The 57671-nt window shown below is 59.6% G+C and carries 50 protein-coding genes (2 of these 50 cut by a window edge); 16 read left to right on the plus strand and 34 right to left on the minus strand.

Features of this window, described 5'->3' with window-relative positions; all coding sequences use genetic code 11:
• The 17 genes from purF to Q1A44_RS13290 all read right to left on the minus strand — a co-directional run.
• Positions 1-663, minus strand: partial view of an amidophosphoribosyltransferase gene (gene purF, locus Q1A44_RS13210; RefSeq protein ID WP_299625758.1) — the 5' end (the start) only. 825 nt of this gene lie to the left of the window's left edge; the window shows 663 of its 1488 coding nt (coding positions 1-663); it begins with the start codon at positions 661-663; its stop codon lies off the left edge, out of view.
• 203 nt (positions 664-866) lie between these two features.
• Positions 867-1421 carry a CvpA family protein gene (locus tag Q1A44_RS13215; RefSeq protein WP_299625761.1) on the minus strand — a complete coding sequence of 185 codons (555 nt, stop codon included), beginning with the start codon at positions 1419-1421 and terminating at the stop codon, positions 867-869.
• 30 nt (positions 1422-1451) lie between these two features.
• Positions 1452-2816 (minus strand): DNA repair protein RadA, encoded by a 1365-nt coding sequence (gene radA, locus Q1A44_RS13220; protein WP_299625764.1) that lies wholly within the window; start codon positions 2814-2816, stop codon positions 1452-1454.
• Between the two features lie 39 nt (positions 2817-2855).
• On the minus strand, positions 2856-3305 hold the full coding sequence (locus tag Q1A44_RS13225; RefSeq protein WP_299625767.1) for a paraquat-inducible protein A: 450 nt from the start codon (positions 3303-3305) through the stop codon (positions 2856-2858).
• 17 nt (positions 3306-3322) lie between these two features.
• Entirely contained in the window at positions 3323-4069 is a 747-nt protein-coding gene (locus tag Q1A44_RS13230) for an ATP-binding cassette domain-containing protein (RefSeq protein ID WP_299625770.1), read from the minus strand.
• Complete coding sequence (locus Q1A44_RS13235) at positions 4066-4839, minus strand: ABC transporter permease (RefSeq protein ID WP_299625773.1); 774 nt, start codon at positions 4837-4839, stop codon at positions 4066-4068. The genes Q1A44_RS13230 and Q1A44_RS13235 overlap by 4 nt, the downstream gene beginning before the upstream one ends.
• Positions 4836-5873 carry an alanine racemase gene (gene alr, locus Q1A44_RS13240; protein ID WP_299625776.1) on the minus strand — a complete coding sequence of 346 codons (1038 nt, stop codon included), beginning with the start codon at positions 5871-5873 and terminating at the stop codon, positions 4836-4838. The genes Q1A44_RS13235 and alr overlap by 4 nt, the downstream gene beginning before the upstream one ends.
• A 68-nt stretch (positions 5874-5941) precedes the next feature.
• Positions 5942-6730, minus strand: a complete 789-nt coding sequence (locus Q1A44_RS13245) for a DUF1194 domain-containing protein (protein WP_299625779.1) — start codon at positions 6728-6730, stop codon at positions 5942-5944.
• A 75-nt stretch (positions 6731-6805) separates the two neighbouring features.
• Positions 6806-8302 carry a replicative DNA helicase gene (locus Q1A44_RS13250; RefSeq protein WP_299625782.1) on the minus strand — a complete coding sequence of 499 codons (1497 nt, stop codon included), beginning with the start codon at positions 8300-8302 and terminating at the stop codon, positions 6806-6808.
• Between the two features lie 266 nt (positions 8303-8568).
• On the minus strand, positions 8569-9243 hold the full coding sequence (locus Q1A44_RS13255) for an orotate phosphoribosyltransferase (protein WP_299625785.1): 675 nt from the start codon (positions 9241-9243) through the stop codon (positions 8569-8571).
• A gap of 77 nt (positions 9244-9320) precedes the next feature.
• A complete protein-coding gene (gene pyrC / locus Q1A44_RS13260) occupies positions 9321-10352 on the minus strand; it encodes a dihydroorotase (protein WP_299625788.1) in 1032 nt (343 codons plus the stop codon).
• A gap of 33 nt (positions 10353-10385) precedes the next feature.
• Complete coding sequence (locus Q1A44_RS13265) at positions 10386-11327, minus strand: phosphoadenosine phosphosulfate reductase (RefSeq protein WP_299625791.1); 942 nt, start codon at positions 11325-11327, stop codon at positions 10386-10388.
• A gap of 91 nt (positions 11328-11418) precedes the next feature.
• Positions 11419-12462, minus strand: coding sequence for a glycosyltransferase family 2 protein (locus tag Q1A44_RS13270; protein WP_299625794.1), 1044 nt, complete (start codon positions 12460-12462; stop codon positions 11419-11421).
• A complete protein-coding gene (locus Q1A44_RS13275) occupies positions 12459-13148 on the minus strand; it encodes an FkbM family methyltransferase (RefSeq protein WP_299625797.1) in 690 nt (229 codons plus the stop codon). The genes Q1A44_RS13270 and Q1A44_RS13275 overlap by 4 nt, the downstream gene beginning before the upstream one ends.
• Before the next feature lies 1 nt (position 13149).
• Positions 13150-15513, minus strand: a complete 2364-nt coding sequence (locus tag Q1A44_RS13280) for a glycosyltransferase family 2 protein (protein ID WP_299625801.1) — start codon at positions 15511-15513, stop codon at positions 13150-13152.
• Complete coding sequence (locus tag Q1A44_RS13285) at positions 15513-16139, minus strand: hypothetical protein (RefSeq protein WP_299625804.1); 627 nt, start codon at positions 16137-16139, stop codon at positions 15513-15515. Before Q1A44_RS13285 ends, Q1A44_RS13280 begins: the two co-directional genes overlap by 1 nt.
• Entirely contained in the window at positions 16136-17164 is a 1029-nt protein-coding gene (locus tag Q1A44_RS13290) for a glycosyltransferase family 2 protein (protein WP_299625806.1), read from the minus strand. Before Q1A44_RS13290 ends, Q1A44_RS13285 begins: the two co-directional genes overlap by 4 nt.
• Before the next feature lie 194 nt (positions 17165-17358).
• Here Q1A44_RS13290 and Q1A44_RS13295 point away from each other — a divergent pair, with 194 nt between their 5' ends.
• Complete coding sequence (locus tag Q1A44_RS13295) at positions 17359-18267, plus strand: MoxR family ATPase (protein ID WP_299625810.1); 909 nt, start codon at positions 17359-17361, stop codon at positions 18265-18267.
• A 59-nt stretch (positions 18268-18326) separates the two neighbouring features.
• Positions 18327-19577, plus strand: coding sequence for a VWA domain-containing protein (locus tag Q1A44_RS13300; protein WP_299625813.1), 1251 nt, complete (start codon positions 18327-18329; stop codon positions 19575-19577).
• A gap of 4 nt (positions 19578-19581) precedes the next feature.
• Here the strand turns inward: Q1A44_RS13300 and purL are convergent, their stop codons facing one another.
• Positions 19582-21741 (minus strand): phosphoribosylformylglycinamidine synthase subunit PurL, encoded by a 2160-nt coding sequence (purL, locus tag Q1A44_RS13305; protein ID WP_299625816.1) that lies wholly within the window; start codon positions 21739-21741, stop codon positions 19582-19584.
• 149 nt (positions 21742-21890) lie between these two features.
• Positions 21891-22973, minus strand: coding sequence for a sodium-dependent bicarbonate transport family permease (locus Q1A44_RS13310; protein WP_299625819.1), 1083 nt, complete (start codon positions 22971-22973; stop codon positions 21891-21893).
• 103 nt (positions 22974-23076) lie between these two features.
• Here Q1A44_RS13310 and Q1A44_RS13315 point away from each other — a divergent pair, with 103 nt between their 5' ends.
• On the plus strand, positions 23077-23934 hold the full coding sequence (locus tag Q1A44_RS13315) for a LysR family transcriptional regulator (RefSeq protein ID WP_299625822.1): 858 nt from the start codon (positions 23077-23079) through the stop codon (positions 23932-23934).
• Between the two features lie 7 nt (positions 23935-23941).
• Here Q1A44_RS13315 and Q1A44_RS13320 read toward each other — a convergent pair whose 3' ends face one another.
• The gene (locus Q1A44_RS13320; RefSeq protein ID WP_299625825.1) at positions 23942-26248 is read right to left on the minus strand and encodes a mechanosensitive ion channel family protein; all 2307 of its coding nucleotides are present in this window, start codon (positions 26246-26248) and stop codon (positions 23942-23944) included.
• Between the two features lie 281 nt (positions 26249-26529).
• Positions 26530-27435 carry a LysR family transcriptional regulator gene (locus Q1A44_RS13325; RefSeq protein ID WP_299625828.1) on the minus strand — a complete coding sequence of 302 codons (906 nt, stop codon included), beginning with the start codon at positions 27433-27435 and terminating at the stop codon, positions 26530-26532.
• A 183-nt stretch (positions 27436-27618) separates the two neighbouring features.
• On the opposite strand from Q1A44_RS13325, the gene Q1A44_RS13330 reads away from it, so the two are divergent.
• The 11 genes from Q1A44_RS13330 to Q1A44_RS13380 all read left to right on the plus strand — a co-directional run bounded on the left by Q1A44_RS13330 (position 27619) and on the right by Q1A44_RS13380 (position 39215).
• Positions 27619-31020: an indolepyruvate ferredoxin oxidoreductase family protein gene (locus tag Q1A44_RS13330; RefSeq protein ID WP_299625831.1), complete on the plus strand. Its 3402-nt coding sequence runs from the start codon at positions 27619-27621 to the stop codon at positions 31018-31020.
• A gap of 91 nt (positions 31021-31111) precedes the next feature.
• Positions 31112-31993, plus strand: a complete 882-nt coding sequence (locus tag Q1A44_RS13335) for a lysophospholipid acyltransferase family protein (protein WP_299625834.1) — start codon at positions 31112-31114, stop codon at positions 31991-31993.
• Between the two features lie 19 nt (positions 31994-32012).
• Positions 32013-32822 carry an aspartate/glutamate racemase family protein gene (locus Q1A44_RS13340; protein ID WP_299625837.1) on the plus strand — a complete coding sequence of 270 codons (810 nt, stop codon included), beginning with the start codon at positions 32013-32015 and terminating at the stop codon, positions 32820-32822.
• A 27-nt stretch (positions 32823-32849) separates the two neighbouring features.
• Entirely contained in the window at positions 32850-33878 is a 1029-nt protein-coding gene (gene argC, locus Q1A44_RS13345; protein ID WP_299625840.1) for an N-acetyl-gamma-glutamyl-phosphate reductase, read from the plus strand.
• Positions 33879-33927: 49 nt separating this feature from the next.
• A complete protein-coding gene (gene ccmE / locus Q1A44_RS13350) occupies positions 33928-34371 on the plus strand; it encodes a cytochrome c maturation protein CcmE (protein ID WP_299625843.1) in 444 nt (147 codons plus the stop codon).
• 73 nt (positions 34372-34444) lie between these two features.
• Positions 34445-35056 carry a holin-associated N-acetylmuramidase gene (locus tag Q1A44_RS13355; protein WP_299625846.1) on the plus strand — a complete coding sequence of 204 codons (612 nt, stop codon included), beginning with the start codon at positions 34445-34447 and terminating at the stop codon, positions 35054-35056.
• Positions 35047-35619, plus strand: a complete 573-nt coding sequence (locus Q1A44_RS13360; RefSeq protein WP_299625849.1) for a holin family protein — start codon at positions 35047-35049, stop codon at positions 35617-35619. The genes Q1A44_RS13355 and Q1A44_RS13360 overlap by 10 nt, the downstream gene beginning before the upstream one ends.
• A 139-nt stretch (positions 35620-35758) precedes the next feature.
• Positions 35759-37723 (plus strand): heme lyase CcmF/NrfE family subunit, encoded by a 1965-nt coding sequence (locus Q1A44_RS13365; RefSeq protein ID WP_299625852.1) that lies wholly within the window; start codon positions 35759-35761, stop codon positions 37721-37723.
• A complete protein-coding gene (locus Q1A44_RS13370) occupies positions 37720-37905 on the plus strand; it encodes a hypothetical protein (RefSeq protein ID WP_299625855.1) in 186 nt (61 codons plus the stop codon). Before Q1A44_RS13365 ends, Q1A44_RS13370 begins: the two co-directional genes overlap by 4 nt.
• Before the next feature lie 13 nt (positions 37906-37918).
• Entirely contained in the window at positions 37919-38365 is a 447-nt protein-coding gene (locus Q1A44_RS13375) for a cytochrome c-type biogenesis protein (RefSeq protein ID WP_299625858.1), read from the plus strand.
• 73 nt (positions 38366-38438) lie between these two features.
• Positions 38439-39215, plus strand: a complete 777-nt coding sequence (locus Q1A44_RS13380; RefSeq protein ID WP_299625861.1) for an enoyl-CoA hydratase-related protein — start codon at positions 38439-38441, stop codon at positions 39213-39215.
• Between the two features lie 51 nt (positions 39216-39266).
• On the opposite strand, the gene Q1A44_RS13385 is transcribed toward Q1A44_RS13380, so the two are convergent.
• The 4 genes from Q1A44_RS13385 to gltX form a co-directional block, all read right to left on the minus strand.
• The gene (locus Q1A44_RS13385; protein ID WP_299625865.1) at positions 39267-40064 is read right to left on the minus strand and encodes a calcium-binding protein; all 798 of its coding nucleotides are present in this window, start codon (positions 40062-40064) and stop codon (positions 39267-39269) included.
• A gap of 210 nt (positions 40065-40274) precedes the next feature.
• On the minus strand, positions 40275-41999 hold the full coding sequence (locus Q1A44_RS13390) for a calcium-binding protein (RefSeq protein ID WP_299625868.1): 1725 nt from the start codon (positions 41997-41999) through the stop codon (positions 40275-40277).
• A gap of 312 nt (positions 42000-42311) precedes the next feature.
• A complete protein-coding gene (gene gltA, locus Q1A44_RS13395) occupies positions 42312-43607 on the minus strand; it encodes a citrate synthase (protein ID WP_299625871.1) in 1296 nt (431 codons plus the stop codon).
• 104 nt (positions 43608-43711) lie between these two features.
• The gene (gene gltX / locus Q1A44_RS13400) at positions 43712-45112 is read right to left on the minus strand and encodes a glutamate--tRNA ligase (RefSeq protein ID WP_299625874.1); all 1401 of its coding nucleotides are present in this window, start codon (positions 45110-45112) and stop codon (positions 43712-43714) included.
• Between the two features lie 80 nt (positions 45113-45192).
• Between gltX and Q1A44_RS13405 the strand changes: the two genes are divergently transcribed.
• Complete coding sequence (locus tag Q1A44_RS13405; RefSeq protein ID WP_299625877.1) at positions 45193-47283, plus strand: ComEC/Rec2 family competence protein; 2091 nt, start codon at positions 45193-45195, stop codon at positions 47281-47283.
• Between the two features lie 76 nt (positions 47284-47359).
• Here Q1A44_RS13405 and lexA read toward each other — a convergent pair whose 3' ends face one another.
• From lexA to Q1A44_RS13435, 6 genes are all read right to left on the minus strand, one after another.
• Positions 47360-48055, minus strand: a complete 696-nt coding sequence (gene lexA, locus Q1A44_RS13410) for a transcriptional repressor LexA (protein ID WP_299625879.1) — start codon at positions 48053-48055, stop codon at positions 47360-47362.
• 101 nt (positions 48056-48156) lie between these two features.
• Entirely contained in the window at positions 48157-49332 is a 1176-nt protein-coding gene (glp, locus tag Q1A44_RS13415) for a gephyrin-like molybdotransferase Glp (RefSeq protein ID WP_299625882.1), read from the minus strand.
• A complete protein-coding gene (moaC, locus tag Q1A44_RS13420) occupies positions 49329-49802 on the minus strand; it encodes a cyclic pyranopterin monophosphate synthase MoaC (RefSeq protein ID WP_299625885.1) in 474 nt (157 codons plus the stop codon). Before moaC ends, glp begins: the two co-directional genes overlap by 4 nt.
• A 1-nt stretch (position 49803) precedes the next feature.
• Positions 49804-50619: an indole-3-glycerol phosphate synthase TrpC gene (gene trpC / locus Q1A44_RS13425; protein ID WP_299625888.1), complete on the minus strand. Its 816-nt coding sequence runs from the start codon at positions 50617-50619 to the stop codon at positions 49804-49806.
• A 97-nt stretch (positions 50620-50716) separates the two neighbouring features.
• The gene (gene trpD / locus Q1A44_RS13430) at positions 50717-51730 is read right to left on the minus strand and encodes an anthranilate phosphoribosyltransferase (protein WP_299625891.1); all 1014 of its coding nucleotides are present in this window, start codon (positions 51728-51730) and stop codon (positions 50717-50719) included.
• Positions 51727-52308: an aminodeoxychorismate/anthranilate synthase component II gene (locus tag Q1A44_RS13435; protein WP_299625894.1), complete on the minus strand. Its 582-nt coding sequence runs from the start codon at positions 52306-52308 to the stop codon at positions 51727-51729. The genes trpD and Q1A44_RS13435 overlap by 4 nt, the downstream gene beginning before the upstream one ends.
• A gap of 171 nt (positions 52309-52479) precedes the next feature.
• Between Q1A44_RS13435 and Q1A44_RS13440 the strand changes: the two genes are divergently transcribed.
• Entirely contained in the window at positions 52480-53934 is a 1455-nt protein-coding gene (locus tag Q1A44_RS13440) for a polysaccharide deacteylase family 2 protein (RefSeq protein ID WP_299625897.1), read from the plus strand.
• A gap of 51 nt (positions 53935-53985) precedes the next feature.
• On the opposite strand, the gene Q1A44_RS13445 is transcribed toward Q1A44_RS13440, so the two are convergent.
• The 3 genes from Q1A44_RS13445 to Q1A44_RS13455 form a co-directional block, all read right to left on the minus strand.
• Positions 53986-55023: a succinylglutamate desuccinylase/aspartoacylase family protein gene (locus tag Q1A44_RS13445; RefSeq protein WP_299625900.1), complete on the minus strand. Its 1038-nt coding sequence runs from the start codon at positions 55021-55023 to the stop codon at positions 53986-53988.
• 112 nt (positions 55024-55135) lie between these two features.
• Positions 55136-56644: an anthranilate synthase component I gene (gene trpE, locus Q1A44_RS13450; RefSeq protein ID WP_299625903.1), complete on the minus strand. Its 1509-nt coding sequence runs from the start codon at positions 56642-56644 to the stop codon at positions 55136-55138.
• On the minus strand, positions 56644-57671 hold the 3' portion of the coding sequence (locus Q1A44_RS13455) for a peptidylprolyl isomerase (protein ID WP_299625906.1). The gene runs 817 nt beyond the window's last position; 1028 of the gene's 1845 nt are visible here — the last part of the coding sequence; the start codon falls outside the window, past its right edge; it ends in the stop codon at positions 56644-56646. The genes trpE and Q1A44_RS13455 overlap by 1 nt, the downstream gene beginning before the upstream one ends.

The following is a 57671-nucleotide window of genomic DNA, read 5'->3' on the forward strand; positions in this document are numbered from 1 at the left end:
AAGCACGTAGCCGGTGTCGAGCTTGCCCAGCACCAGGGGGCGGACACCCAAGGCATCGCGTACGCCGATCAGCTTGGTGCGCGTCATGGCCACAACCGAAAACGCGCCCTCAACTCGGCGCAGCGCGTCTTCCATCCGTTCGGGGATGTTGCGTTGCAGCGACCTTGCCATAAGGTGGATGATGCATTCGCTGTCGGAAGAGCTTTGGAAAATAGAGCCGCGTTCGATTAGTTCGCGTCGCAGCGCGTCTGCATTGGTTATGTTGCCGTTATGCGCAATCGCGGCGCCACCCATGGCGAACTCGCCAAAGAAGGGTTGCACGTCGCGGATCGCCGTTTGTCCCTTGGAGCCTGCGGTGGAGTAACGCACATGTCCGATGGCCAATGATCCCGGCAGGGTTTCCATAATGGACTGAGACGTGAAGTTGTCGCGCACATAGCCAAAGCGACGGGCCGAGTTGAACCCCTGTTCGGCGTCGTAGGACACGATGCCCCCAGCCTCTTGGCCCCGATGTTGCAGCGCGTGTAGGCCCAGGGCCACGAAATTCGCGGCGTCCAGTGTGCCAAGGACGCCGAAGACCCCACATTCTTCCTTGAGCTTGTCGTCGTCGCCATATGCGGCGAAATCAAAAGGATGCGATGGCCAGGAAAGATCGTCAGTCAAGGGCGGCAGCCTTTCGAATCTGAGAGCGTGTGTGTCTGATACTGCGCCCGCTTGCAGGAGTCACGCGTCTCACCTCAAAAATTGGTGTTTGTGCCGCACGGTGTGTGGATGTTGCCAGAGGCCATGTCGGGCCGCCTTTACGTGCGGCCCGGACATGTGCGGTACATCCAAACCATGATGGCCCAATTCAGGCGCGGACGCCGTTATTGCCCACAATTGCCCACCAGTGCTTCATATTGCCGGGTGATCCAGCCCAAAGCCTGTTCGGGGTTCTGCTCTTCGATCTGGCCGGTGAAGCGGCCAAAGACAGCAGCCGAACGGCTTTCGTCGACCATAGTGAATTCCTGGCCAGTGATGACTGTATCGTAGACAAAGAACGCGATGGCCACGAGCAGGATGCCCCGCAGCACACCAAAGAGAAAGCCCAAGCCCTGATCAACACCGCCCACGGCGGAGCGCTGGACCAATGATGAAAAGAGTGGCGTAAAGAGGGACACGACGATCAAGGCGATGGCAAAGACGATGGCGAAGGCGCCGATGATACTGAGTTCACAACTGTCTGCAATGAAGTCGCCAATGACGGGGATTTCGCGCACCAGCGGCTCGACACGCGGGGCAAAGAGAAATGCCAATACGGCGGCGGCGATCCAACCCGCGATAGCCATGGCTTCGCGGACGAAACCGCGCCCATATGCCAGCAGAGCCGACAGGATGATGACCGCGGCCACAACGCCGTCGATGATTGTGAACCCTTCCATGGTCCTGTCCTTTTTTCTGCCCGTTAGCGCTTAACCTGCGCCAAATACTTCACCCACAAACCCGGTCAAGTCGCTCATTTGTTGCAATGCCATGCCGGATGCACCCAGTGCTTTACCGCCCTTTGGTGCGATGGCGCTGGTGAAACCAAGTTTTTGCGCCTCTTTCAACCTGTTTTCCGTCTGAGGCGCGGGGCGCAGGGCCCCCGACAGGCTGATTTCCCCGAAAACAACAGTGTCGGCAGGCAGGGCACTATCCTCGCGTGCACTCAGAAGAGCGGCTGCAACCGCAAGGTCAGCGGCGGGTTCGTTGATCTTCATCCCGCCTGCCACGTTTAGATAGACATCAAGCCCTGCAAAGGGGATGCCGCATCGTGCCTCCAATACAGCGAGGATCATGGCGAGCCTGCCGCCATCCCAGCCCACAACGGTGCGTCGCGCTTGAGCATGGGGGGAGGGAGCGACAAGCGCCTGCAATTCGCAGAGCACGGGCCGTGTGCCTTCGATCCCGGCAAACACGACCGATCCGGGCGATGGTTCGCCCCGTTCGCTGAGGAACAGCGCAGAGGGGTTGGTGACCTCGGCCAGCCCCGCGCCGGTCATCTCGAACACGCCGATCTCGTCAGCGGGGCCAAAGCGGTTCTTGACCGCGCGCAGAATGCGGAATTGGTGGCCCCGCTCGCCCTCAAAATACAAGACCGTGTCGACCATATGTTCAACGACGCGCGGGCCCGCGATTTGCCCTTCTTTGGTGACATGGCCCACAAGGATAACGCTGACACCTTTGCGCTTGGCGAAGGTGGTCAATTCATGAGCCGCTGCACGCACTTGGGAGACCGAGCCTGGTGCGCTGTCGACCGTATCAAGCCACATGGTCTGGATCGAATCGATAATGGCCAGGCCGGGTGCCTCGGATTCGAGCGTTGTCAGGATGTTGCGCAGGTTCGTCTCTGCGGCCAATTGCACCGGTGCGTCCGTCAGGCCCAAGCGGCTCGCCCGCATGCGGACCTGGGCGCTCGCCTCTTCGCCGCTTACATAGATCGTTTTCAGGCCTTGGCGCGCAAATTGGGCGGCTGCCTGCAAGAGCAGAGTGGATTTACCGATACCGGGATCGCCGCCCACAAGTATGGCCGAGGCTGGCACAAGGCCGCCGCCCAGCACCCGATCAAGTTCGCCCATAGTGGATTGCGTGCGGGGGGGCGGCGTTTCCTCTGCCCTCAGATCGCTGAGCGTAATGGCAGAGCCGCGCTTGGCGCCAAGGGATTTGCCCGATGGTCCGGTGGACAGCCCTTTGTCTTCGGTGATTGTGTTCCATTCGCCGCAACTGTCGCAGCGCCCGGACCATTTGGTAAAAGACGTGCCGCAAGAAGCGCAGGAGAATGAGGGGTTTTTAGCCATGGGCGGGGTGTGCCCGAGCCTGCGACCTGCGTCAAAGGGTTATTGTTTTGCGCCTTGGGTTTTGCGGGCTTGTTCAGTGGCGTGGCTCACCCAGATCGAGGCAAGAATGCATGCGGTAAACAGGTAAAGGCCCCATGCCGTCTCCAACCTCCCGACCCCAATGCCCTTGGCCAAAGTGATATAGAGCGCGATGAGAAAGACGTCAGCCATGGCTAGTTTGCCCAAAATCGCCAGTGCCGGGGTCACGCGCGGGCTGAGCAAGCGCCAATGGATCAGTGCGAGGCCGATGGTCTTGAGGTAGGGTGCAAAGATCGCAAAGATCGTGACGACAAGGGCCAGAAACACGTCTATCCCCCAAAGCGACTGCAACCCGGTGATGACAGAGATTTCACTGAGGCTGAAGAGCGGCAAAAGCCCGGCGCGCATCAGCGGGGCAAACCACGACAACGGAAACAAAACGAGGAGCGTCAGGTTAATCCAACGATACATGTGCACCGCCCGCGCGCTTAGCGGACCGCTTCGATCGGCCCTTCGGCACGACCATGGATGAATTGGTCGACATAAGGGTCACCCGCCGCATCCATGTCCGAGACCGGACCAGTCCAGCGGATCTTGCCCGCATGGAGCATCGCGACATTGTCGGCAATCGTGCGCACCGAGGTCATATCATGGGTGATCGTCATGGTGGTCGCCCCCATTTCGGTCACGATCTCGCGGATCAGATCGTTGATCACGCCCGCCATGATCGGATCGAGCCCCGTGGTCGGTTCGTCGAAAAAGATGATCTCGGGCTCGGCGGCAATGGCACGCGCTAGCCCCACGCGTTTCTGCATCCCGCCGGAAAGCTCCGCAGGCAACCTGTCGGCCACATCGGGTGTCAAACCCACGCGGCGCAATTTCTCGATGGCGATCTCGCGAGCTTCGTCGCGGGGCTTGGCCAAACTGCCGCGCAACAGGCGAAAGGCCACGTTTTGCCAGACAGGTAGTGAATCAAAGAGTGCTCCGCCCTGAAACAGCATCCCAAAGCGCGCCAGAAAGGCGTCGCGGTCCGCCTTGGTCACGTCCGTGCCATCCACGGTGATTGTACCACTGTCAGGGATGACGAGGCCGAGCACTGTCTTGATCGCAACCGATTTGCCCGTGCCGGACCCACCGATGATCACCATGGACGTGCCTTTGGCCACATGCAGATTCACGCCGCGCAGAACATGGTTGCTGCCAAAGCTTTTGTGGACGTTGTCGAGTGTGATCATAGCGAGAAAAATACCCCCGTGAGCACGAAGTTTGCCGCCAGGATCAGGACGGCTGCCGCCTCGACCGAACCTTTGGTGGCGCGACCGACCCCTTGGGCACCGCGCCCTGAATTCATACCGAAATAACAGCCCATGAGCGTGGCAATAAAACCAAAGACAGCGCCTTTGGCGAGGCTCGAACTAATGTCGGTGAACTCAAGGAAATCGACTGTATTCTGGATATAGGCCGCTGCGTTGAAGCCCAGTGTTCCTGTTGCCACGGCGTAGCCGCCGAAAATGCCGATAATGTCGCCCACACCGACCAAAAACGGCACGGTCAGCGTGCCTGCCAGTACCCGAGGCACTGTGAGGTATTTCATCGGATGGGTCGAAAGGGTGACAAGGGCATCAATCTGCTCGGTCACTTTCATAGTCGCAATCTCGGCGGCGATGGACGAGGTCACCCGTGCCGCGATCATCAGGCCCACAAGAACCGGACCAAGCTCGCGAACCATGCCGATGGCAACAATCTGCGGGACCACGGCCTCCGCGTTGAACCGCGCACCGCCTGCATAGATTTGTAGTGCCAGTGCCCCACCTGTAAAAATCGCGGTCAGCCCCACGACGGGCAGAGACAGCCATCCAATGTGCAACAGAGCGATCCCTATTTCACGCGGGTAAAAGGGGGGCCGGATCAGGTGGGTCAGCGCGCCCCACGCAAACAGGCTGACGCGACCAATGGCCGCCAACAACCCAAGGACGGTCCGTCCGATGATGGCAAGTTGCCTCATGTGTCATACACCCGGTCATAGCGTGCCCCCAGCGACGTGAGGATCTCATATCCAATGGTGCCCGCCGCATCGGCGATGGTGTCCACCGACTGGTGCCGTCCCATCAATTGCAGACTGTCAGGCATCTGGCCCAAATCGGTCACATCGGCAGTGATCAAATCCATCGACACGCGGCCGACAACCGGGCAAGGCGTGTCGCCCGCAAAAAGCGTGGCCCCGGCGCCCATCGCCCGGATCAAGCCATCGGCATAGCCACCCGAGACCGTGGCGATGTGGCTGTCGCGCGGCGCGATCCAGCTGTTGCCATAGCCCACAGGCTCGCCCGCAGTGACCTCGCGGACCTGAATGATTGGCAGATCAAGGGTTACCACAGGGCGCGCATCGACAAAGGGCAGCCCGCCATAAAGGCCCACACCCGGCCGGGTCATATCAAAGTGATAGGCTTGGCCCAGCAGAGTGCCGCCCGTGGCGGCGAGCGAACGCGGCACTTCATCCAACCCGTCAGTCATGGAGCGGAAGGCTTCAAGTTGGTGGGCGTTCATCGGGTGGTCGGGTTCATCCGCACAGGCCAAGTGCGACATGATCAACGCGGGGCGCTGGGCAAAGGCGATGTCGCGGACGGCGAACCATTCGCTGGGCTCCATCCCAAGCCGGTTCATCCCTGTATCGAGTTGAATTCCGAACGGGTGCCCTGGCAGCGCCTCCACATGGCGCAACATTTGGTCCACCGAGTTCAGAAGTGGAATCAGATGGCCGTCCCGGATCGCCTCCAGGTCGCCTTCCATATGGCCCGAAAACACATAGATATCAGGGCCCTGACCCAAGGTGTGGCGCAGGCTCTGTCCTTCACCTGCGGTGGCGACGAAAAAGCTACGCGCGCCCGCTGCGGCCAGGGCGCGACCCACGATACCTGCGCCAAGGCCATAGCCGTCGGCCTTGACCACAGCACCCGTTTCGCCGTCGCTGAGCGAGTCGAGCGCGTGCCAGTTCTGCACAACGGCGCGGATGTCGATTGTCAGGGTCGCGGATGTCATGACTGCGGTTTTGACAGGCCCACGCGGATTGGTGAAGAGGTAAAACGCGTGTCGTACCGGTCGCTGCCTCAGGGCAGGGCAAAGATGTCGCGATTACGCTCCCAGATACGCTCACCGATCATGCAATCATAAGGTGCATCAGCCTGTGCGCGGTAGAGGCGGGCAGGGCGCCCGGCAATTTCGAGTACAAGCTTGCGGCGCACGGCATCCTCAAATTCGGCCCAATCCGTGACAGGCAACACAAAGGCGCCCGGGCCCCCAATCACGCAACTGGTGTAATAGGCGTCGAGGTCAGGGATGCTCCAACGGGCAAAGGCATCGGCGCCATGGGTCATAAGAGGCAGCCCGTTGATCGTGATGCCTTGGGCCACTGTGCGGTCACGTGCCTCGGTCACCGGCGTTCCCATGTTGTTTGGCCCATCGCCTGATATGTCAATGACACGGCGCAAGCCATTGAAATCATTTAACTCAATCGAGGTGGTCGCAAAATCGATGGCCGAGGAAATTGACGTCCGCCGCAGACCTTCATCAAAATGAGCGGTGATTTGTGCCGCGATGTTGTCCGCATCGGATTGGTTCTGGATCAAGGTCCAGGGCACAATGACACGCTGGTTGCCTGCTCCGGCCCATTCCACATAGGTGATCGCAATCCGACCCAGCATGCCGCGGGCGAGTGCGTTTTGTACCTCACGGCTTCGCAATGCGTTTGCATATCCACGGCGCTGAATCTCAAGCTCGAAGGGCTGCATGGATCGCGACACATCGACCGCCAAAAAGAGCTCGACATCCACCTCGGTCCTGTCATCGGCGCGGACAGGCGTCGCGAAAATCAGCAAAAGGCAAAGAACGAAGCGCATGACGCGGAGTGAACGGGTCTCAAACGTATCTGTCCAGTCAAGAACAGGTTATGTTCTTCTCTTCTTCAAAAATACTCAAAACCCGACGTCGCCGCCATCACCACCCTGCTGCCATTGCTGTACCAAGTTGCCAAAGCGGGTAAAGCGACCCTCAAAGCTCAGATCAACAGTGCCGATGGGTCCATGACGTTGTTTGCCGATCACAACTTCGGCGCGGCCATGCAGGCGCTCCATCTCTTCTTGCCACTTGGCCATGGCCTCCAGATCGTGATCGCCGGGTTTTTCACGCTCTTTGTAATACTCCTCGCGGAACACGAACATGACGACATCGGCGTCCTGCTCGATTGAGCCTGATTCCCTCAGGTCCGACAGCTGTGGGCGTTTGTCCTCGCGGCTTTCGACCTGACGCGACAACTGAGACAGGGCCATAACCGGTATGTTGAGCTCTTTGGCGATGGCCTTGAGGCCCATGGAAATCTCGGCAATCTCCTGCACCCGGTTGTCGGCAACGCCGCGCACCAGTTGCAGATAATCCACGATCAGAAGGTCCAGCCCATGGGTCCGTTTCAGGCGGCGGGCACGGGCGGCCAGTTGCGCAATGGGAATGGCGGGCGTGTCGTCGATGTAAAGCGGGCAGGCCTCAAGCGCCTTGGCCGCATCTACAAAGCGGCGGAACTCGGCCTCTGTCATGTCGCCACGGCGAATTTGTTCAGAGGGCACCTCGGAAGCCTCCGACAGGATCCGCGCAGCAAGCTGTTCGGCGCTCATTTCGAGGGAGTAAAAGCCTACAACGCCCCCTTCGATCGCCCCTTCGGACCCGTCGGGCTTGATGCCTTTCTTGTAGGCTTTGGCGATGTTGAAGGCGATGTTGGTGGCCAGTGATGTCTTACCCATCGACGGACGACCCGCGAGGATCAACAGGTCAGACGGGTGCAGGCCGCCCAGTTTCTTGTCCATATCGATAAGGCCGGTCGAGATACCTGCCAGCCCGCCTTCACGCTGATACGCGGCATTGGCAACATTAACTGCGTCTGTTACTGCCTTGAGAAAACTTTGAAAACCAGTGTCAGAGGTGCCTTGCTCGGCCAGCTGATACAGAGCCTGTTCCGCCTCGACAATCTGTTCGCGCGGCTCGGAGGCCACATCGACCTTTGCGGCCTTGGCGCTGATGTCGCGGCCCAGTAGGATCAGATCGCGGCGCACGGCTAGGTCATATATCATCTGCGCATAGTCGCGTGCGGCAAAGGCACTGATCGCTGCCCCTGCCAGACGGGCCAGATAGGCGGGACCGCCCAGCTCTTGTAGCCCCTCATCGTCTTCCATGAACGCCTTCAGGGTCACGGGAGAGGCCAGATTGTTCTTGGCGATGCGGGCCGACGAGATTTCAAAGATGCGGGCGTGCACAGGGTCGTAAAAGTGCTTGGGCCCAATGATTGCGGCAACGCGATCATAGACGTCATTATTTGTCAGGATCGCGCCCAACAATTGTTGTTCAGCCTCGATCGAATGCGGCATCGTCTCGGGGTCTTGAACGGCGACGCCGGTTGGATTGAAGGCTGTGATCTCGTTCATGGCGCTGTTTCCCGCTCGTTCTGGCTGTCTGCTGCAAGGTCGGGCAATGCCACAATCGCCGCAGCCGTCGCAACCCAGAGCAAAGCTGTGGCTAAGTCGTGGATAAGTCTTAGTCTGCCATCAAATTGGCCATATGTCGATGTCATTTGCTGGGTGAGCACAACATCTGGGCGATTCTATGTCAGAGAATCGCGGTTCTCCACACAACATCCACAGGTGTCATGGCGTTTCATAGGGCGGGTACAGGCAAAAAACTGCCCAACCAGTCAATTTCGGGCGGCTTGCCAACCCCGTGGGTCGCGCAGGAACTCTTCGACCCCGGACAGTGTCGCCTCGTCAAAGGCCTCTGTGGCGCGTGCTTCGGCCAGAACATCCCACCATGTGCACAGATGGTGCAGTTGCACCCCATGATCGCCAAGTGTTTTTTCCGTCTCTGGAAAGATGTCGTAGTAAAAGATGACAGCTGTATGCCCGCAGGTCGCACCCGTCTCACGGATCGCATCCACAAAGCTGATCTTGGAGCCGCCATCGGTTGTCAGATCCTCGACCAGCAGCACGCGCTGCCCTTCGCTCATTTCGCCCTCAATCCTGGCGTTGCGGCCGTAGCCTTTGGGCTTTTTGCGGACATAACTCATCGGCAATGCCATACGCTCGGCGACCAGAGCACCAAAGGGGATGCCCGCCGTTTCGCCGCCGGCGATGTTGTCAAAGGCCTCAAAGCCCGCGTTGCGCATCACCGTGACTGTGAGGAAATCCATCAGCGTAGTGCGGATCCGGGGATATGAGATCAGCTTGCGGCAATCGATATAGGTTGGGCTGGGCAAGCCCGAGGCGAGCGTAAATGGCTCGGCCGCGTTGAAATGCACCGCTTTGATTTCCAAAAGCATACGGGCGGTGAGCCGCGCCATTTCGTCTTGGGTTGGGAAGCTTGTGGGGATCATCGGCGTGACTTTCGATTGGATTCGCGGGTGGAGGATATGGGAGCCTCCGGCGGGGATTTTTTAGGACAGAAAAGACGTTATTGGACGGACCAAGTGAGATCAAAGCCGGGGTCAAAGACGGTGACGGGGCCATCGTCGCTGTCCACATGTGGCGGGAACGTGGGCGGTATTTTGGTCAAGGTGATCGTGCTGGTATTGACGGGCAGCCCATAGAAGGCTGGACCGTTTTTCGAGGTGAACCCTTCCAGTTTGTCCAATGCGCCGTCTTCTTCGAACACTTGGGCCAGGATCGACATGGTGTTGGGCGCAGTGAAGCAGCCCGCGCAGCCACAGGGCAGCAGCTTGTTCGCATCCGTGTGCGGCGCGCTGTCGGTGCCAAGGAAGAACCGGGCTTCGCCCGACGTCGCGGCGTTCCGCAGGGCGAGGCGGTGTTCCTCGCGTTTGGCCACGGGCAGGCAATAGTAATGCGGTTTGATGCCCCCTGCGAGGATATGATTACGATTGATCACAAGGTGGTGGGTTGTGATCGTTGCCCCTAGCGTGCCGTCTTGGGCACGCGCGTAGTCGACGGCATTGGATGTTGTTATATGTTCCATCACGACCCGCAGACCCGGCGTCGCCCGCCGGATCGGGTCGAGCACGCGGTCGATGAACACGGCCTCACGGTCGAAGATGTCTATGTCATGGTCTGTCACCTCGCCATGTACGCAAAGCGGCAGGCCGATCTCGGCCATCCGTTCAAGCGTCGGGCGCACCGCGTCAAAATTGGCCACGCCCGAGGCGGAGTTCGTGGTGGCCCCGGCAGGGTAAAGCTTGACCGCCTTGACCAGCCCGCTGGCGTGGGCGGCTGCCACGTCATTTGGATCCGTATCTTCGGTCAGATAGAGCGTCATCAGAGGCTCGAAATCCATGCCCTCGGGCAGCGCCGCCATGATCCGATCGCGATAGGCCTTTGCTTGCGCGCTGGTGACCACAGGCGGCACCAGGTTCGGCATGATGATGGCGCGAGCGAAATGCGCGGCACTGTGGGGCAGAACGGCGCGCATCATGGCGCCATCGCGCAAATGCAGGTGCCAATCGTCGGGGCGGGCGAGGGTGATTGTTGTCATGGCCGCCCGTTAGCACGGAGCGCGGGGCGGTGGCTAGTCCTCTGCCGGGGTTGTGCGGGCTGCTTCGATCTCGGCCAGTCGGCGCTGAAAGCGGGGGGCCTTCATCCGGCTGGTGATGTTGCGCGCCATGACCTCGACCATATCGATGCGTTCTTGCCCATCAAGCGCCGCCATCAGGCGACGCAGATAAGGGGGGTGGGACCGCCGTGCACGGTGCATGCGGGCAAAACTTTCGACCGTCAGCGCATCCTCAGCCATTGCGTCGAGCAGCGAATAGAGCTGGCCCATCGCCATCAAATCACGCTGGATCGCGTCGCCCATGAACCGCATCCGCAATTTGGTCACGCCGGGGCGGGTAAAGAGGGCCGCGTGCATTGCATCCAGCGTCTCCGCAGGGTCATAGATCACAAAGGCCGCGTCGCATGCGTCTAGCATATCGGGCGCATAGCCATAGCGATCGGTGAAATTCTTGCGCCGCATTTCGACAAAGCGATCGTCCCATTCGGTTACGCGTGGATCAAGCGTGGCCTGGGGTTGGATCGCCAGCACACGCGCGCCGGGCGCGGCCACAGAAAACGCAGCGGCGGCGTAGCCGCAGGGGCCCGCGCCGTAAAACAGGATTGTCTCGAAATCGTCAAAAAAGCCGTCGTCGATCATGTGATCAAAAAGGCCGATGACCTTGGGATCGCGAAACCAGGTATCGCCATCACTGGCCAGACATAGATGCGACCAATCATTGTCGCGCACCATTTGCCAACCCAGCGGCTCTGCGCTCTCGGTCAGGGCGCGCATGCCCTGAATGCTTTCGAAGGTGACCAAAAGGGTGCTGCCGCGGCGCACGTGGGCCGCGAAATGACGTTTGCCAAGAGGTTGGAAAAACCCATGCGCCTGCGCGACACCCGCAAGCCGGGTTAGCCATTCGCGCTTGGTCAGATCGGCCAGATCAGCCTCGAAATCGTTAAACGTGTCCTGCATCGACATATCCTTACTCTCCCACGCGTCTGAGACATGGGTTTAGGATGGCTCTATCGGCGTATTGCGGCAGAATTAGGGAAAATTTGAGCGACTATTGCGCCTGTTGCCGTGCGAGATTTGCGTATCTGACCATGAACTGCGCAGCTTTTTCAGGGACCGGTCGCGAGGTCGGGGTCATGAGCAAGCGCCCAAAAAGCGCGCGATAGGGTTCTTGCTGCATCAGCGTGTCAAACCGCCTCTTACGCCACTCCACTGCCTGATCGTGCAGGGTCTGGATACGTGGACTTGCCAATCCTTGCAGCGCCATCTTGCTGCGTTCGGACATACGGTGGATTGACGTGTCTTCTTCAGTGTTCCAATTCCGCTCGACCCAATAATCAAGGCCCAACAAGTCCTCCGAATGCACGGCACGGCCCCGATCCGCCTTGAGAACATAGCTCTCCATCGTGCCCAACGGATAGTGATTGAGCTGCGCCAAGGCATAGTTGGAGCGGCCAAAGTTGGAAAAGATGCGCCGGGTTTTGAATTGCTCATCGAGCTCTCGGCCCTCGCCATCGAACCAGCGCGCGTCAGGCAGCCGATCCTCAACCGTGTCGCGGGGGCGGTGAACGCCGGGTTTGCGATACGTGCCGTCGTTGCGATAAAGCGTTTTGAACATCGCGGCCCGCCATGGCCAATGCATGACCTGAGGGGCGGCACGGGTAAAGGTCTGGGTTGGCGGCGCGTCGACAAAACGGACTTGCCCGTCATTGCCAAACAGCCGCCAGGTCAGCGTGATTGCGGTTGCCTGGGGGAGAGCAGCCATAAGATCAGACACGGTGCCATCGCCCGCATGGATATTGACGAATTCATCGACATCAATGGGCAGGATCCAGTCGGCGGATTTCACGACATCCATTTTGGCGGCCATTTTCAGGGCTGTGAATTGGATACCGCCCTTGTCGTAGGGGCCATCATTGCGCACGTGTGTCAGATGACCATCGGCGGCCAGCGCGTCGAGCATATCGTCGCTGCCGTCCTGGCAGTCATTGGAAAAAACTAGGAAATCCGTAAAACCACAGGCCTTGTGATGGGCCAACCAGTCCATCAGGAAGGCCCCTTCGTTGCGCACACACAAAATTGCTAGGATGTTCACGCGGTGCCAAAACCAACGATGCGGCCCGCGCTCAGACGCGGATCATAGGCAAGCCCCGCTTTGGCCGTTGCGTCGAACACCTTGAGCATACCTTCATGCCCGATATGGGCCGGGTGCAATTTGACCACGACCTGTCGCACGCCTTTGAGGTCCGCGCCGTCAAGCAGGTCAGCCTCGCCCCCTTCGATGTCGCAGATAATCACGGTCGGTTTGAGCGCCGTCAAAGTGGTTTTCATGTTCAACATTTCGACAGTCGTTTCTGTCGCCTCTTCGCCTTCAATCGGGGTGAGGGACGAAGCGGCAAAAGGGGCACGCACATAAAATGGAACGGTCGATTTTCGCTTGCCCAGGACCGCGTGGTTCAGCGTGACGCCGTCGATGCCATTGGTGGCCAACATCGCCTCGGCGTAAGTCAGAAGGGTTGCGTTGCCGTCATAGCCGTGGATGGCTGCAACATCGCGTCGCTTGGCCAGCATGCCCGCGACAAAGCCGAGGCCACAGCCCAGATCCAGAACGGTGTCGCCAGCGCGCGTTGCCTTGAGGGCGGCGGCGGTCAGGTCACGCTCGTACCCGTTTTCGCGCAGCAAACCGCGCACCTTTCCGGTGAGATAGGTGCCGTCCTTGGGGAACTTCAGGCCACGTGATTTGATGTAACCTGTTGGATCAATTGAAGTACTGCCATCCATATCAACTCTCCATGTCAAGGGCGAGGGCATAGGCCACCCGCTCGGTCTCGGTCAATTTGACCTTGAGGGCCTGTTCATACAGGTCTTTGAATTCGGGGTTGGCGTGCAATTCATCCGCCTTGGCACGATGCCAGGCGAGGCCCTTTTCGTGCCAACCGCGCAAGGTGTCATCAGCCATAAGCGCCTCGTATTCCGCCCGCATGCGCGGCAGGTTGCGTTTGATCGTGATGTCGCGGAAATCTGACCAATCCATGCGGATCCAGTAGTTTATCCCGATGGAGCGATCCACATGCAGCGCGCGCCCCCTTTGCCGCTTGATCAGAAAGCTCTCGGCAGAGCGCAAAGCGTAGTGATTCAGCTGAAGCAGATCGTAGCCAATTGACTTTTTCGAACTTCTCCAGCCATTTTCGGCGACCTCTTTGGTCATATCCTTGCCAGAACCATTCACCCAGCGCACTTTGTTGGAAAACTTGGGATCAAGCTTGTTTGGGCGGTGGCAACTGATCTTTTCGTAGGCGCCGATGTTCTTGAACATGGTCTTGAAGCCCCAGACCGTGTGCGGCTTGGGACAAAATTTCGGGGCGCAGTGATCAAACTGGTCAATGACGAAGTCGTCTTTCAAATCGGTCACCCCGTTGTGCCCGAAAAGTCGCCAGGTCATCGCCACATTGGTAGCATCTGGCACCGCGTCAAAGAAATCCTGCAACGTCCCGTTTCCGGTGCGTACATTCATGAATTCATCCACGTCGATATGGATGATCCAATCGGCATTCTTGATCAGTGGTTCCTTGAGCGACTGGTTCAGCGCATATTGCTGGGGCGAATTGCCCTTCCAGTTGTCGTTGTTGCGGTGCTGGATCACGCCCATTTCCTGCAGACGGTCCAGAATCTCGGACGTCCCGTCCTCGCAGCCGTTGGTGTAGATCAGGAAATTGTCGACACCCATAGCACGGTGATAAGCGACCCACTCGACGATATAGGGCGCCTCGTTTTTCATGCAGCCCACGATGACATTGCCGCTGGAACCCTCGGGCAAGTCGCGGGGTTTGATTGGCGTGTAAGCGGCGGCCAGTTCTTCCTCGTTCACAGCGCCCAGTTTGTTGTGCGGGGCAAAGGAAGAGGTGCGCAATTTGTGAAAATGCTCGATCGCCGTTTGTGGCATCAACGCGCGGGCGGCGTCGCTTAGCCCGTCTTGTTTCGCAGCCACTGGGGCAGGGGTGCTGCGTCCATTCATGACCTCAAGATCGGCAACCTTGTACCGGCGTTCTTCCTTTGTGGCCTTGTCGATACGCCACATGAAGCCCAGCAGATATTGCGATGCGCGAAATCCTTTTGTTGGATCGGCCTCGACCCAGGCCTTTTTGGCGCGGGGCGCTTTGAACAGTTCGGTGGGGAGGTCATGGACCTTCGCGATAGCTTTGTTATTGGTGGCGAATGTTTTGGAGATGGCTGAAAGGCTGGCGGGATCAATCGGGTCGCCGTCGACCTTTATTTCACCCACGAAAGATCGCCAGAGTTGCCGCGGCAGCACCCGTTTCTCTGATGCCATGACCTGGAGCAAAAGCGCGTTGAGCTGTCTTCCCCGGGCCAGCCAAGCGGCAGACGGTTCGCGATAGGGCGGAAGCGGAGCGGCTTTGCCAATGGCATGTTCGATCTGGAACGCCTCGCGAAGCTCTTGTGTGACAGTTTCGGAACCAAACGCCTCGGCATCAAAGGCCCGAAAGGTCACCGCGCCAGCGCCAAAGACGCCGTTCCAAAGGGCCTCAAGGGCTGCAAAGTCCAGCCAGAACAAAGGGCTTTGCGTTTCGATAAACACGCCAGCTTGTGGGTTTATGATCGGGGCCCGTTGCAAAGCGTCGTCCCACCAGGTTTTGCTCCCCGCCAAAGCCAGTTCCTGATCAAGCGGGGTGGCGCGCCCCTCCATGATCTGTTCCGCGTAGTGGCGGGCCAAAAGGCGCGCAGGTTCATCAATATGGGCAACGATCCGAATGTCATCGGATAGAGGGGTTAACAAATCTCGCAACCGTTCCAACTCCGATTGCGAAAACAGGCTCACCCCTAATTGCGAAGCTGAGAGGATCAGGTGATCAGGGCTATGCTGTGCAACTTCTTTCGCCAGCCCTTCGGCCACCTGCTTTTGCAGACTTTCCTGCTTTTGCCGTGTGATAAAGCCACGATTATAGCGGAGCGGATCAATGTGCCCAGGATCGGTCACGGCCATATACAATCGTGTATGATTCTTGTTTCCCGGGCTGCGCGCGAAAAGGATGCCTTTGGTCAGCAATTGCTCGCGCTTGAGTGCCAGCACGGATTGAAGCCGGTCGGCCCCCACCTGTTCCAAACCGATATGCAGGTGGATTTTCATCACGCAACCTCGTTCAACTTGTTCACATTTGTTTTGCCCCACCACTGGATGGGAATTTCCAGAAATCCACTGATAAGGTCGCGGGCGGCGGGGTCAGCAACGTCATATTCCAGAAAACTGTCGTCGCCTGCAAAAAGGGCGCGCAGATGTGCGTAATGACCATTGATCCAACGAATCCGTTCGGCGCTGGTTTCGCCATACCCTTCGGGCAGACCCGGCACGTTGGCTCCGGGCAAACGCGCTGTGCCCAGATCGGACCAGGCCAACATAGATTGCGACAGCGCAAAAGGGTCGCGATTTGAGGCCATGAATTTCACGTCCGGATGATGCGTGCGGATCGCATCTATCAACGCAAAGTCCATCTGCGGCCAGAGCGAGCGACCTTCGCGCAGCACACTCATTTCGGAAATCGCTTCAAAATCAGTGAGGTAGGCGCCAGGGTCGCCCGTCTCGTAAAACCCGCGATAGAGCAGGTCAGCCACAAAAGCCCCGTGCAACTCAGTCTTGTCCGTCTGTTTTGCGCGTATACGGTGATCTGCCACAGGCATACCCGACCGACGCAAGGCCCGTGCCAGCGTCGTCGTGCCCGTCTTGGGCAAGCCCAAATTCACCACACGCAGGCTCATGCCGCAGGCTCCATCAGACCCAATTCGACCAACAGCGCTTCTTCCTGTGGCGGCAGGGTGGAGACGGTGCGCAGTTGCGCCTGCATCTGCTGATATTCAGGCTGGGCCAACAATTCATCCCGTTTGGCGAGGTGACGTTTGACGGCCTCGTCATGCAGCGCCTTGATCTCTTTGTCTTTCTTCAGCTCAGCCAAGGCTTTTTTCAGATCGGGCAGATAGCGCGCAATCGATATATCCTCCCAAGCAGGATCATTGCGTTCGCGCCAATATGTGTCGTCAAAGGCCCGGTGTTCGCGGTTCACGTCGCCCCGGTCATTCTTGACCAGATAGCTGTCGAGAGAACGCAGGGCATAGTGGTTCAGCGTTGCCAATTCTCGAGCCCCATGGGCCGGAAAGCGGCGTAAACGGCGCGGGTTGGCAGCCACGAGGAATTTGTGGGGCACCTTGCGGCCTGATCCGTCCGTCCATTCGGGACGTTCCTTGCCCTTGGCAAAGGGCCGGTGCGCGCCAAAGTATTTCAACGGAAAGTCATGGCGCATCAGCGATTTGACCTCTATCGCGGCCTCGCCGCACCAGATGTCGGGGTTGTGTGATTTGGTAAACTGCTCAATGACGGGCCGATCCTCGAACCCCTCAGTGCCGTCATTGGCAAAAAACTGAAAGTTCACTGAAATCGCCTGGGGATTGCCGCAAGCGTCGATCAGGGCGGGGATCGTGTGATCACCTACATGAATGTTCAAGAACTCGTCCACATCCGCGATCCAGACCCAATCGGCGGTGGTGACGATGTCATGGCGGCGCGAATCCTTCAGCGCTTCCATCTGGTAATTACGACCTTGTGCTGGGTTGGGCAGATGCTGGCAAAGGCCGCGCGCGGCCAGCGCATCCAGCAAATCATCGGTGCCGTCACTGCAATCATTGGAATAAAACAGGTGGTCGGTCACCCCGATCAGACGGTTGAAGGCGATCCATTCCAACAGGAACGGCCCCTCGTTCTTCACACAAGTGACAGCCGTAATGCGCATTACACGCCCGCCTTTGGGTTGGGTTCCATCCGCCATCGCCTCTGCTGGGTCCGGGTGCTTTTGTGCCCCATGACCTCTTTTTCTATCGTTAACATCATGCCAGCCTACGCGAATCACGTCAACGACCATGGGCCACAGCCCTTGACGCCAGCGCCCTGCGATGCAGGTTGGTCACGGGCAAGGGGAACGAATTCATGCAAGATGTGTCGTCGATTGATGCGGTCCAAGAGATGTTGGCAGGACAAGGCTATGTCTGTGACCGGGCGCTTGGTACGGTTGTGTTTCTCAGCTTGTCGCTCGGTCGGCCCCTGTTTCTTGAGGGCGAAGCGGGCGTAGGCAAGACCGAGATCGCCAAGGCGCTGGCCGCAGGTCTTGGCCGTCGGTTGATCCGGTTGCAGTGCTACGAGGGGCTGGATGCATCCTCTGCGGTTTACGAATGGAATTTCCCCGCTCAGATGGTCGCAATCCGCACGGCCGAGGCCACGGGCGGTGCGGAACGCGGCGCGCTCCAGACCGAGCTTTTCTCGGATGAGTACCTGATCGAACGGCCCTTGTTGCAGGCCATGCGCCCGGATGAAAACGGCGCGCCCGTTTTGCTGATCGACGAGCTGGACCGCACCGACGAGCCGTTCGAGGCCTTCTTGCTGGAAGCGCTGAGCGACTTTCAGGTCACAATCCCCGAACTGGGCACAATCAACGCGCCAGAACCACCCATCGTCATCGTGACCTCCAACCGGACCCGCGAGGTGCATGATGCGCTCAAGCGGCGCTGTCTATATCATTGGGTCGACTATCCCGGTTTCGACCGGGAGATGGAGATTTTGACGGCTCGCGCGCCCGCGGCTGCCGCAACGTTGAGCCGCGAGGTGGTGGCCTTTGTCCAACGTTTGCGGACCGAGGACTTGTTCAAGAAACCCGGGGTCGCCGAAACCATCGACTGGGCCAAGTGTCTGCTTGCACTCGATGTCATTACGCTCAGCCCCGAGGTTATCGCCGACACGCTGGGCGCAATCCTGAAGTATCAGGACGATATCCAAAAACTGCATGGGTCCGAAGCCAAACGCATTCTGGATGAGGCCAAGGCTTCGCTGGAGCCCGCCTAGATCCTTCTCTGTACTCAAAAAAATCCCGGGGGCCGGGGGCTGACCCCCCGGTACGACAGATGCCAGAATATGCACCGCTCGAATTGCCGGACGACCCCAAACTTGCGGGCAATATCACGCATTTTGCGCGCGCGCTTAGACGGGCGGGCATCCCCATCGGGCCGGGCCGGGTGATCGACGCCATCCGCGCAGTTGAGGCGGCGGGCTTTACCCAGCGGCGCGATTTCTACTGGACACTGCACGCCTGTTTCGTGTCGCGTCCCGAGCAACGCACCGTCTTTGCACAGGTGTTCCGGCTCTATTGGCGTGATCCGCGCTATCTGGAGCATATGATGGCTGCCATGCTTCCTGCGGTGCGCGGGGTCCAGGAAGATCGCGGCGCGCAAGCAGCAGAGAAGCGTGCAGCCGAAGCGCTTCTTGACGGGGCAGAGGCCCCTCAAAGCACGCCTGAAGAAGAGGGTGGAACCGAGATTGAGGTGGACGCTTCGCTCACCATGTCCGCTGACGAAAAGCTGAAAACCCTGGATTTTGAACAGATGAGCACCGCAGAGATGGCACAGGCCAAGGCGATGCTGGCGCGAATGACCTTGCCGGTTGATCCGATTGCCGCACGCCGGACCCGTGCGGCGGTGTCGGGTCGTGTGGATGCGGCGCGCACCCTTAGAGCAGCCATGCGACAGGGTGGCGAATTGCGTGATCTGAAGTGGAAGAAACCCAGGGTCCGTTATCCGAACCTTGTTGTGCTTTGCGATATTTCGGGCTCCATGAGCCAGTATTCGCGCGCCGTATTGCATTTCCTGCATGCGGTATCGAATGCCAAGGGCGCAGGCTGGGCAAGAGTCCATGCGTTTACCTTTGGCACGCGACTGACGAATATTACCCGACATCTGGGCCAGCGGGATGTCGACGCAGCACTCAAGGCGGCGGGCGCAGAAGCGCAGGATTGGGAAGGAGGCACGCGGATCGGAGCGTGCCTTGAGGCCTTTAATCGCGACTGGTCGCGCCGGGTGCTGGGGCAGGGTGCGGTTGTGTTGCTGATCACCGATGGGCTGGACCGTGACGACCCTGACGCGCTGGCCAAGCAGATGGAGCGCTTGCACCTTTCAGCACGCCGTCTGATCTGGATCAACCCATTGTTAAGATGGGACGAATTTGCGCCCAAGGCGCGTGGGATTGCCGCGATGCTTCCTCATGTAGACAGCTTTCGCGCAGGCCATTCAATCGCTTCACTCGAAGAGTTGGCGGCGGTGATTTCACGGCGCGATGACGTCGGTGATCGTGACCGGTTGCTTCGGATGATAAACCGTTAAGCAATCAGGCGAAGGTATCACCAAATGTACCGCGAAACACATCACTCAACTCAGACAACGGGGCGGAGGCTTTGCCCATCCAAACCGTGTCGCCCGTGAATTTGCCAACCGATTGTATCGGGACGCCCGCCTGACCTGCAGCCATCATCAACGCTTCGGCCTTGTCAAAGTTGCACGCCACGAGATAGCGCGCCTGATCCTCGCCAAAGAGGAAACCGGTATCGCCACTGTCAAGCACGAGGCCAACGCCCGCTGCTTCGGCCAGTTCAAACGCCGCGAGCGCGAGCCCGCCATCGCTGAGGTCTGTGCAAGCGGTAATCAGGTGCCGGTTGTCGCGGATGAACTGACCGTGCTTGGCTTCGGCCTCCAGATCGACGGTCGGCGCGTCGCCTTCGGCGCGGCCAAAAACTTCGCTCAGCAGCGCCGATTGCCCCAGATGGCCGGTGGTTTCCCCGATGAGTAAAGCCACATGCCCATCGCGCACATCGCAGCCGATCATATCGTCAACGTTTTCGATCAGACCGACGGCCCCGATCGTTGGCGTGGGCAAAATGCCGGTGCCGTCCGTTTCGTTGTAAAGCGACACGTTGCCCGACACGATAGGCATGTCGAGGGCTGTGACGGCGGCACCGATCCCTTGGATCGCCCCGACAAACTGTCCCATGATTTCAGGCTTTTCCGGGTTTCCGAAGTTCATATTATCGGTGGTCGCCAGCGGCGTCGCTCCCACGGCACAAAGATTGCGATAGGCTTCGGCCACCGCTTGTTTGCCGCCCATCACCGGATTGGCCTTTACATAGCGGGGCGTCACGTCGGACGTGAAAGCCAGCGCCTTGTCAGTACCATGCACGCGGATCACGCCGCTGCCCAGCCCCGGCGTACGGGCACTGTCGGCCATAACCATCGTGTCGTATTGTTCGTAGACCCATTGCTTCGCTGCATAATTCGGGCTGGAGATCAGCGCGCGAAGTCCGTCTATGGGGTCAATGCCTGGCACGTCGCCAAGCGGTTCTGCGGCGGGTGTGGGCACCCAGGGACGGTCATATTCGGGTGCCTCTGAGGAAAGTTTTGAGAGCGGTAGATCGGCTTTGATCTCGCCGCCGTGTACGATGACAAAGCGGTCTTCGGCAATGGTTTCGCCCACGATGGCAAAGTCGAGGTCCCATTTGTCAAAAACGGCCTTGGCCTCGGCTTCAAGTTCGGGGCGCAAAACCATGAGCATGCGTTCCTGAGACTCCGAAAGCATCATTTCATAGGCACTCATTTGCGCCTCGCGTACGGGCACATCGTCGAGGTTCAGCTTGACGCCAAGGCCCCCTTTGTCGCCCATTTCGACCGCCGAACAGGTCAGGCCCGCGGCCCCCATGTCCTGGATCGAAATCACGGCGCCGGTCGCCATAAGCTCAAGCGTGGCTTCCATCAACCGCTTCTCGGTGAAAGGATCGCCGACTTGTACCGTGGGCCGTTTTTCCTCGATCGTGTCGTCAAACTCGGCCGATGCCATGGTGGCCCCGCCGACGCCGTCACGACCGGTTTTGGCCCCCAGATAAACGACGGGCATGCCGATGCCGGAAGCAGCGGAGTAGAAAATCTTGTCAGCATCAGCCAGCCCTGCGGCAAAGGCATTCACGAGGCAGTTGCCATTATAGGCCGGATCAAAACGCACCTCGCCCCCCACGGTCGGCACGCCAAACGCGTTACCATAGCCGCCGACACCCTCAACAACACCATGCACAAGCTGGCGGGTTTTGGGGTGGGATGGCTCACCAAAAGACAAAGCATTCATGGCTGCGATGGGGCGCGCGCCCATGGTGAAGACGTCGCGCAGGATGCCGCCCACGCCAGTCGCCGCCCCCTGATAAGGTTCGATAAAGGAGGGGTGATTGTGGCTTTCCATCTTGAAAACAACGGCTTGGCCGTCGCCGATGTCAACGACGCCCGCGTTTTCGCCTGGGCCGCAGATCACTTGGGGCCCGGTTGTAGGCAGGGTGCGGAGCCATTTCTTGGAGGACTTGTAAGAGCAGTGTTCGTTCCACATCGCCGAAAAAATGCCCAGCTCTGTGAAGGTGGGCGTGCGGCCGATGATCTCAAGGATGCGCTGGTATTCATCAGGCGACAGCCCGTGGCTCGCAATCAATTCCTCGGTGATCTGTGGTTCTTGCATGGTGGTCCCCCGGGCGCTGTTGGGGCGCTGTCTAATGCAGGTGAGGCCGGGGTTAAAGGGGCAGATACAGGCCATGGGCGGGGCAGGAGTGATCAAATGGAAAAGACCCGCCATGGGGACATGACGGGCCTGTCTATAAATTTAAGGGATCACCAACCGACGAAAGCTTCGGCGAGCGCGATGAAGAGCGGGATGCTCAGGATCGCGATGGGGGTGCCTAGGCCGGTGGACGTACCCACATAGGCTGACGGATTTGCCTCAGGCAAGGCGCCCCTCATGGTGGGCGGGCCCGAGATGTCAGAGCTGGAGGCCGCCATCACCGAAAGGAGCACGATGCCGCCGGCCGAGAAGCCCGTCAGATGGTGAGCGATGAGGCCAACGCCAAAGCCCATGAGCCCGTGGATGATCGGCGCCGTTATCCCGTAAAGAATATAGGCGTGAGCCACTTTGCGCAGTTCGGCAAAGCGCGAGTAGGCCTCCATCCCCATAATGAGCATCAGGATCGACAAAAGACCCCGAAATAGCGGCTCGTAAAAGCTTTTGTAGACGCTGTCTGGCTGGGCAAAGATGCCGATGGCCAGGCCGATGAGCAGGGCCGAGATGGCGGGGCTGCGGAACGTATCGACAAGGATGCCTTTGATCAGGCCTTCTTCGACAACGGGGTCTTGGCCGGTATTGCTACCTATCCCACCTGCGCCGCCGCCCATGGTCATTGTGCCGCCTTGGGCACTGACGGACGTTGCAGTTTTGCGTGCCGCGGCGACCTTGGCCATGACGATGGCGGTCACCAGGGCGGCAATATCCATGAAGGGATAGAGCGCGCCGATAAAGCCTTCATAGGCAATGCCGCTGTCGTCAAGCATGGCCATGGAAGCGGCAAGGGTTGAGGCCGAGACCGCGCCAAAGAGACCCACAGTGGCAAGGCCATCGACTTGGCTTACCCCTTTGCGCCGTGCCAGGGTGTAACTGCCCAGCACGACGATTGCGATGCCGACAATAGCGGCCCCAATAGCCGGCACCAAAAGACTGATCAGATCCGCCTCGCGGACAGAGATACCTGCGCCCAGGCCCACTTTGAGCAGGAGTAGGATAACGATGAACTTGTAAACCGGCTCGGGCACTTCGAATTTGCTGCCCAATGCGGCAAGCAGCATACCCCCGATCAAAAAGGAAAGGGTGGGCTTTTGAAGCTGTTCAAAAATCGTAGTGGCGATTGTGACGATGATATCCATGACGCTGTCCTCTGGCGGTGTGAGGCTTAGGTATCGCTTGTCAAATATAAAGAAAAATATACATTTTGATTGTATTCGTTCTGTTTAAGTGAATGATCGTAAGATGAACTATCACCACCTTCGGTACTTTCGGGAAGTCGCGGTCGAGGGCCATCTGGGCCGTGCTGCCGAGAGGTTAAACGTTTCCCAATCCGCATTGTCCATTCAAATCAAGCAATTGGAAGAACGGATGGGCCATGCGTTCTTTGACCGCGTGGGAAGAAGCTTGGTATTGACCGAAGCAGGTCGGATCGCGCTTGACCATGCTGAGCGGATATTTGGGGCCGGTGAGGAACTGGTGGCGACCCTGGCACAGCGCGGCGCGGGCATAGCCCCATTGCGCATCGGGGCCTTGTCGACACTGTCGCGGAACTTTCAGTTGCAGTTTTTACGCCCCTTGCTGACGGCGGGTGAGACGCGGATTGTGCTGAAATCAGGAAATACGCGGACCTTGCTGGCCGAATTGACAGAGCTGTCTTTGGATGTGGTTCTCACAACCCAAGTGCCGCAAAGCGATGCCCCGCTACCCTTCGCTGCCCAGCGGATCGCGGAGCAACCGGTGCGTCTGCATGGCAAAGCTGACCTGCTGGCCTATGACACGCTCCCGGACCTGCTGACACAGGCGCCTCTGATCCTGCCCACTGAAAGTGTCATTCGCACCGGGTTCGACAGCCTTCTGGCACGTTTGGGTGTCACGCCCAATATCGTGGCGGACGTGGACGACATGGCGATGGTGCGCCTCTTGGCCCGCGAAGGGGCGGGTGTCGCCGTGGCCCCGACGGTTGTGCTGGCGGATGAGGTCGCCGGCGGACTGGTGGCGACCGCGCCCTTTGATCTGGACATAATGGAGCCGTTTTTCGCCGTGACCTTGCCGCGTAAATTTCCCCATCCGGGATTGGCGGGACTGTTGGACGCGCAGTGACGCGCCTCTAGTCGCCCGGTTTGTCGGCGGCTGGGGCCTGATCCGCCATTTCCTGTGCGGCTTGGGTGGCGGCAGCGGCGACGGCTTTCTTTTCGTCCTCGGTCATCTTGTACCCGTCTTCCATGCCGGGGAGGGCAACACGCACCTCGCGGCGGGCAAAATCGATGCCGTTTTCCTCGAACGCTTTGTTCACGCGGTTGTAGATTTCTTTGCGCAGGGTGAACTGTGTGCCCGGTTTGGCCATGAACTTGCCCCGGATCACGATGCCCACATCGTCAAACTCGAACACGCCCTGAGATTTGAAGGGCTGGAGAAAATCGTCCTTATACAACTCGACCTCGGCCATTTCCTGGCCAATCTTCTTGAAGATCTTGCGCACCTTTTCGGGGTCGGTGCCGAAGGGCACGGTAAAGCGCAGCTTCATGATGACCCAATCGCGCGAGAAGTTGGTGATTTTTGGAATCTCGCCATATGGCAGCGTGTGAACAGGCCCCTTGTGGTGCCGCAGCTGCATGGAGCGGATCGAGATTTTCTCGACCGTGCCCATGGTCCCGTCCACCTCGACATATTCGCCGGTCCGAAAGGCGTCATCGACCAGAAAGAAAATGCCGGACACCACGTCGGTGACCAGCTTTTGCGCACCAAAACCGATGGCCAGGCCGACGATACCAGCACCCGCCAGAAGTGGCGTGGTATCGACGCCAATGTTGCTGAGCCCAAGGAGAAGGAACAGCACCACGATCGCCGCTTGGGACACGCCGAGGATCAGGGGCAGCACGGTCGAGAGCCTTGAACCACCGGCCCCGCCGCCGTCTCCACCACCCATCGCCTCGTCATGGGGGTCGACGCCGGCTGCGGTCTGTTCGGCGGCCAGCTTGCGGTTGATAATCAATGAGACGACTTCGTAAACGAGATAGCCCACGGCCATGATCATCAGGAATTCGATCAGGTTCGCGGCGAACCGCTCGCCCACGCCAGCACTTGCGATATTGGTGGCCGTCATCCCCCAGAAACCGGCGATGGTGACCAAGACGATGCCAAAGACCAGGACACGGCCAATGCGGATATAGGATCGTTTGGTGGCGTGAAAGGCGCGCAACGCAATCGGCCCTTCGCCCGTCATGGGCGGTGACAGGTGGCGCACCAAGCCTCGAATGGCGGTGTCCATGGCAGGAGCAAAGAACAGCAGCACCATGGTTTTGTAATGAGGGGCTGAGCCAAGCAATGCAAAATTGCCATAGCTGGCTACGATATTGACCACCCACCAGGTGCCCATGGACACCACGATGCCAAAGATGGGGAACGCCCGTGCGATCCGCTCTTCGATCGGGCTGACATCGGGGTCGGCGCCGCGCATCATCATGATCAGACCGTCGCGGTAGCGCCAGACAACGATGGCCGCATAGATGTGCACAGCCAGGTTCAGCCAAAAGCCCAGCCGGGTTTCGCCCATGGGCACCCCGTTAGCTGCGTTGAAAGGAAGGATGACAAAGGAAAACCCGATAAGCAGGGCAAAGAGACGCGTATGGTAAACCATGCCTTTGGCCGTGGCATCATCGGTGTGCACGATCCTGTAGGCTGGGTTGTTGGGCGCCATGAAAAAACGCGTCACCGCCGTCGATATCCGCGGAAGACCAATCAACGCGGGGCCCACAAGCCCGATGAAGGGGCGGTAGAATTCGGGCACCAATGTGAAGGTTATTGCATAGGCCACGACCACAAAGACAACGACCGCGATCACCTCACCGGTCAGCCGGGCCAGCAAGCTCATCAGCGTCTGGCGCAGCGTTGTCGTGGCCTCGATCACGTTGGGCAAGACCAGCCATTTGCGCGTCACTCGGCGGAAGATTAGCTCCGCCACAAGTCCGCCCGCGATGGCCATAAGCAGAAAGCCCATCAGTCGCGCCATCCCGCCCCAGCCGAGGAACGTACCGAAATTGTCAAAAGCCTCGGCCTGCCTGCTGAACAAAATGGGTAGGCGCGCAACGGCTTGGGTGATCGAAGTGAAGGCCCCGGTGGTGGCGTGATAAAAGAACTCGGATACGCCTTCGTCTGTGGCATCTTCCTCAACCGCCTGCGCGTTCAACTGGTCCAGCAATAGCGCGCGCACTTCGGTATCGCTGAGCCTGGAGATCAGCGCATTTGCGGCCTCCTCGGTCAGGGGATCAGGCAGCGCGGGCGCTGTTGCTTCGGTTGTGTCGCCAAGGGGCACCAGCGATTGCGCGCTGATTGGTGCAGCCCAAATCAGGCAAAGGGCGAGGCAGACGGCGAGTTGCGCGGCGATCGTCCTGGCCGAATTCTGGATGCTATTCATGGCGACTTTCCCGTAGCGGCCCTTATGGGCTGCGAGTTGGCTGTTTTGACGCAGCCTGAACGCAGGTGCGTGCCGCTGGCAAGGGGAAGGGCGCGATTGAGCCGATACGTGTTGCAAAAAAAAAGGCCGAGCGCGAAGCTCGGCCAAGTCCAACAGGGAGGTTGAAGAAGGCGCGCTATGCGCCGTGTCTCTTCATTAGGCGAATTAGGGTTGGCACTGCTGCCAATCAAGGCAGAAAATGAACTATTCCGTTCATGCCCGATATGCACCTCGTGCATAGCTCAGCTATTTTCTTTTGCTCTCAGAACCTTGCGATATGCCACAATCTCTTCCTGAACGAAGTCTCGGAAGGCTGCAATCCGCTTGGACTGCCGCAATTCTTCTGGATAGGCTAGGAATACCGGCACGTCTGCCGACTCGATCTCAGGCAGCACTTGAATGAGTCGCGGATCGTCCAGGCTGACGTAGTCGGGCAGGATGCCGATGCCCAAATCCTGAAGCACCGCTTGCAGGACCCCGAAATAGTTATTCACGGTCAGCAAGGACCGCACATCGTAGGTCATAAGGTGCTGGACCAGATTTGAGCCCGCGCCCACTTGTGCAGAATTGGCATTTTGACAAATCAGCCTGTGATCGGCCAGGTCTTCAAGCCGTTCCGGCACGCCATTTTCGTCCAAATAGGGCTGTGTTGCGAACAGCTGCATTTTCACCGTCATCAGCTTTTTGCGGATCAGGTCTGCCTGGCTGGGCTCTTTCATCCGAATGGCCACATCCGCTTCGCGCATGGGCAGGTCGAGCACGCGTTCCTCAAGCATCAGATCGACACGAAGATCGGGATAGAGCTTGTAGAGCTTTGCCAGACGCGGAGCGAGCCAAAGCGTGCCAAAGCCAATGGTTGTGGTCACCCGCAAGTCGCCGAATACTTCTTCCTCGCTGTCGCGGATACGGGCAGATGCGGTGTCGAGCCGCCGGTTCATGGCGCTGGTGGCGTCAAACAGCAATTCGCCCTGTTCGGTCAGGATCAGCCCGCGCGCATGGCGGTGAAAGAGCGTCGCGTTCAACGATTCCTCAAGCCCGCGGATTTGCCGCGAGACCGCTGATTGGCTCAGGTTGAGCTTGTCGCCCGCATGGGTCAGACTGCCCGCATCAGCCACCGCGTGAAATATTCGTAACTTGTCCCAGTCCATCTTGGATCACCCTTGTGACTTGCCCAGGTGTTTAGCGCAAACAGGCACGGATCGCACGCGTCCACTTGGCATGATTTTGCAGATTTCGAAAATTTCATTAGGCAGGTCAGCATTTGTGACCTATATTTGAGCACAAGACATGCGCCACTGCATGTGGTTCGTTTGTGGCAGGGGAGGCCAAAGATGAGCACGCAAAAGATTTCTCTGAATGACCGCTATGATCTGGACAAGAGCCCTGTGCTGCTGAATGGCACGCAGGCGCTGGTTCGATTGATGTTGATGCAAAAGGCCCGCGATGTGGCTGCGGGATTGAACACGGCCGGGTATGTGACCGGTTATCGCGGGTCCCCTTTGGGCGCGGTCGATATGCAGATGACGCGCGCGCTGAAGCCTTTGGCGGCGGCTGATGTGCGTTTTGAGCCGGGTTTGAACGAAGATCTGGCTGCCACAGCACTTTGGGGCGCGCAGCAGGCCGAATTGCGTGGCGAGGGCAAGTTCGATGGCGTCTTTGGCCTATGGTACGGCAAAGGCCCTGGTGTGGACCGTACCGGCGATGTGATGCGCCACGCCAATATGGCGGGCTCGTCCAAACATGGTGGCGTGCTGATGGCAATGGGAGACGACCATACCGGCGAATCCTCGACCGTGCTGCACCAGTCCGAATTTGCGATGGTCGACGCCTATATGCCCGTTGTCTCCCCTGCGGGTGTGCAAGAGATCATGGATTATGGTCTCTATGGTCTGGCGCTTAGCCGTTTTGCGGGCGTTTGGGTGGGGCTGAAAACGATGAAGGACACGGTTGAAGCCACATCGGTGGTTAATGGCGATCCGCATCGGCTGAAATTTGTGCTGCCTGACTATCCGATGCCCGAGGGCGGTTTGAACATCCGCCTTGTCGATGACCGCATCGAACAGGAAGCGCGCTTGATTGACCACAAACGCTTTGCTGCCGAGGCCTTTGCCAATGCCAACAAGATGGACAAGCGCGTCTGGGGCAAGCCGGGGGCCAAGATTGGTTTTGTCGCGGCGGGCAAAAACTGGCTGGATCTGGTCCATGCCTTGTCCTTGCTGAACATTGACGAGGCCGAGGCCGAGCGGCTGGGCATCACCACCTATAAAGTCGGTCAAACGTGGCCGCTGGATATGAGAGGTTTCAACGATTGGGCCGATGGTCTGGACCTGATCGTCGTGGTCGAGGAAAAGCGGAAGCTGATCGAAGTACAGATCAAGGAAGCCATCTTTGACAACCGCGCTGGGCGGCGCGTCTATGGCGGAACGAAGGACGGTGAAGTGTTTTTCAGCGCCAAATGGGCGCTGGACCCCGTCGAGATCGCGACTAAGCTGGGTCAGGTTCTGATCGACGAGGGCCGGGATACTGATGCCATTCGCGGCGGGTTGCTGACCCTGGATGAGGCCCGCCGGTCGGACAATGCCGAAGAAATCGCCGCGCGCTTGCCCTATTTCTGCTCAGGCTGTCCGCATAATTCGTCCACCAAGGTGCCGGAGGGCAGCCGCGCCTATGCCGGCATCGGGTGCCATTTTATGGCGCAGTGGATGGACCGCGAGACGCTGGGTTATACCCATATGGGGGGCGAGGGCGCGAATTGGATTGGCGAGGCACCGTTCTCGACGCGTGGCCATGTGTTCCAGAACATCGGCGACGGCACTTATAATCATTCGGGCGTGCAGGCTATTCGCGCCGCTTTGGCAGCGGGCACGACCATGACTTACAAAATTCTTTACAATGACGCCGTCGCCATGACTGGCGGCCAGGGTAATGAGGGGGATCTTGATCCCTACCGCATCGTGAACGAGGTGCGGGCGATGGGCTGTTCGAACGTGGCTGTCGTCTATGACGATAAGGAAGATGTGGACTTTGGCCGCTTTCCCGGCGACGTGACCACCTATGAGCGGGCAGAGTTGCAGACCGTGCAAGAGCAGATGGCCAAGACGACCGGCGTCAGCGTGATCGTCTATGTCCAGACCTGTGCCGCCGAAAAGCGCCGTCGTCGCAAGCGCGGAACGTTCCCGGATATCGACAAGCGTGTTTTCATCAATACCGATGTCTGCGAGGGCTGTGGCGATTGCGGGGTGCAGTCGAATTGTGTGTCGATTGTGCCTGCGGAGACCGAGTTGGGGCGCAAGCGAGCGATTGATCAGTCCTCCTGCAACAAGGATTTTTCCTGCGTCAAAGGGTTTTGCCCTTCATTCGTGACGTTGGAAGGGGCGCAGGTGAAGAAGCAGGCGACGGCGACGCTGGACCTGCCCGATCTGCCGATGCCGGACCTGCCGACGATCAAGGGCACCTGGAATGTCGTCATCACGGGCGTTGGGGGCACCGGCGTCGTGACCATCGGGGCTGTGATGGCGCAGGCCGCCCATATCGATGGCAAAGGGGCGGGCATGATGGAAATGGCGGGGCTGGCCCAAAAAGGGGGCGCGGTGCATATCCATTGCCGTCTGGCCAATGATCCGGCGGATATCAGCGCCATTCGTGTGGCCACGGGCGAGGCTGATGCGTTGATCGGCGGCGATCTGGTGGTGAGTGCGGGGGCAAAGACCCTTGGCCTGACGGCCAGTGGCCGGACCGGAGCGGTGGTCAACAGTCATGAGATCATTACCGGTGATTTCACCCGCGACACCGAATTTGCCCTGCCCAGCGAGCGGCTGGCTCTGGCGCTTGAGGCGCGGCTACGGGACCGGGTGGATCTGTTTGACGCGTCCGATCTGGCCAAGGCGACGATGGGGGATTCGATTTTTTCAAACATGATGATCTTTGGCGCGGCCTGGCAGAGGGGGCTGGTGCCCCTCAGCCTTGAAGCGATTCGACAGGCGATTGATCTGAACGGGGCGGCGGTGGACAAGAACCTGCGCGCCTTTGACATCGGGCGCTGGGCGGTCCTGCACCCCGAAGAGGCGGGTCGCGTGGCAGAACCCAAGGTGATCCAACTGCCCAAGACGCTCGAAGAGAAGATCGCCTTTCGCGCCGACCATCTGGTGAAATACCAGGGCAAGCGTCTTGCGAAACGCTATCGCAAACTGGTGGATGGCATCGAGGACAAGGGGCTGCGCGAGGCGGTGGCCAAGGGCTATCACAAGCTGCTGGCCTACAAGGACGAATATGAAGTCGCCCGCCTGCATCTTGAGACCGAGGGCAAGGCCCGCGAACAGTTCGACGGGGAATTCACGATGAAATTTCACCTTGCGCCCCCGATGCTGTCCAAAGAGGGACCCGATGGCCGCCCGATGAAGAAAGAATATGGGCCCGGCATGATGCGCAATTTCCGCATTCTGGCGCGGCTCAAGGGCCTGCGGGGCACGCCGCTGGACGTCTTTGGCCGGACCGAGGAACGGCGGATGGAACGCGCGCTGATCAAGCAGTATGAGGCGGATATGAAAGCGGTGCTGCCGCAACTGACGGCGAACACACGCGACGCGGTGATTGCGCTGGCGGAACTGCCGCTGCAAATCCGTGGCTTTGGTCCGGTCAAGCAGGGCAACGAGGCCAAGGCGGCCAAACGGCGCGAAGAGTTGCTGAGCGTGATAGGCGCGGGTGGCCCTGATCAGGCCCAGGCTGCTGAGTAATCGCGTCACAGGGGTGTCATAAAGGCTAGGCAGATTGCGTCGCAGTCCTTAGATAAGGCGCAACCTGAGCCTGAAAGAGCATTCCGACGTCATGCCCAACGCACAACGCCAGATCGCCCGCGAGATCAGCTATGCCCACTCGGCAGAGACCAAGGGCGGGCGGGCCATGATCCGATTGTTGGAAAACACCACCGGTCGTTTGCGGTTGATTAAACGCGCAGAAGGCTATGAGCGCGAAGTCGCCGCTGGGCGGGATTTCTGGCAGGTGATGGTCGAACGCTATGGCTTGAGCCTGGACATCGTGGGAGGGAGTCTTGAAAATATCCCCCGCGACAAGCCTTTGATTTTGATTGCTAATCACCCCTATGGCATTCTGGACGGGCTGATGATGGGCCATATTCTTTCAATGGTGCGGGGCGATTTCCGGCTGCTGGCCAACTCGGTATTCAAAAAGGCCGAAGAGTTAAACCGCGTGCTCTTGCCCATCAGCTTTGACGATACCCGCGAGGCGGTCGCCCTGAACATCGCGACACGAAAAGAAGCGTTGCGCTATCTGGGCGACAATGGGGCTATCGGGATTTTTCCAGGTGGAACCGTCAGCACGGCGGCGCGCCCCTTTGCCAAACCGATGGACCCCGGCTGGCGTAGCTTTACCGCCCGGATGGTCGCGAAATCGGACGCCACGGTTGTGCCGTTGTATTTCGACGGCCACACGAGTCGTTTATTCCAGATCGCCAGCCACATGCACAACACACTGCGGCTTGGCCTGCTGATCAAGGAGTTCAAAAAGCGCGTCGATACATCGGTGCGCGTGGTCATCGGCGACCCTATCGACCGTGCCGTTTTGAACCCGATGGCGGGCGACCCGAAACAGATGATGGAATTCTTGCGAAAAGCCACGTATGAGCTGAACCCGAACCCGGTTAAAATGTTTGATTTGGGCTATGAATTCGAAGAGCGGCACCGCAGCTAGGGCCGCAGCAGGGCGCGAAATGGCGATTGGTATTTTTGATTCCGGACTGGGCGGATTGACCGTGCTGGATGCCGCGCAAAAGCGGCTGCCGGATGTGGAATTCGTCTACCTTGCAGACAGTGCCAACGCGCCATACGGCGTGCGCACGGCGGATGATATTTACGATCTGACCTGCAAAGCGGTGCAACGTTTGTTTGATGCGGGCTGTGATCTGGTGATCCTCGCGTGCAACACCGCTTCTGCTGCTGCCTTGCGCCGGATGCAGGAAGCATGGGTGCCCGATGACAAACGGGTTTTGGGCGTTTTTGTGCCCCTTATCGAGGCGCTGACGGAACGGCAGTGGGGCGACAATTCCCCGCCACGCGAAGTGGCCGTGAAACATGTGGCCCTTTTTGCCACCCCAGCCACTGTGTCGAGCCGTGCATTTCAACGTGAGCTGGCTTTTCGCGCCATCGGTGTCGACGTTGAAGCGCAGGCCTGTGGTGGTGTGGTCGATGCCATCGAGGATGGCGACATGATCCTGGCCGAGGCACTGGTCCGGTCCCATGTGGATGCCTTGCAACGCAAGATGCCAGACCCGCAAGCGGCCATTCTGGGCTGTACGCACTATCCGTTGATGCAAGAGGCCTTTCAGGCGGCATTGGGGGAGAGCGTAAAGGTGTTTTCGCAGGGGCATTTGGTGGGCGAGAGCCTGGCCGATTATCTGGAACGGCACTCCGACAAGATGGGGAGCGGCGGTTCTGCTTACCTCACCACGGGCGATCCCAAACGTGTCAGTGATCGCGCCACGCAGTTTTTGCGACGACAAATCGTCTTTGAAGCCGCCTGACCTGATACTTTATTCAAGAAGACTAACATGACCTATAACATCGCTATTCTGGGCGCTTCCGGCTATACGGGCGCTGAGTTAATCCGGCTGATCGTCGGACACCCTTCCATTGAAATCAAGGCTTTGGGCGCCTTTTCTAAGGCGGGTCAAACCGTGGCGCAGGTGTTTCCGCATTTGCGCCATCTGGACTTGCCTACGATGGTGGCCTTTGACCAGATCGACTGGTCGGGCATTGATCTGTGTTTCTGTGCCTTGCCGCATAAGACCAGCCAGGAGGTCATCTCTGGCCTACCGCGGGATCTGAAGATCGTTGACCTCTCGGCCGATTTCCGGCTGCGCGATCCTGAGGCTTATGCCAAATGGTACGGCAATCCGCATTCAGCAATCGAGATGCAGGGCGAAGCGATCTACGGCCTGACGGAGTTTTACCGGGATGAAATTTCGGGCGCACGTTTGGTGGCTGGTACCGGCTGCAACGCGGCGACGGGGCAGTTTGCCTTGCGGCCACTGATTGCAGCCGGGGTCATTGATTTGGACGACATCATCCTTGACCTCAAGGCGGCCGTGTCCGGGGCGGGCCGGGCGTTGAAGGAAAATCTGTTGCATGCCGAACTGAGCGAGGGCTACCACGCCTATGCTTTGGGCGGGACGCATCGGCATCTGGGCGAATTTGACCAGGAGTTTTCCAAAGTTGCGGGTCGGGATGTACATATCCAATTTGTGCCACATCTGATCCCCGCAAACCGGGGTATTCTGGGCACAGCCTATGTAAAGGGGGATGCGCAGGCCGTCTATGACACTTTGGCCACGGCCTATGAGAGCGAGCCGTTCATCGAAGTGTTGCCGATGGGCGAGGCTCCTAGCACCCGGCACATTCGGGGTTCGAATTTCTGTCACATCGGCGTCGCGGCGGACCGGTTGTCGGGGCGGGTTGTGGTGGTGGCAGCCCTCGACAATTTGACCAAGGGATCGTCTGGCCAAGCGTTGCAAAACGCTAACCTGATGTTAGGTATTGAAGAGACTGAGGGGCTGATGATGGCACCCTTGTTTCCGTAAGGGCGAAGGGTTTTTCAAAAATCTTCGCCTGACGTAATGGGTGGAACTGATGAAGAACCTCAAGAAACAACGCCGTATTCAAGTGATCGCCTTGGCCGTCGTGGCCCTGACGATTTCGACGGCGTTGATCGGCTATGCTATGCGCGATGGCATAAACTTCTTTCGCGCACCCAGCCAGATCATAGCCGAGCCGCCCGGACCAACTGAGGTGTTTCGCATCGGTGGTTTGGTGGCTGAGGGTACATTGGTGCGTGGGCAGGGCGAATCCATTCGCTTTGAGGTAACTGATGGTGGCGCCAGCGTGCCGGTGGTTTTCACTGGCGTACTACCCGACTTGTTTACGGAGAATGAGGGCATGGTCGGCACCGGAAGCTACGTCAACGGTGTGTTTCAAGCGACTGAAATTCTTGCAAAACACGATGAGAAATACATGCCCGCCGAAGTCGTGGACGCCCTTAAGGAGCAAGGTGTTTACCAAGAACCCAAGGGCTAGCGTACGCACCGGTTAACTTCCGTTAATCATTATCTGAGCAGTCTTGCCGCATTGATTGGCGAGGGGGCCAGGCATGCAAACTGTCAGAGAAATTGCCCAAGAGATCGTGGTGCGCGAAGGCGGCTATGTGAATGATCCGGATGATCCGGGCGGGGCCACGAATTTCGGCGTAACCATTCATACCATGCGCCGTTTGGGCTTGGACCTGGATGGCGACGGGGATGTGAATGTGGCTGACGTCAAAGCACTGACCCGCAGCCAGGCCACAGATATTTTTGTCACTCATTACTTTGAACGCCCGTTGATTGCAGAACTGCCCAGTCCGCTACACGCGACCGTATTTGACATGTATGTCAATGCAGGGGGCAATGCGGTCAAGATCCTGCAACGGCTGCTGATCGAGATGGGGCATAGCGTCGCGGTGGATGGGGCCTTGGGGCCACAATCCATTGCCGCGACCCGTGCCGCGTGGCGTGCGGCCCCGGATCACCTTGTCGACGCCTACGGCATCGCGCGGCGCAACTACTACTTCCGCATCGCGGATCGCCGCCCTGCCAGTCGTAAATTTGCGCGCACCCGGTCGGGTGCCAAAGGCGGTTGGATCAAACGGGCCGAAGAATTCATTGCGCCCCGCTATCACTTGAGCGCGGCCCAGTTTCAGCAAAGGGTAGCGTCATGGGGTTGATGGAACGGGTGTTTGGCCTGCTGTTCGGTGGCGGGGCCAATGTGGTCAAGGAGACGGTCCAGGTGTTTCGCGAAAACCGTGAGGCGGGAGCAGATCGAGCACAGGCAGTGCAAATGCAGGCGATGACCCAACTGGGTCAGGAGTTTCTGGTTCCCCGACAGGGTGGTTTTGACCGCTTTATGGACGGTGTGAACCGATTGCCGCGCCCCGCGCTGGCTCTTGGCACGCTGGGTCTGTTTGTGTCAGCCATGGTAGAGCCACTGTGGTTTGCCGAACGGATGCAAGGGATAGCGCTGGTGCCAGAGCCTCTTTGGTGGCTTTTGGGCGTGATTGTGTCGTTCTATTTTGGGGCACGTCATCAGGTGAAATCGCAGAATTTCCAGCGCGAGATTGCGTTGAGCATGGGCCGCGTGCCGCAAATGATGGAGAATGTGGCGGCCTTGCGGGCGCTGCGGGCGGACAGCGTTGGAGTTGCTGATACGGGCAAGGATGCACGGTTGACCACCGCTTCCTTGCAACCGGCCGAGAACCCGGCGCTGGACGATTGGCGCCGCGCAGCCTGAGGGGACGAAGGGGCGCTGCCCCCGTGCGCGACGGGCCGGGATTTTCCAGACCAGATAAGGTACGATGCCAGCGGTTTTGTGATGCGGCAAAAGGGCCGGGGGCATTGGCGTTTTGCCCGCCTCGGCCTATAGTTGCGGCATGATTACAGAGCTTGGCCATTTCGCCCTTATCCTCGCCTTCGTCGTGGCCCTTGTGCAGACGGTTGTTCCTCTTGTTGGCGCGTGGCGCAAACATCCCGGCTGGATGGCTGTGGCTGAGCCCGCGGCAACTACGCAATTCCTGCTGATCGGATTTTCCTTTGCGGCCCTCATGTGGGCCTTTGTCGTATCCGACTTTTCGTTGCGCTTGGTGGTGCTGAACAGCCATTCGGCCAAGCCGCTTTTGTACAAGATTTCAGGGACTTGGGGAAACCACGAAGGATCCATGCTGCTTTGGGTTCTGATCGTGGCGCTGTTCGGGGCCATGGCGGCTTGGTTCGGCGGCAATTTGCCCCCCAGCTTGCGCGCCCGGGTGCTGGCCGTGCAAGGTGCCATTGGCTTGGCCTTTCTGGCCTTTATTCTGTTCACATCGAACCCGTTTCTGCGCCTTGCCGTGCCACCCTTTGATGGGCAGGACTTGAACCCGTTGTTGCAAGATCCGGGCCTCGCCTTTCATCCGCCGTTTTTGTACCTCGGCTATGTGGGCCTGAGCATGGCGTTTTCCTTTGCTGTTGCCGCCCTGATCGAGGGACGCGTGGATGCGGCCTGGGGCCGTTGGGTGCGTCCCTGGACGCTGGCGGCGTGGGTGTTTCTGACGATCGGCATCGCGCTTGGGTCCTGGTGGGCCTATTACGAGTTGGGTTGGGGCGGTTTCTGGTTCTGGGATCCTGTGGAGAACGCATCTTTCATGCCGTGGTTGCTGGCCGCAGCGTTGCTGCATTCGGCCATCGTCGTGGAAAAGCGCGAGAGCCTGAAATCCTGGACCATCCTGCTGGCGATCCTCGCCTTTGGCTTTTCGCTGATTGGCACATTCATCGTCCGCTCGGGCCTTTTGACGTCAGTCCACGCTTTTGCGAATGACCCCGAGCGGGGCGTGTTCATCTTGATGATTATGGGCTTCTTCATGGGCGGCGCGCTGATCCTATTCGCCCTTCGTGCAGGCGCGATGGAGGCGCGGGGCGTTTTTGGCATGGTCAGTCGCGAAAGCGCGCTGGTGGCCAATAACCTGTTGCTGGCCGTGAGCTGTTTCGTAGTTTTTGTCGGCACGATGTGGCCGCTCGTGGCCGAGATGTTTTTTGACCGGAAACTGAGCGTGGGACCGCCATTTTTTAACATGGCCTTTACGCCGTTCATGGTTCTCTTGGGCCTGATCATGCCCGTGGGCGCGATGATGCCCTGGAAACGGGCCAGCCTGACCAAGGCCATGCGGCCTTTGCGCTATGCGTTTGTGCTGGCAATTGCCTGCGCGGGGTTAGCATGGGCGATGCAGTCCGGGCGGAGCCTGATAGGGCCGATGGGTGCATTCCTGGGGGCCTGGTTGGTCATGGGAGCAGCAATTGATCTGGCGAGCCGGACGGGCCAGAAATTCAATGCGAGCCGCTTGTGGCGGTTACCACGCGCTGATTGGGGCAAATCGGTGGCCCATGCCGGACTTGGTATAACGATGCTGGGTGTTGCGGGCCTAACCTCTTGGCAGTCCGAGGACATTCGGGTCGCGCAGATTGGTGCGCCCTATGAAGTGGGGGGCTATACCATCGAGTTGGATGGCGTTGAGGAATTCGAAGGGCCGAACTTCTTGTCGACCATGGCGCTGATCACCTTGTCCAAGGATGGCCAGGAAATCGCTCAGATGCGCCCTGAAAAACGGATTTATCCAGTGGCGCAGATGCCCACGACAGAGGCGGCGATCGACTATAATCTGGCGCGGGACGTCTATATCGTTATCGGTGACGAGCAGGTCAATGGAGGATGGGCGGTGCGAACTTATATCAAGCCTCTCACCAACTGGATCTGGATCGGCTGTGCCCTGATGGCGCTGGGTGGTTTCCTTTCTCTTAGCGACCGTCGGTTCCGTGTGGCGGCAGGCAGCCGCAAAGCCCAAGCGAAAACGGTGCCAGCCGAATGATGAGTGGAAAGGTGATGGGCAAAGCATTGTTCCTTGCCACGCTTTGGATTGCTATTTTGTACGCCAACAACGTCGAACCACCCTACCTTTTGTTCGCCTTCGGTGCTTCAATTTTTGTTCTTTTGGAAGAAACCAAAGCGATAGCGAAATGGTTCAAAACCTGCCTGTTTGAAAGGTCATGATGTGAGAATTTTGGTGGCTGTTTTGATCGTCAGTCTGTCCACGACAGTCGCGCTCGCACTGGACCCGTCCGAGATGCTGGATGATCCGGTACAAGAGGCGCAGGCGCGCGAATTGGATCACGCGATGCGGTGTGTCGTTTGTCAGTCGGAATCTGTCGCCTCGTCCAACGCTCAATGGGCCATCGACACCCGCCGCGTGATCCGCGAACAGGTGGCGGCGGGCAAGACCAACGACGAGATCATCGACTTTTTCGTGGAACGGTACGGCGAATTTGTCCTGATGAACCCACGGCCCAGCGGGTCAAATTGGCTCTTGTGGGCGGCGGGGCCATTGATGTTCCTCACTGCGCTCGGGGTCGGTATCGGCTATGTCCGGGCGCGCAGCAAAGCGCCACAGCCGATCCAAACCGGCCTGAGCGAGGACGAAGCCAAACGCTTGCGCGAAATTCTCGACGAGTGACGCGTCGTTTGGGCTTTTCTGAACCGAACGGTTTGGTATTGAGGGGTAGTTCGCACCCTTAGGAGGCCGCGCCATGAATTACGAGACCCTCACCTATGCGCTTGAGGACGGCATTGCGCTGATCACTTTGAACCGGCCAGACGTGATGAATGCGCTCACGACCCAAATGCGGGCCGAGATCGAAGACGCTGTTAAAACTGGCGGCCAAGCGGCGCGGGTCGTGGTGCTGACCGGGGCAGGGCGCGCGTTCTGTTCGGGGCAGGATCTGGGGGATCGGGCCAATGCGGGCAACCTTGATCTGGAACGGACGCTGCGCGATGAATACACGCCGATGCTGAACGCCATCATCGACTGCCCGGTGCCGACGATTGCGGCGGTGAATGGGGCTGCGGCGGGTGCGGGTGCGAACCTTGCTTTGGCGTGCGATGTGGTGATTGCCAGTGACAAAGCGTATTTCCTTCAGGCCTTTACACGCATCGGACTGATCCCGGATGCTGGTGGCACCTATGTAATGCCGCGCACGATGGGCATGGCCAAAGCGATGGGGGCGGCGCTGTTTGCGGACAAGATCAGTGCACGCGATGCAGATGCCTGGGGCCTGATCTGGGAAGCGGTTGAAGACGAGGCTTTTGATGCGCAATGGCGGGCCCGGGCAACCCATCTTGCGACCGGCCCGACCAAGGCCTTTGCCGCGGCCAAGCGTGTGATCCGTGCCAGTTGGCACAATGACCTTGAGGCGCAATTGGCCGTGGAAGCAACAGAGCAGGGCGATTGCGGCCAAAGCCGCGACTTCCGCGAGGGCGTCCTGGCCTTTGTCGAAAAGCGCAAGCCTGACTTCGAAGGGCGATAAGCCCGGCTTTCGCGCCCGCCAGTGTCTAAACGGCGGCGGGTCAAAGGTACCTTACACCAAGCGTTCAAGGATGATCGACGTCTCGGCCTGAAGGTCGAAGAAGTCGGCATTCTCGAAATAGGCCACGATCCGTCCGTCCACGACCAAGGTTGCGGTGCCGTCATCGTCCTCACCAAAGAACACGTTGGGTTCGGTGTTTCCCTCGTAGGAATAGACAATATCGTCCTGCACGGCGTTGAAATCGGTGATCTGTACGGGTTCATCGGGGTCGACCCATTGGCCGACATTGACCAGGTCGCTGCCACTGCCGGTGTTCACCACATCGTTGCTGCCCGCGATGATGATATCATTGCCCACACCGCCGTTCAGCGTGTCCGCTTCGCCGGTATCGGCATCCAGATCAATAAAGCTTTCGATATCCGCGTCCGTGAGCGTGGTGCCCGTCAGAACGGCGTTCTGAGTTGCATCGAACAGGCCACGCGCGTCGATGATGTCTGCGCCGCTGATTTGATCGTCACCCACATCGCCGTTAATCACATCCTCACCTGCACTGCCAAAGATCAGGTCATCTCCCGCGCCGCCGCGCAGGAAGTCATCACCGGATTCGCCCACGATCAGGTCATCACCATCGCCACCAAAGACGCGGTCGTCATCTGCGCCGGCCAGAACCACATCATCGCCACCCGCCGCGAACACGGTGTCGTCACCACCGCCCGTGTCGATCAAGTCGTCGCCCTGGCTGCCTTGTGCGCGTTCGTCGCCCTCGTTGAAAGAGTTGTCATCGTCGTCCCCGTTCAGGCCGATTATCAAACCGATCCCGAGCAAGCCCAAAAGCGCGAATCCAAACATGGCACTATCCCCTCATACATGTCAGTCTGTCTTGTATCGTAGCGGGTCGAAGTCGATCAAACTTTATCGAGCATTGTTCACCAGACGTGCACAATGCCCTGTAGCGTGTTGAACTGGAACGAAAAACCGCTCAATCCCAGGTTTGTAAACGCAACAGGCAGGCACCGATAAACAGCGCCTGCCTGAATGCGTGAAACCAAAGTACTGCGATCAGAAGTTGGGGTTGAAAACGTCGCCGGGCACGTCTGAAACCAACTGCACCTGATCAGCGGTCAGGCCTGCACCGCCTGTGACCTGTGCCAGGATTTCGCCGTCCACTAGGATGCTTGCTTCCGCGCCTTCGGTCTCGATCGTGATGACCGGATCGCTGTCTGACATCGCGCCATCCAACACAAGGAACAACTCATCCTCGGCGCTGTCAAAGTCGGTGATGACTGCCGCGCCAAGGCCATTGCCCAGGCTGTTTTGCAGCAGGTTAAAGTCATCCGCGCCTGTCCCGCCCGTTGCAGTGTCGCCCGCACCAAAGAAGAGCAGATCAGCGCCGGTGCCGCCATCAAGAAGGTCCGCCGCCCCGTCATCCTGCAAGAAGCCCGCGTCTTCCAATGCGATGCCAATGGCGTCTTCGATTGTGGCACCGTCACGCAGGGCGCTCAACTCTTCGGTGCTTAGTGGATTTGCCACCAGTTCGCCGCTCACCAGAACGTCGGCGCGTTGGCCGCCGCTCAGCGTGTCTTCGCCAAGGCCACCGATTACGGTGTCGTCTTGGGTGCCGCCGTTGACAAGGTCATTGCCATCATTGCCGTCCACCCAGTCCTCGCCCGCATTGCCGGACAGGGAATCATCGCCGCCCCGGCCTTGCAGCAGGTCGTTGTCGGCATTGCCGTTGATACGGTCAAAGCCCGCTTCGCCCTGGATAATGTCAGCGCCGCCGTCGCCGTTCAGCGTGTCATCGCCAAAGCCGCCCGTGATATCGTCATTGCCACCGCCCGCGTTCAGGATGTCATCGGCCTCGCCCAAGTCAAAGGTTTCGGCGTCATCCGTGCCGTTGGTGACAGGGGGCTCAACCTCGGTGTCTTCATTCGCCAGGGCGATTTCAACATCATCAGCGCTTAGGTTGCCGGCGGCCCCCACAACACGCGCAATCTCTTCGCCGTCCACGCTGACTACGGCATCGTCGCCATCATCCGCGACGGTGATATCAGCGTCTTCGGCCGCTTCGGCCGTCTGGAAATAGACCAGCACCGCGTCGGTACCGGGCTTGTAATCCTCGATCGTCGCGGCGCCAGAGCCGTCCTCGGCCAGTTCTCCAAACACGGCAAAGCTGTCTGCGCCTGCGCCGCCCGTTGCGCTATCACCGGCGCCAAACAGCAGGAAGTCGTTGCCATTGCCGCCGTCCAGCGTGTCGGCATCACCATCGTCCACAATCTGGTTGGAGGCGGGCAAGAGGTCTTCGAGGTTGGCACCATCGCGGATCTGCGCCAGTTGTTCGGTCGTGAATGGAGTTGCTGCGAATTCGCCGCCGATCAAAATATCATCGTCGTTCCGGCCAAAGATCGCATCTTCGCCTTCGCCACCGATCACCACATCGTCACCGCTGCCGCCGCGGACAAGGTCGTTGCCGTCGTTGCCGTCCACCCAATCACTGCCGGAGAAGCCCTGGACGGTATCGTCTTGGCCGCGACCCTGCATCAGGTCGTTCCCGGCCTCGCCCAGCATGACGTCTTCACCGCCGCCGCCCTGCATCACGTCGTCGCCTGCGCCGCCGCTCATCAGGTCACCGCCGAGCAGGCCCAGAATGATGTCATCGCCGTCGCCACCGGTTAGCGTGTCTTCGTCCGATGTGCCGGTTTCCATGACACCATCGTCCTCTTCATTCGCATTCACAGACAGCGCGTCGGTGAAAAGGGCGGGAAACAGCGATAGCAGAAAAAGCATGGCAGACCTCGGCAGATACATTCATTCGTTAATTATTGATGAATGATTGATCCTGTTTCCCAGAACTGTCAACGCAGGCGCCCGATTGTGTCGTTTGTGGCACCAATATGACAAAATGCGGGTGATTGTTTGCAACGTTAAATCCTTGATCACAAAGGAAAAGGCCCGCCAGACAGAGCTGACGGGCCTTTATGTGCATTTCGGAGGGTATATTGCCTAATTGGCGTCCGAATTGAGAGCGTTTTACCAAATCATCTCAGGGTTGAGAGTAAACTCTCCCATTCCGGGAATTGGTAATAAACACCGAATCTGTTAGCGGTTTTCAATGTCCACATAATCGCGCGACGTTTCGCCCAGATAGAGCTGCCGGGGGCGACCGATCTTGTTTTGTGGATCGGCGATCATCTCTTTCCACTGCGAAATCCAGCCAACGGTGCGCGACAGCGCAAAGATGGGCGTGAACATCGAAGTGGGGAAACCCATGGCCTCAAGAATGATGCCCGAGTAGAAGTCCACATTCGGGAACAGCTTTTTCTCGGCGAAGTACGGATCTTCGAGCGCCGCTTTTTCAAGTTCTTTGGCGACCTGAAGGACCGGGTTGTTTTCGACACCCAAGAGGTCCAGCACTTCGTCAGCCGATTGCTTCATCACGGTGGCGCGGGGGTCGTGGTTTTTGTAGACCCGATGGCCAAAGCCCATCAGGCGGAACGGGTCTTCTTTATCTTTCGCGCGCGCGATGAATTCGGGGATACGGTCGACCGTGCCAATCTCCTTGAGCATCTCAAGGCAGGCCTGGTTCGCACCACCGTGGGCCGGACCCCAAAGGCACGCGATGCCCGCCGCGATACAGGCGAAGGGGTTTGCCCCGGATGACGAAGCCAAGCGCACGGTCGAGGTCGACGCGTTCTGCTCGTGATCGGCATGCAGTGTAAAGATGCGGTCCATGGCCCGGCTCAGGATCGGATTCACTTCATAATCTTCAGCGGGCACGGCGAAACACATGCGCAGGAAGTTCGACGCGTAGTCCAGATCATTGCGCGGATAGACAAAGGGCTGTCCGATAGAGAACTTGTAAGCCCAAGCCGCAATCGTCGGCATTTTGGCAATCAGACGGATCGAAGCGACTTCACGCTGGTGCGCGTCATGGATGTCGGTGCTGTCGTGATAAAAGGCCGACATGGCCCCCACAACGCCCGTCATGATCGCCATCGGGTGCGCATCACGGCGGAAACCGCGATAGAAATACACCATTTGCTCGTGAAGCATTGTGTGGTTTGTCACCAGGCTTTCAAACTCTTCGAGCTGTGCGGCAGAGGGCAGGGCACCATACAGAAGCAGATAGCAGACTTCGAGGTAGTGTGATTTTTCCGCAAGCTGATCAATGGGATAGCCGCGATGCAACAACACACCTTCGCCGCCGTCGATAAAGGTGATCGTGCTGTCGCAGCTGGCAGTCGAGGTAAAGCCGGGGTCATAGGTGAACACACCTGCCTGACCGTAGAGCTTGCGAATATCGACCACGTCGGGACCGGCAGTGGGCGAATGGATCGGCAAGTCGTAAGTATCGTCGCCAATCGTCAATTTTGCAGTCTTGGGTGCTTCAGCCATCAGGTCTCTTCCTTTCGTCACAGGCGGCGCAGCGCGCCACGTGTCACCACCTATGCGGGTGGTTCCATCATTAGACTACGCACCTTTTGTGACAGGTGAAACCGTCAGGCCGCAGCGTCCTCGAGCCTGGCAAGGGTTTCTTCGCGTCCCAGAACCAGCATCATGTCAAAAACCGAAGGCGTCACGGCCCGCCCCGCAAGAGCCGCCCTGAGGGGGCCTGCAAGTTTGCCGAATTTGGTGTCCTTCTGGGCTGCAAAACCGTTCAGGATCGCCTCTAGGCTGTCACGCTCCCAAGTAACGCTTTGCAGCTGCGGCGTCAATTCCTTCAGTATACCACGGGATACCGGATCAAGCGCTTTTGCGGCCTTGTCATCTGGCGTGATCGGACGGGTCGTTAGGATAAAGTGAGCTTTATCAAGGAGTTCCGGGAAGGTCTTGGACCGCTCTTTGACGAATGGCAGTGCGTCCATCAGTCCCTTTTGTTGCAGATCATTCAGCGCAGCCATGTCTGCCGCAGCCCGAAATTCGAGAATTTCGCGCTGCAATGCAGCATCATCCGCCTGTGCCATATGCTGGCCACACAGATTTTCGAGCTTTTTGACGTCGAACCGCGCAGGGCTTTTGCCGATCCCGTTCAGGTCAAACCAGTCTTGCGCCTGCGCATCGGTGAAAAATTCGTGGTCCCCATGGCTCCAGCCCAGACGGGCGAGATAGTTGCGCATGCCAGCCGCGGGATAACCCATGACCTGATATTCCTGCGCGCCCAACGCTCCGTGCCGTTTCGACAGTTTCTTGCCATCGGGGCCGTGGATCAGCGGGATATGGGCCCAAACCGGAACGTCCCAACCCATCGCGTCATAAATCATCATTTGCCGCGCTGCATTGTTGAGGTGGTCGTCGCCCCTGATGACATGGGTGACGCCCATGTCATGGTCATCGACCACAACGGCCAGCATATAGACGGGCGTGCCGTCGCCGCGCAGCAGCACCATATCGTCAAGCTGTTCGTTGCCGATCGTCACGTCGCCCTGCACCGCGTCGCGGATCACGGTGGTCCCATCTTGTGGCGCCTTGATCCGCACGACAAAGGGCTTGTCGGGGAACGTCGCCGGATCGGCATCGCGCCATGGAGACCGGAAAAGGGTCGAATGGCCTTTTGCTTTGGCCGCCTCGCGAAAGGCCGCAATTTCGTCCTGGGTCGAGAAGCACTTGTATGCTTTGCCCTCGGCCAACAAGAGATTGGCAACCTCAGCATGGCGGTCGGCGCGTTCAAACTGGCTGATCACCTCGCCGTCATGGTCCAGACCCAGCCACGCCATCCCGTCCAGGATCGCTTGCGTTGCCTCGGGGGTCGAACGCGCCCGGTCCGTGTCTTCGATCCGCAGCAGGAACTTGCCGCCTCGGCCGCGGGCATAAAGCCAGTTGAACAGCGCGGTGCGCGCACCGCCAATGTGCAAAAAGCCCGTGGGCGAGGGCGCAAAACGGGTGACAACCGGTGTAGACATGAGGCGCGTTTACCTTTCCGTAACCATAATGGTTCTAGGGTTTTCCTTCCTACTATCCACCATGGGCGCAAGGGGCAAGCATGGGCCTTGGCATTGCCTTTCGGCAGATGATGTTGCACCAGCGCGGCGGGCTTTTCGGCTGGCTGCCGGTCGGCATGGCTACGGGCATTGCACTATATTTCGGGGTCCGGTTCGAACCGTCATTGGCGGTGTTCGTGGGTGTTGTTGTGGCCGGTTTGACCCTGATCTGCGCTGCGCGCGTGCTGGATGAAAGCCTGTCGCCGATCCCCGTTTTTTTTACCATGGTGGCCTTGGGTTTTGCGCTGGCAGGATGGCGGGCGCACTCCGTGGCCGGGCCGGTGATCGATTGGCGCTATTACGGGCCGATCGAAGGGCGCATCGTCGGCATGGACCGCAGCGGCTCCGACGCTGTGCGCCTGACCCTAGACCGTGTCAAACTGGACCGCGTCGCGCCCCAAGATACGCCCAGACGTGTACGTATTTCCCTGCATGGTGACCCCGATCTGGGCGTGGCCCCGGTGCCTGGTTTGCGGATTATGACCACCGGTCATCTCAGCCCGCCGGGCGGCCCGGTTGAGCCGGGCGGTTTTGACTTCCAACGTCACGCCTGGTTCGCGCAACTGGGCGCTGTTGGCTATGTCCGAGTGCCGATTCTGGCCATCGCGGCGGCAGAATTCGACATGGCCCAGATGATCTTTCGCATTCGGATGGCGGCGTCGGCGCGGGTTCGGGACGTGCTGCCGGGTGATATCGGTGGTTTTGCCGCTGCCGTGACGACCGGGGATCGCAGCGGTATCAGCCAAGCGGGGCTGGAAGCCTTGCGCGCTTCGAATACCGCGCACTTGCTGGCGATTTCGGGGCTGCACATGGGGCTGCTCAGCGGCTTTGTCTTCGGCCTTTTGCGGCTGTGCTTCGCCTTGATCCCGGCGGTTGCGTTGCGCTGGCCTGCGCGCAAATTGGCGGCGGGTGGGGCACTCGTTGCGGCGTCAGTGTATTTGACCTTGTCTGGTGGAAACGTGGCCACGGAACGCGCATTTGTCATGGTTGCCGTTGCACTGTGCGCCGTGATGATCGACCGTCGTGCACTCAGCCTGCGCGCCGTGGCCATGGCCGCGATGATCGTGCTTGCCCTGCGGCCCGAGGCGCTGATGGGGCCGGGATTTCAAATGTCCTTTGCCGCGACAACGGCGCTGGTGGCCGTTTTCGGTTGGATGCGCGACGTGCCGCGCGGTCCAAAATGGGCGCAACCGCTGATCGGGTTGATCGTCTCCTCCTCTGTTGCGGGGCTGGCCACAGCGCCGATCGGAGCGGCACATTTCAACGCGGTGGCCCATTACGGGCTGCTAGCGAACCTCTTTAGCGTGCCGCTCATGGGGGTGCTGGTTATCCCCGCGGCGGTGCTTGCGCTGCTCTTGTCGCCCTTCGGGCTCGAGGCCGTGGGGCTGTGGCTGATGGGCGGCGGGTTGGCCTGGATCTTGTGGGTGGCTGAAACCGTCTCGGGGTTGGATGGGGCGCGGGGCTATGTTCCGGGGCCAAACCCATGGGTGTTACCGATGATGGCGCTTGGCGCACTTTTTGTCATCCTGTGGCGCGGGAAGATGCGTTTTGCGGGTGTGGCGGTGATCGGGGGCGCGCTGGCCTTGTGGCAGACCGGCGATCGGCCCGCGATCCTGATTGCCGACACCGGCGCGCTGGTCGGTGTGATGACCGCGCAGGGACGCGCATTGAGCAAGGAGAAAGGGGCCGGATTCGTCGCCCGCAATTGGTTGGAGAATGACGGGGATGGGGTCGACCAAGCCTTGGCTGCGGGGCGATGGCAAAGCGGCGATGCCGAATGGCTCGACGGCCGCGTTGTCCATCTAAGCGGCAAGCGTGCACTTGCTGGTTTCTCGGGCTGCACCCCGGGGCAGATCGTCGTGGCCAACGGCAAGATTGCACGCGACGCGCTGACCATCGACTGCCTGCTGCTGGATGCAACGACGCTGCGCAAGACGGGGGCCGTAGCGGTGATTGGTGAAGGGGCAGACGCGCGTCTCGTGACGTCGCGCGATATCACCGGCGACCGGATGTGGTCGGGATGGGGCAAACACTCTAATCCGGCGTTGACGCTGGATGCGAAAGCCCGTCGCCTTGCGCAGAAAACGAAATAGGGCGGACCAGAACGGACCGCCCCGAAGATATGCAAAACCGCGTAAGGAGTGCCTACTGTTGCGCCATAGTCTTGGTTCAATAAGTGCGGATCAGACCCACAAGGCGACCCTGCACCTTGACTTGACCCACCGGAAAAACGCGGGTCTCGTAGGCTGGGTTGGCGGCCTCAAGCGCGATGCTGTCCCCGCGGCGAACATAGCGTTTCAATGTGGCTTCGTGATCTTCGACCAACGCCACAACGATATCGCCATTATCAGCTGACGACGTCTCGCGGATCACCACCACGTCCCCATCGTTGATGCCCGCCTCGATCATCGAATCGCCCTTGACCTCAAGGGCATAATGGTCGCCTTGCGCCGACAGCATCTGGCTGGGCACGGCAACGGAATGGGATTGTTCGGAGATCGCGGAAATCGGCACACCGGCTGCAATCCGACCCATCACCGGCAATTCCACGGCGCTCGCCTCGACAGCAATGGCAGCATTCGGGGGCGGCACATCGGGCCTGTCGCCATCAATGACGCGCGGGGCAAAGCCGCCCGCAGGACCGCCGAGGCTTTCGGGCAAGCGCACAACCTCGATGGCGCGGGCGCGGTGGGCCAGACGGCGGATGAACCCACGTTCCTCTAAAGCTGTGATCAGCCGGTGGATGCCGGATTTGGAACGCAGATCCAGCGCTTCTTTCATTTCGTCAAAGCTGGGGGGGACGCCATCGCGTTGCACCCGCTTGTGAATGAACTCCAGCAGATCCAGCTGCTTTTTCGTCAACATGCCCGTTCCTCCAATTCCAAGGTGAATGATCCACCACCGGTCCCATGGATGCCCCATGGGTTTGGTTTTGTTCTACGGACGTTCCCCTTTTGTGTCAACAATTAGTCAATGGCGATGACATCGATCTCTGTGCCTGCGGGGTGAGCGGGGTCATGAGGCGGGCGTACCATCAGTGCATTTGCCGCCGCCAGTACCGAAAGGAGCGAGCTGTCCTGCAGCCCCGCACTGCGCACAGTGCCATCGACCACAATCGCGCGCATGTAGTGTTCGCGCGGGCCGTTGGCGTCAATGCCGCCTGTCAGAGGCAGGCGGATGCGCGAAGCAGGGGCGCGGCCTAACCCCATCATCGCACGCAGCATCGGCACCAGAAAAATGGTGCCGCAAACCATGGCAGATACCGGGTTTCCCGGCAGGCCGACCATCGGCACGCCGCCCAATCGTCCGGCCATCAACGGTTTGCCCGGGCGCATCGCGACTTTGTAGAATGCCTGATCCATGCCGAGGTCGGCCGCCACGTCGGCCACCAGATCATGATCACCGACGGACGCGCCGCCAATGGTCACAACGAGGTCGGCGCCCTGCGACAAGCCCAACACCGTCGCAAGCGAAGCATGACTGTCACGCGCAATGGGCAGGATGCGGGCCGAGGCCCCCGCGTTCTCGAGCAAGGCCGCCAGACCAAAGGTGTTGGACGCGATGATCTGGTCCGGCCCGGGTGTCTCGCCCGGCATTACCAATTCGTCGCCGGTGGAGATCAGAGCCACGACAGGCTTGCGCACAACAGGAACGTCCGGGCAGTTCATTGAAGCCAGCAGCGCCACATCGCCGGGGCTGAGTTTGCGAGGCGCGCTCATGATCGTGCCTTGGGTGAAATCGACGCCTGCAGGGCGGATGTTGTCCTTGGGGCCCGGGTCGTCCGTGATGGTAATCAAGGCACCTGAACGGGTCACATCCTCTTGGATCACGACCTTGTCCGCCCCATCAGGCACCGGCGCGCCGGTAAAGATACGCACTGCCTGACCGGGGCCCAGCGTGCCTTTCCAGCTATGGCCCGCGGCGGCCTCTCCTACAACTTTGAATTGGGCATGCAGATCGGCCTCAACGCTTTTCAGCGCGTAGCCGTCCATCGACGATGCGGCAAAGGGCGGTTGCGTGCGGGTCGCGGCCATTGGTTCGGCCAACACCCGTCCTGCCGCAGAACGCAGCGGCACAGTTTCTGTTGGCAATGCATCAGCGAGGTCAAATAGGTGATCAAGGGCCTGAGCGACGGTGATCATGTCGCCTCGTAACGTCCTGATTTACCGCCATCTTTCAGCATGACGCGCAGCCCGCCAATCTCCATCCCCTTGTCGACGGCCTTGGCCATGTCATAGACCGTGAGGGCGCAGGTGGAGGCGGCGGTCAGCGCTTCCATTTCGACACCCGTTTGACCGGTTGTCTTGACTGTAGCGGTAATGCGCAGGCCCGGTAGGTCCGCGTCGGGCTCAAGCTCCACCGAAACCTTGGATATGGGCAATGGGTGACAGAGGGGGATCAGATCGGAGGTCTTTTTGGCCCCCATGATACCAGCAAGACGCGCAACGCCGATAACATCACCCTTCTTGGCACGGCCTTCGGTAATAATTTCAAAGGTTTCCGGGCGCATCTTGATCCACGTCTCAGCCACCGCAATGCGGTCAGTGATGGCCTTATCAGACACGTCCACCATATGGGCCGCGCCGTGGTCGTCAAAGTGGGTCAACCCCATCTTACATGCCTCCGCCTGCAACCAACGGATTGGCCAGGATCGTGCGCGTCGCCGCGGCGACATCCTCCTGGCGCATCAGGCTTTCGCCGATGAGGAAGGAACGCGCGCCATACATGGCGAGATTGGCCAGATCCTGTGGGGTGTTCAGGCCGCTCTCGGCGACAATAGTTCTGTCAGCGGGCACCAGTTTCGACAGCTTGCGTGTGGTGTCCAAGGTGACCTCGAATGTCTTGAGGTTGCGGTTGTTGATCCCCACAAGGGGGCTTTTGAGCAGGCTTGCGCGCTCCAGCTCGGGCTGGTCATGGACTTCGATCAACACATCCATGCCCCATTCATGGGCGCAGTCCTCAAGCTCGGACGCTTGGGTATCGCTCACGCTTGCCATGATGATCAGGATGCAATCGGCCCCCAACGCGCGGGCTTCGGCCACTTGATAGGTGTCGTACATGAAGTCCTTGCGCAGAACCGGCAGATCGCAGGCCGCACGAGCTTGAATAAGAAACTCCTTGGCACCCTGAAAGCTGGGTGTGTCGGTGAGGACAGACAGGCACGTCGCCCCGCCTTCGGCATAGGCGCTGGCGATGGTGGCGGGATCAAAGTCCTCACGGATCAAGCCTTTGGACGGGCTGGCTTTCTTCACCTCTGCGATCAACCCATAGCTTTCGCGGCTGGCCCGTTGCAGGGCGTCGGCGAAGGGTCGGACAGGGGAGGCCTCGCGCGCTTCTGCCTCGACGGCCTCCAGCGGTTTGGCCTCTTTGTCAGCGGCCACCTCTTCGAGCTTGTAGGCTTTGATGCGGTCCAGGATTGTATCGGTCATTGGGTTTGCTCGTGTTGCCAGTGCGGGACGGGGGGCCAGCCCCCGAGACCTCCGGGATATGTTTCGGCCAAAAGAAGCTGTCAGGCCAGGATGAGGTTCAAGACTGCGTAATCTGTGCCACGGCTTTGATTTTAGCGGCTGCCGCGCCACTGTCGATGCTTTCTTGCGCCATTGCCACGCCGCCCTTGAGGCTGTCTACCTTACCCACAACTTTCAGTGCGGCAGCGGCATTCAAGAGCACCGCGTCACGATAAGCACCGGGCGCGCCATCCAGTAGGGCGCGGAAAGCTTGCGCGTTTTCCTCGGGCGTGCCGCCAATGATATCTTCGAATGGGTGGATGGGCAGGCCCGCTTCTTCGGGATGCACCTCAAAATCTGTAACCGTGCCATTTTCCAAGCCCGAGACCCAAGAGACGCCGGTAATCGTCAGCTCATCCGTGCCATCCGAGCCGTGCACCATCCAGGCGGCATCAGAGCCGAGCTGCGCCAGCGTCTCGGCCATGGGGCGAATAAGATCGCGCGAGAACGCCCCTGTCAGTTGCCGCTTGACGCCTGCCGGGTTGGTAAGGGGCCCAAGGATATTGAAAATCGTGCGGGTGCCCAATTCGGCCCGTGTGGGCATGACATGGGCGATGGCGGGGTGGTGCATGGGCGCCATCATAAAGGCGATGCCCGCCTGTTCCAGCGCCTTTTCAACCACTTGTGGGCCAACCATCACGTTGATCCCCATCTGGGTCAGCGCATCTGCGGCCCCGGATTTGGAGCTGAGGTTGCGGTTGCCATGCTTGGCCACGGTCACACCAGCCCCGGCCACCACAAAAGCAGTGGCGGTCGAGATGTTGAGCGTTCCTTTGCCGTCGCCGCCCGTGCCGACGATGTCCATGGCCCCTTCGGGCGCGCGCACGGCATTGCATTTGGCGCGCATCACTGCGGCTGCGGCGGCATATTCATCGACCGTTTCGCCGCGTGTGCGCAACGCCATCAAAAGGCCGCCGATCTGGCTGGGCGTGGCCTCACCCTCAAAGAGAATCTGGAAGGCTGCTTCGGCCTGATCACGGGTCAGGGGGCCATTCGCGGCCGCATCAATCAGGGGTTTGAGCGCGTCACTCATACGGTCACCGGCATCATATCGACAAAGTTCTGCAACATCGCATGCCCGTGTTCGGAACGGATGGATTCGGGGTGGAATTGCACGCCATGGATCGGCAAATCGCGATGAGCGAGGCCCATAATCGTGCCGTCTTCCAGCTCTGCCGTGACGTCCAGGCAGTCGGGCAGGGTGGCCCGATCAACGATCAGCGAATGGTAACGGGTGGCGGCAAAGGGGCTTGGCAATCCTTTGAATACGCTGGTACCGGTGTGATGCATCGTTCCAAGCTTGCCATGAACAATCTCGCCTGCGCGCACGACCTTGCCGCCAAAGGCCTGTCCGATGCTCTGGTGGCCGAGGCAGACGCCCATCAGCGGGGTCCGTGTTTCAGCCGCCGCTGCCGTCAATGCAAGACAAATGCCAGCCTGATCAGGATCGCACGGACCGGGCGACAACAAGATGCCGCTGGGCCGCATGCCCATCGCTTCTTGCACATCCAAAGCGTCATTGCGCCGGACAACAACATCGGCGCCCAGACTGCCAAGATAGTGGACCAGATTGTAGGTAAAACTGTCGTAATTGTCGATCAGCAGCAGCATGGTCGTATTCAGTGTTCCAAGGGGCGGCCAAGGCCAGTATAGTTTGGCGCATACATGCTCAGGCTTGCCCGCCAGCGTCAAGGGCCGGGCGGGCGGAGCAAGCGGATAAAGCAGTCTGGTGCGCGTACATCGCAAAGCGGGGCGCAAAGCCAAAGCAGGCGGAGACAGAACATGGCACGGGGTTTTCTAAGCGGAATGATCTGGGGTGGCGTGGTCAGCGTGGCCGGGGCAGGTATCGTGTCGGTGTTGGCAGATGCACCTTCACGGCCCGATGTGGCCGCCACCGCGCCGATTGGGGCTGCGGCACCGGGTGCGGCCGATACCAGCACCGCCGATGCGGTGACCGATGCCGACCTTGTCCGCGATGGTTTGGCGCAACCCTCAACAGCGCCCAGCGTTGACGACGTCAGTGCAGCAGCCGAGGCGGGCTCCGACACGCCTGTGGTGCCACAGACCGGCGGCGCAGATGGGTTGAGCGGTCCTGCGCAACCAGCAGACAGTGCCGCAGTGACTGTACCGGATCAGGCCCCCGTTTTGCCTAGCCCGCAAGCGGCGCTGCCATCCGCGCCAGACACAGAAGGGGCTTTGTCGATCTCAACCGATCCGGCACAACCCCCTGCGCCAGATGTGCCAGAGGTGGACAGCGCCTTTGCCGATGCACCGGGCCCCGCAGAGGTCGAAGAGAGCGTCATTACGCCGGAGCAACCTGTGCTACTGGAAGAGACGGAAGCTGAGACTGCCGAAACAACGCCAGTAGCGCCAGCCACCCCGGAAGCTCCGCAGGAGGACGTTGTTGCCGCCCTGCCGTCGGCCCTGGATCCTGCGCCCGCGATCACTGATGGGCCGCGCATCGGACGTCGTGCCACATCGCTGGTAGACCGTACACCAGAGGTGCCGGATGCAGCACCCGAAACTCCTGTTCCTGCGGCCAGTGGCTTGCCGCCAATAGAGGCCTTTGCCGCCGCCTTCGAGAACCCCGAAAACAAGCCGATGATGGCCATCGTTTTGCTCGACAGTGGTGTCGACCTGACGGGCGGGCCCGTTGGTTTGGCCGCATTGCAGAGCTTTCCTTACCCGCTCAGCTTTGCCGTCGATGTGAGCCTGCCGGATGCAGGCGCCCGGATGGCAGATTACCGTGCGCAAGGGTTTGAGGTTCTGGCCGCGATTGACCTGCCCCAAGGAGCAACCGCGGGGGATGTCGAGGTCAACCTGTCTGCTGCCTTGTCGGCGGTGCCCGAGGTTGTCGGTGTGATCGAAGGGGTCGGCACCGGTCTTCAGGAAAGCCGCGAGGCGTCGGATCAGGTCACCGAGGCGCTCAAGGCGTCGGGCCATGGTCTCGTTTTGCAGTCCAAGGGGCTGAACACCGCCCAAAAGCTTGCCGTGCGCGAAGGCGTGCCAACCGGGCTGATCTTTCGCGATTTTGACAGTGCGGGACAAACACCCTCGGTCATTCGCCGGTTTCTGGACCAGGCCGCGTTTCGGGCGGGCCAGGAGGGGGGCGTGATCATGATGGGGCGGGTGCGCCCCGATACGATTTCGGCTCTGCTGCTTTGGGGGTTGGCGGATCGGGCAGAACGTGTGGCACTTGCCCCGATCTCTGCGGTTCTGACATCCGGCGCGCCATAGCCCTTGGCGCACCAATAACCAAACTTTGGATGGATGCGCAGAGGGCGCGCCTCAGATAATTTCGTCTTCGTCAAAAAGCGGATCGGCCTCAAGCTGGGCGGTCAGCGCGTCAACCGTGTCTTCATCCGCCTTCGGGCTAAGCTCTGCCAGATGAAAAACCGCGTCTCCTTCGTTCACAACGGGCAGGACGGCCCGGCCGATCAGTATGCCCGGCTTTGGCGCAAGCAATTCGCTTTCTGTCCCGCCTGCGGGATCTGAAACGGCGGCCAGTACGTCGCCTTCGGCCACCACATCACCTTCGGCCCGGAAGGTACGCAAGAGGCCCCCTGATGGGGCGCGCAACCATTGCGAGGACCGGCACACAAGCGACGGGGAGCGGGCGCGTGAAATGCCCTTGGCGGCGATCATGCCTTGGTCGCGCATCACCCGCAAAATGCCGGCGACGCCAGCACGCACCGCAAATTCGTCAAAGCGTAACCCTTCGCCCGCCTCATAGAGGAGAACAGGCGTGCCGCGTTCGGCTGCTTCGCCACGCAAGCTGCCATCGCGCAGGGGCGACGTCAGGATCACGGGCGCCCCAAAGGCGCGGGCCATGCGGGCCGTTGTGCTGTCGCCGGGCGTCACGCGGATCTGCGGCAGATTTGTTCTGTGGATCGCGGCGGAATGCAGGTCGATCCCGTAATCGCAGCGCAGCACCACTTCGTTGAGAAAAATATGCGCCAGCCGCGACCCCAGCGATCCGGCGGATGAGCCGGGAAAGCAGCGGTTCAAGTCCCGTCGGTCGGGCAAATAACGGGAGCGCGCAAGAAAGCCAAAGCTGTTGACGATGGGCACAACCAAGAGCGTGCCACGCAACTTGTCCAGCTGCGGCGCGCGCAATAAACGGCGGACGATCTCGACCCCGATCACCTCGTCCCCATGCACGGCTGCAGAAACGAACATAGTCGGGCCAGTGCGGCGGCCATTGACGACTTCGACACGCAAATCGACCGGCGTGTGATCGGGCAAGGCCGAAACGGGCAGGGCGACTGAGGCACGCGCACCGGGTGAAATCGTGGTGGTTCCGATCTGAAACGCAGCGTTCGGCATCAGGACAGGTTTGTGGGGCGACCAGGTCCCCGTTTTTCTGTTCTATGAAGATCCTGCCCGAAGGGCTGATCAGCCACTTGCGCGTGGATCGGTCGATGCGCCAACGATGCGGTCACCGGTTGCCACCGCCAAAACGCGCCGCATCCTCTGCCGCGCGTCGGATGGCACCGGATTTGTGCACGGTCTCCATGAATTCAGCCTCAGGGTCGCTGTCATAGACTACGCCGCCGCCTGCCTGGATATAGAGCTTTTGATCCTGCACTACAGCTGTGCGCAATGCGATACACATGTCCATGTCGCCGCCCGCACTGAAATAGCCAACGCCACCGCCATAGACGCCGCGCTTTTCGGGTTCCAGCTCGTCGATAATCTCCATCGCGCGGACTTTGGGCGCGCCGGACACGGTGCCCGCTGGCATCCCTGCAAAGAAGGCGTCAAGTGCATCCTTGCCGGTCTCGAGCTCGCCCACAACGTTGGAGACTATGTGCATCACGTGCGAATACCGCTCGACAATGAATTCTTCAGTGGGGCGGACAGTGCCGATCTTGGACACGCGCGCCGTGTCGTTGCGGCCCAGATCGAGCAGCATGAGATGTTCGGCCAACTCCTTCTCATCCGCCAAAAGATCGGCTTCGAGCGCGCGGTCTTCCTCTGGTGTGGCGCCACGTTTGCGGGTGCCTGCGATGGGGCGGATCGTGACTTCGTTTCCAAAGACCCGGACCAGAATTTCGGGGCTGGCCCCGATGACCTGAAAGCCACCAAAGTTGAAATAGAACATGAACGGCGACGGGTTGGTGCGCCGCAGCGAACGATAGAGCGCAAAGGGCGGTTCGCGAAACTCCTGGGTCCAGCGTTGGGCCGGGACAACCTGAAAAATATCGCCTGCCTTGATGTAGTCGCGCGCCTTTTCGACTGCCTGCATGTAGCCCGATTTGGTGAAATTCGACACCGGCTCCGCAACGGCTCCAGCCTCGCCCAGATCGCGGGTTTCCGAAGGCATCGCGCGTTCCAGATCGCGAACCGCATCCATCACACGTTCGGCCGCTTGGGCATATGCGGCGCGCGCCGATTGCCCGTCGCTGATCCATGCGGGCGAAACAACCGTCACCTCGCCCTTGACCCCATCAAGCACCGCAATGACCGACGGGCGCAGCATGATCGCATCCGGCAGGCCCAGCGGGTCGGGGTTCACGTCTGGCAGATGTTCAACCAGCCGGACCATATCATAGCCCAAATAGCCAAAGAGGCCCGCCGCTGCCTGTGGCAGGTCCACGGGCAAGTCGATGCGGCTTTCGGCGATCAGGTCGCGCAGCACGTCGAGGGGGTTGCCCGGCATGTCCACAAATGCATCCGCATCATAGCGCGCCGTGCGATTGACGGCGGATGTCTCACCCCGGCAACGCCAGACCAGATCAGGCTTCATCCCAATGATGGAATAGCGCCCGCGGACTTCACCGCCGGTCACCGATTCCAGAACAAAGGCGTCCTTTTGGGCCCCAGTTAGCTTGAGCATTAGTGACACGGGCGTGTCGAGGTCAGCCGCCAACCGGGTATAGACGATCTGGTTTTGCCCCGCCGCGTGTGCTGCTGCAAAGGCGTCATATTCGGGGATCAGGGCCATCAGGGAAAGTTCACATGCACCGCGTCAAGCGCTTGCTGGTTGATCTGTGGGCCCGCGCGCAGCACCACATCTTCGCTGAAGATGGTAAAGATTTCGGCGGCCAGCAATTGGCCCATTTCTTCGCTCAGCGCTGCGGTTTCGGTTGCAGCCTCGGCGCTGCCGCCAATTGGCGTGATCCCGTCGAGCCGCACAATCAGGATTGAGCCAAAGCTGGGGATGATCCGGACGTCGCCGGGCTCCATGTCAAAGACTTCGGTCATGAAGGCGGGGGGCGTGCCTTGCACAAATGCGCTGCGGTCCAGATCGGTCTCGACAATGGAATCGAGCGCCTGGCTGGCAAAGCTTTCGCCTGCTTCCAGGGCAGGTACCACCGCTTCGGCCTGTGCGGTCAGCCGCTGTTCGGTTTGCTCGGCCTCCCAATTGCCCTGGATATTCAAGCGCGCCTCCTCAAAGGGGGCGGGGCGGGGCGGCAGGATTTCTTCAAGCCGCAGGGCGACTATGCCGCCTTCGTCCAATTGCACAATCTCGGGAAAATCGTCTTCGCTCAGCGCGGCGGCGGCGTCGCGGAATCCGTCGTAAGCGGCGATGCCCTCACCTTGTGCGGGAAACCAGTCGATGGTGCCGATCCGCATATCTGTTTCCTGGTCCAACTCTTCGAGGGTCGCACCACCGGCCAGCAAGTTGTCATACTCCTCGGCCAGTACTGCCACCTGACGGCGGGCCGCGTCGGACGCAAGCTCCTGACGGATCAGGGGGGTCGCATCCTCAAAACTGGTGTTCTGGGCGGGCAGAATGGCGTTTACCCTGAACAAGGCTGGTCCGAGCGTCGAAGGCAGAGGGCCGACGACATCGCCCACCTCAGCGTTGAAAACCGCTTCGCCCGCAGCATCCAGTTCGAGGCGGGACACATCGCCCAAGTCCACATCGCCAAGCGACAGGCCGCGATCCTGCACCAGCGCTTCAAAGGTGGTGCCGTTCACTTCCAACTGTGCTGCGGCTTGATCCGCTTCGGCTTCATCCAGATAAA

It is taken from the genome of uncultured Tateyamaria sp., assembly GCF_947503705.1.
Classification (GTDB): Bacteria; Pseudomonadota; Alphaproteobacteria; order Rhodobacterales; family Rhodobacteraceae; genus Tateyamaria.

Coding starts and splice junctions, on each gene's coding strand:
- Q1A44_RS13215 (WP_299625761.1), bottom strand. CDS start 1,421: ATGGAAGGGTTCACAATCATCGACGGCGTTGTGGCCGCGGTCATCATC.
- radA (WP_299625764.1), bottom strand. CDS start 2,816: ATGGCTAAAAACCCCTCATTCTCCTGCGCTTCTTGCGGCACGTCTTTT.
- Q1A44_RS13225 (WP_299625767.1), bottom strand. CDS start 3,305: ATGTATCGTTGGATTAACCTGACGCTCCTCGTTTTGTTTCCGTTGTCG.
- Q1A44_RS13230 (WP_299625770.1), bottom strand. CDS start 4,069: ATGATCACACTCGACAACGTCCACAAAAGCTTTGGCAGCAACCATGTT.
- Q1A44_RS13235 (WP_299625773.1), bottom strand. CDS start 4,839: ATGAGGCAACTTGCCATCATCGGACGGACCGTCCTTGGGTTGTTGGCG.
- alr (WP_299625776.1), bottom strand. CDS start 5,873: ATGACATCCGCGACCCTGACAATCGACATCCGCGCCGTTGTGCAGAAC.
- Q1A44_RS13245 (WP_299625779.1), bottom strand. CDS start 6,730: ATGCGCTTCGTTCTTTGCCTTTTGCTGATTTTCGCGACGCCTGTCCGC.
- Q1A44_RS13250 (WP_299625782.1), bottom strand. CDS start 8,302: ATGAACGAGATCACAGCCTTCAATCCAACCGGCGTCGCCGTTCAAGAC.
- Q1A44_RS13255 (WP_299625785.1), bottom strand. CDS start 9,243: ATGATCCCCACAAGCTTCCCAACCCAAGACGAAATGGCGCGGCTCACC.
- pyrC (WP_299625788.1), bottom strand. CDS start 10,352: ATGACAACAATCACCCTCGCCCGCCCCGACGATTGGCACCTGCATTTG.
- Q1A44_RS13265 (WP_299625791.1), bottom strand. CDS start 11,327: ATGCAGGACACGTTTAACGATTTCGAGGCTGATCTGGCCGATCTGACC.
- Q1A44_RS13275 (WP_299625797.1), bottom strand. CDS start 13,148: ATGGATGGCAGTACTTCAATTGATCCAACAGGTTACATCAAATCACGT.
- Q1A44_RS13280 (WP_299625801.1), bottom strand. CDS start 15,513: ATGAAAATCCACCTGCATATCGGTTTGGAACAGGTGGGGGCCGACCGG.
- Q1A44_RS13285 (WP_299625804.1), bottom strand. CDS start 16,139: ATGAGCCTGCGTGTGGTGAATTTGGGCTTGCCCAAGACGGGCACGACG.
- Q1A44_RS13290 (WP_299625806.1), bottom strand. CDS start 17,164: ATGCGCATTACGGCTGTCACTTGTGTGAAGAACGAGGGGCCGTTCCTG.
- Q1A44_RS13295 (WP_299625810.1), top strand. CDS start 17,359: ATGCAAGATGTGTCGTCGATTGATGCGGTCCAAGAGATGTTGGCAGGA.
- Q1A44_RS13300 (WP_299625813.1), top strand. CDS start 18,327: ATGCCAGAATATGCACCGCTCGAATTGCCGGACGACCCCAAACTTGCG.
- purL (WP_299625816.1), bottom strand. CDS start 21,741: ATGCAAGAACCACAGATCACCGAGGAATTGATTGCGAGCCACGGGCTG.
- Q1A44_RS13310 (WP_299625819.1), bottom strand. CDS start 22,973: ATGGATATCATCGTCACAATCGCCACTACGATTTTTGAACAGCTTCAA.
- Q1A44_RS13315 (WP_299625822.1), top strand. CDS start 23,077: ATGAACTATCACCACCTTCGGTACTTTCGGGAAGTCGCGGTCGAGGGC.
- Q1A44_RS13320 (WP_299625825.1), bottom strand. CDS start 26,248: ATGAATAGCATCCAGAATTCGGCCAGGACGATCGCCGCGCAACTCGCC.
- Q1A44_RS13325 (WP_299625828.1), bottom strand. CDS start 27,435: ATGGACTGGGACAAGTTACGAATATTTCACGCGGTGGCTGATGCGGGC.
- Q1A44_RS13330 (WP_299625831.1), top strand. CDS start 27,619: ATGAGCACGCAAAAGATTTCTCTGAATGACCGCTATGATCTGGACAAG.
- Q1A44_RS13335 (WP_299625834.1), top strand. CDS start 31,112: ATGCCCAACGCACAACGCCAGATCGCCCGCGAGATCAGCTATGCCCAC.
- Q1A44_RS13340 (WP_299625837.1), top strand. CDS start 32,013: ATGGCGATTGGTATTTTTGATTCCGGACTGGGCGGATTGACCGTGCTG.
- argC (WP_299625840.1), top strand. CDS start 32,850: ATGACCTATAACATCGCTATTCTGGGCGCTTCCGGCTATACGGGCGCT.
- ccmE (WP_299625843.1), top strand. CDS start 33,928: ATGAAGAACCTCAAGAAACAACGCCGTATTCAAGTGATCGCCTTGGCC.
- Q1A44_RS13355 (WP_299625846.1), top strand. CDS start 34,445: ATGCAAACTGTCAGAGAAATTGCCCAAGAGATCGTGGTGCGCGAAGGC.
- Q1A44_RS13360 (WP_299625849.1), top strand. CDS start 35,047: ATGGGGTTGATGGAACGGGTGTTTGGCCTGCTGTTCGGTGGCGGGGCC.
- Q1A44_RS13365 (WP_299625852.1), top strand. CDS start 35,759: ATGATTACAGAGCTTGGCCATTTCGCCCTTATCCTCGCCTTCGTCGTG.
- Q1A44_RS13370 (WP_299625855.1), top strand. CDS start 37,720: ATGATGAGTGGAAAGGTGATGGGCAAAGCATTGTTCCTTGCCACGCTT.
- Q1A44_RS13380 (WP_299625861.1), top strand. CDS start 38,439: ATGAATTACGAGACCCTCACCTATGCGCTTGAGGACGGCATTGCGCTG.
- Q1A44_RS13385 (WP_299625865.1), bottom strand. CDS start 40,064: ATGTTTGGATTCGCGCTTTTGGGCTTGCTCGGGATCGGTTTGATAATC.
- Q1A44_RS13390 (WP_299625868.1), bottom strand. CDS start 41,999: ATGCTTTTTCTGCTATCGCTGTTTCCCGCCCTTTTCACCGACGCGCTG.
- gltA (WP_299625871.1), bottom strand. CDS start 43,607: ATGGCTGAAGCACCCAAGACTGCAAAATTGACGATTGGCGACGATACT.
- gltX (WP_299625874.1), bottom strand. CDS start 45,112: ATGTCTACACCGGTTGTCACCCGTTTTGCGCCCTCGCCCACGGGCTTT.
- Q1A44_RS13405 (WP_299625877.1), top strand. CDS start 45,193: ATGGGCCTTGGCATTGCCTTTCGGCAGATGATGTTGCACCAGCGCGGC.
- lexA (WP_299625879.1), bottom strand. CDS start 48,055: ATGTTGACGAAAAAGCAGCTGGATCTGCTGGAGTTCATTCACAAGCGG.
- glp (WP_299625882.1), bottom strand. CDS start 49,332: ATGATCACCGTCGCTCAGGCCCTTGATCACCTATTTGACCTCGCTGAT.
- moaC (WP_299625885.1), bottom strand. CDS start 49,802: ATGGGGTTGACCCACTTTGACGACCACGGCGCGGCCCATATGGTGGAC.
- trpC (WP_299625888.1), bottom strand. CDS start 50,619: ATGACCGATACAATCCTGGACCGCATCAAAGCCTACAAGCTCGAAGAG.
- trpD (WP_299625891.1), bottom strand. CDS start 51,730: ATGAGTGACGCGCTCAAACCCCTGATTGATGCGGCCGCGAATGGCCCC.
- Q1A44_RS13435 (WP_299625894.1), bottom strand. CDS start 52,308: ATGCTGCTGCTGATCGACAATTACGACAGTTTTACCTACAATCTGGTC.
- Q1A44_RS13440 (WP_299625897.1), top strand. CDS start 52,480: ATGGCACGGGGTTTTCTAAGCGGAATGATCTGGGGTGGCGTGGTCAGC.
- Q1A44_RS13445 (WP_299625900.1), bottom strand. CDS start 55,023: ATGCCGAACGCTGCGTTTCAGATCGGAACCACCACGATTTCACCCGGT.
- trpE (WP_299625903.1), bottom strand. CDS start 56,644: ATGGCCCTGATCCCCGAATATGACGCCTTTGCAGCAGCACACGCGGCG.